Here is a 57,671-nt window from a genome sequence, read left to right as displayed (position 1 = left end):
GTTGCGCATCGTCTGATTTTTCAAATGTTCAGTGCTTTTGAATATCCTGCTGCTGAGGCGTAGTCGCTCGGCTGGCGAACTGTGCGCTTGAAAAGTCGAGAACTAACTAACAGTCGATAAGTTTCGGTTCTCGTCTTTTTGCTCGTTATAAAGAGTGTTCCTTGATCTATGAAACGTTTACACATTGCTTTGCTGGATGATCATGCAATTGTACGACATGGTTTAGTCAATCGACTGGTACAGGAACCGGACTTTGAAGTGGTCGGCGTGTATAGCCGTAGCCGTGATCTGATGGCTGGGCTGGCGACCGAACCGGCTGAGATATTGCTGCTCGATTTTGTGCTCGGCCCCTGCGAGCTGGATGGTATTTCGTTGATTCGCGCGCTGCGCGTGAAGTTTCCAACCTGCCGGATCCTGATCTTTTCGACGCACCACGATGCGGCGACGGCAATTCTGGCGTTACGGGTGGGCGCACGCGGGTTTCTGGGCAAGGGCGAGGACATGGAGCAGTTGATCTGCGCAGTCCGCCTGGTGGCCTCGGGCGCGGTGTACTTGAGCCCGGACATGGCCTACCGCGTGGCGGAAGCTACCGCCGTGAGCTATGACGGCGAGGCCAAAGGCCGGGATGAAGCCCTGCGCTTTGTCAGCCTTTCTGCGCGCGAGCAGGAGGTGATCCGGTGTTACCTGGCCGGCATGACCATCACGGAAATCGCCGAGAAATTCCACCGCAGTATCAAAACCATCAGCTCGCAAAAAGCCTCCGCATTTCGCAAGTTGGGGGTGATGTCGAACAATGAGTTATTCAGGATCAGGCATATTATCGAAGGGGTTTGAGCGGCACGAATTCATCTGCTGTGCGCGTGTCATTTTGCGGCTATTGCATATACTCATGTGCGTATTAGACGTTGTATCGATGAGTTATCCCTGTATTTCGACGGTGCGGTGCGCGCCGGGCCGAGAGGGTACGATCACGATGAAAACCATACGCATTGCGTTATTGGATGACCACGCGGTCGTTCGGCACGGCCTTGCCAATACGTTGGCGGCCGAAGCGAACTTTGAAGTGGTTGGCATTTATGAAAAAAGCCGCGACTTGATTGCCGGCCTTGTTACGGCACCTGCAGACTTACTGCTCCTGGATTTCTCTCTTAATCCCAATGAGTTGGACGGTGTATCACTGATCCGCGCGTTACGCGTCAAATTTCCAAACTGCCATATTCTGATCTTGTCCAGCCATCATGACCCGGCGACAGTGGGCCTGGCCATGCGAGTGGGGGCTCGTGGTTTTGTGGGTAAGGGCGAAGACATGAGCCAGCTGGTGAAAGCGATTCGCAAAGTCGCAGCGGGCGCTGTGTATTTGAACACCGATATGACCTATCGCTTGGCGGAAACGGTCACGGGTGAGACGCGTGAAAGCACCAGCGAGGAGCGCGATGCGCTGGCCTTGGCGGAATTGACGAGCCGCGAGCAGGAAGTCATTCGCTGTTATCTGGCAGGTATGACCGTGAGTGAAATTGCCGAAAAATTCAATCGCAGCATCAAAACCATCAGCACGCAAAAAACGTCTGCATTCCGCAAGCTTGGGGTGACGTCTAACAATGAGCTGTTCAAGCTCAACAAGATCATCGGTACTCCATGAAAAGGGCGCTGTGTGCCATCGCGTTATGTGGCTTGATGGTAGTGCCTGCTGTACGGGCCGGGCCGGTCGTGCTGAGTGCAGAGCAGAAGGATTGGGTTCAGACGCATCCAGTATTACGGGTCGGCGTGGTCGAAGACCTGTTGCCCTTCGAATACATCAGCGACGCAGTCGTGCGCGGGCGGTCGATAGAGTATTTGCAATTGGTCACGGCCGCGACCGGCCTTCAGTTCACGTTCGTACCTGGAAAGACGCTGGCCGAGCGCGAGAAAATGTTGCTGGAAGGCCAGGTTGACCTGCTGTCGTCTTATTTACGCTTCAGGTCTGAACCTACTACCAAGGGGCTTCGAACGCTTGCCTACGAATCGACCTCACCTGTCATTGTGACGCGGGTTGAGAGCCCAGACGCTTTCGATCTTGATCAACTGCAAGGCAAAACCATCGCGATACCCACCAATGTGGCGTATTACGAGCAAATCTTTCGGCGCAAGGGCGTGCAGGCCAATTTCAAAAAAAGCGCTTCGGCCCTGGAGATACTGACCAGCGTTGAAGACGGCAGCGCCGACGCGGCAATCGCGTCAGCCATCTTTCTAACGCCTTATCTGTATCAACGGTTCCAGGGCATTCTGGAAGTATCCGGTGTGCTCGGCAGCCAGGTGCTGGATGTGAGTATGGCGACCCGTACAGACCAGGTCATGCTGTATTCAATACTGGAGAAGGTGTTCGCCTCCATCACCGTCGAGCAACGCAACCGGCTGTATGGGCGCTGGTACCAGGATCTGGACCTGAATGTTCCATCGCTGCCCAGTATCGCCGCCCATTATTTGCATGTGTTGATCCTTGGCGCGCTCGTGCTGGTCAGCCTGTGCGCACTGCTGTATCGAGGCCAGCGTCAACGGCGCCTGGCGGTGCGTAACGAGCAGGAAAAAACCATGTTTCTGGCGGTGATGGGGCATGAAATCCGATCACCGATGAACGCAGTGCTGGCGGCAATGGAATTGCTCGGGCACACCCGGCTCAACCAGCAGCAGCGCCATTTGGCCCATCTGGCTAACAGTGGTGCCAACGCCTTGGGGCGGCTGCTGGATGATGTTTTGGACAGGCCCGGCTCAATTGCCAAACCGCCAAGGCTGGCTGTCGAGGCAATCGACATTGAGGCATTGGTTCAAGGTGTAGTCGGGTTGCATCGACTGCGGGCGCGGGAAAAACACCTGAGCTTGAACTGCCATATTCAGGCGCAGTTGCCCTTGTTATTGCTAGACAGCTCCCGGCTCACGCAGATTTTTCATAACTTGCTATCCAACGCCATCAAGTTTACCGATACGGGCGGTATCGACATCGACGTAGCGTTAGCGGTGTCAGCGGACGGCACCGCGCAATTGCAGATTGAGGTTCGCGACAGTGGAGTCGGTATTTCAGACGCAGCGCAGGCCGCCCTGTTTCGCCCTTATGCCCAGGCCCGAGAGTCTTCCCGGCGCACAGGGGGCACCGGGTTGGGCCTGATGATCTGTCGGCAACTGGTGGGTTTGATGCAGGGGACGTTGACGCTGACGAGCGAGCAGGGCTCAGGCACGACAGTGGCTATCCGCTTACCGGTGAGCATCGGCGAGGAGCCACCGGTCTTGATGCCGCAAGCGGCACCCTCAGCCCTGCCAACCGTAAGCGGCCTGCAGATTCTGGTGGTGGAAGATACCTATGCGAACCAGGAGGTTTTGCGTGCGCAGATCAGTGCATTCGGCTGCCAGCCAGTGATCGCTGCCGACGCCGCGCAAGCCTGGCCGCTGTTCAGGGCAACCGTATACGACCTGGTGCTGATGGACTGTGATTTGCCCGATGAAGACGGTTATGGCCTGGTGCGCAGGTTGCGCGCCCTGGAAATACAACTGGGGCGCACACGCAGCCCGATTATCGCGATCTCTGCCCTGACCGGCGACCGTCATCTTCAACGCTGTATCGAGGCGGGCATGGACGCGACGCTGAGCAAACCCATACGCCTTGGGCAGTTGTGCGAGGTCATTGAGCGCTGGTGCGGGATCAAGCTGGCCGCACCCAGTACCAGCTTGATGGCGCCTTTGCTGGATCAAGCCGCAATCAACCGTGAAATGGCCGGTGACCTGGCAAACCTGGTCAAAGCCGTCGCCCTGTGCGACCGCGAATCGGCTCAACACGTGGCTCATCGATTGCACGGTGCGGCGTTGATCATGGAGTGGTCGGCATTGGCGCAGGCCGCCGAGTACATGGAGCGTCTGCTGTATGGCCAAACGGAGTGGGGGCCGGTGCACGCCCAAGCCCTGCGGCCGTTGTTGCAGCAGTGGGCCGCGTTGAGCGGCGATACAGCGCTCGACATACTGCCGGCGACGCGTGCGCAGCGGACGGCCCGCTGATGAGGCGCCTGCTGCTGGTACTGGCATTGGTGTGCCTTCCGGCGTCGGCAGGCGTGTACGCCAGTTCGCCACCGATGACGTTGACGCAGCAGGAGGTGGACTGGATCGCTGCTCATCCGGTGCTCCGTGTGGGGGTGTTCGAGGACCTGCTGCCTTTCGAATACATGAGCGGCGGCCAATTGCGCGGTCTATCAGCCAAATATCTGAGGCTGATCGGCCTGCGTACCGGCCTGCATTTCGAGCCGGTGCTGACCACCACGCGCAGTGCGCGCAAGGAGATGCTGATCAGCGGTGAGGTGGACATATTGTCCACTCGACGTCGTTCCGACGACCCGGCCCAGGATCGTGGGATGCTTTACACCCTACCCTACAACACCAGTTCGACGATCCTAGTCAGTCGTTTTGGTGATCAGCCCCTAGCGAATCTAGAGCAGTTGGCCCATAAACGATTGGCCATGTTGGGGCGCGAAGTCTATGGCGCCTTCTTGCGCGAAGAGGCGCCAGGGGTCACGCTCATCGCCGCTCAGAACGCGGTCGACATGATGGCGATGGTCAAGGACGGCAAGGCGGACGCTGCTATCGCTTCGGAGTGGTTGTTGATCCCGTATCTTTCCCGCCAGTACCAGGGCGTATTGCAGATATCCGGCGTGGTGCCCCAATTGCACACCGGCGTCAGCATGGCGGTGCGTGACAGCGATGAAATCCTGCTGTCGATCCTGGAGAAGGCATTGGCCTCCATCACCGGGGATGAGCGCAAGGCGATCTTCGATGCCTGGTTTGCCGACATGAACCTGGATATCCCGACCATCAGGTCCATCGCCGAACATTACGCGGGTGAGTTGTGGCTGTTGCTGGCCATTGTGCTGCTGCTCATTACGCTGGTGTGGCAAAGCCGGGTCCAGCGGCGGCGCGTCGTGCAGCGCGAGCGCGAGAAGGCGATGTTCCTGGCGGTCATGAGCCATGAAGTCCGCTCACCCATGAACGCGGTGCTGGCGGCGGTTGAGCTGCTTGAGCACACGCCACTGGACGAACAACAGCGGCACTTCACCGACCTGGCCAATACCGGCGCCAATACCTTGCTGCGCCTGGTCGACGATGTGCTGGATATCTCCAAGATGGAGGCCGGGCAATTGCAGCTCAATCTTGAGCCGGTGGATCTGTGGTCATTGCTGCAACAGCAGGTGGATGATTACCGAGTCTATGCCGAGGAAAAGGGGCTGACGCTGACATTGACCGGTCAACGCCCCGTTGCTTCAGCATTGGTTGATGACCAGCGGGTGGCCCAGGTGCTGCGTAACCTGATATCCAACGCCATCAAGTTCACCGAGCACGGCCGGGTCGAGGTGCAATTGCTGTCGCCGGACACTCAGCCGGGGGCCAGTTCAGACGTGTTGATGCGTGTGGTCGACACCGGCATTGGTTTGTCCGACCAGGCGCAAGCTGCTCTGTTTCGGCCCTATGCCCGCGCCAGGCAATCATTCAAGCGCAGTGGCGGCACCGGTTTGGGGCTGGTGATCTGTCGCCGTTTGGTGAAGTTGATGCACGGCGAGCTGACCTTGAGTAGCGTCCCGGGGAGCGGCACCCAGGTCGAAGTGAGGTTGCCCGCCGAGTGGGCTGGAGCGCTTGAGCCGCCTGTGCGGGCAGCAGATCCTGATGCGGCGTCCAGGGAGGTTTCATTATGGGTGCTGGTGTCGGGAGGCGAATATACCGATCAGCAAGCAGTGCAGGCATTGCTTCGAGGTTTTGGCCTGGGCGTACGGCTGGCGGCCAAGGGTGACGAGACGCTGGCGCTCTTCAATCAGCACAGGGTCGATCTGGTACTGATCGATGAGCATCAGGCGTTCAACCTGAGCGGCCCTATGCGCGACGTGGAGCGCCAACAACAGCGCGGGCATTGTCCAATCATTGCGATGTCGCAGGTAACAGGTAATGACTATCTTGAACGCTGTTTTGAGGCCGGCCTGGACGGGGTGCTGAGCAAGCCGGTGCGTCAGGACAAATTGCAGCAAATGATCGAGCTGTGGTGCGATCAGGTCCTGATACCAGCGGCGCAGGTACACAGCGCCTCAGGGCAGGAGCGGGAAGGGCGGCAAGAAGCGCTGCGCCAGGATCTGAACCGTCTGTTCAGCGCTGTTGCCCTGCGTGATCGCCCGGTTGCCCTGCAGGCGGCGCATCGGCTAAAGGGGGCTGCACAGACGGTAGGCTGGACTGCGATAGCGGCCGGCGCCGAAGGGATCGAGTCGTTGTTGCGCGATGAAGTGAACTGGCCAACCGTAGCGGTTGCGGATCAACTCAATCTTATGGCGCAAGACTGGGCTGCGGCCGTTTATTGAATAACGCGTCTTGCCTCGACAGCCTGGTTTTTAGGACCACTCCTATAGACGAAGTAGTGACCCTCCCAACAAATAACATAAGTTGAAGTACGTAAGTTTTTGCCGAGCGAAACAGACGTTAATTGTTGAAAATATTGAGTGGCTTAGTTGTTTTTAGGAGCACTCCTATATTGGGTGTTGCGCGGACTCCCTACACTTCACTGCGCAACAACACAGAAGTTATCCAGCACCGGAAACTTCTTCACTTACCTGGTATATCGCTCTCTCGGAGTTACTCATGAATTATAAAGCCCGCGTCCTCGCTGCATTGGTCGCCGCAACCGCCACCTCAGCTGCCATGGCTTCGGATGGCACCATCAATTTCAACGGTGAACTGAAGGCCGAGACCTGCCAGGTTGCAGTGAATGGGGCGGCCGGCTCGGCAGGCACTACCGTCACGCTGCCGACTATCTCCACTGCCTCGTTGACCTCGTCTGGCCAAGTGGCCGGCCAGACCGGTTTCAGCATTCAGTTGAGCAAATGCTCGGCAGCGCTGAAAACCGCAGCTGCGTTCTTTGAAGCCGGCGGTTCGGTTGATCCGGCCAGCGGCAACTTGAAGAACATCGGCGGCGGTGCTACCAAGGTTCAACTGCAACTGATCGACGCATCCAATGGCAAGTCCATCAAAGCCGGTGACACCGCACAAGTGGCTTCCACCAGCCGTATCGCCATCGACGCCACCGCACTCAGCGCAGACCTGCCGTACGCTGTTCAATACTACGCCCAAGCCGCGACCACGCCGGGCACCGTTATCAGCAACGTGACTTACTCCATCAATTATCAGTAAGTCGCCGGTAATGACTACACGCCCTGTTGAATAGTTAAAGGGCGTGTTTTCGGGGCGGCATTGGGACTACGTCATGCCTTGCATACTTCCATTTAAACAAATGCTTCTGGCAAGTCTTGTGGCAATTGGGTGTTCCCAGGCGCTGGCAGGTGTGGTGATCACCGGCACCCGCGTGATCTACCCGGCAGACCAGAAAGAAGTCACAGTAAAACTCAATAACAACGGTACTCAACCCGCGTTGATGCAAGCGTGGATTGATACCGGCAGTGTGGAGTCCACGCCCACCAGCTCCAAGGCGCCGTTTCTGCTTTCGCCTCCGGTGGCGCGTATCGACCCGACCAAGGGCCAAAGCCTGCGCGTATTGTTTACCGGGGCAGCGCTGCCCCAGGACAAGGAGTCGGTGTTCTGGCTCAACGTGCTGGAAATACCACCCAAACCTGAGGCCGGGGCAGACCTGAATACTCTGCAAATGGCCTTCCGTTCGCGGATCAAATTGTTCTACCGCCCGACGGGCCTTGCAGGCACCGCCAGCGAAGCGATCGAGCAGGTGCAATGGCAACTGGTGACGGCCCGCGATGGCCAGGGCCTGGCTCTGCGAGCGTTCAATCCATCGGCTTTTCACGTATCGCTGGTTGAGCTGGACTTGGTGTCTGGCAGTCAGCGCGCGCGCAGTGAGGACGGCATGGTGGGCCCGGGTCAAACCCGGCAATTCCCGCTGCCGACGCTTAAAACCCGACCAGCCCCAGGCGCACAGGTGGAGTTCAGCGCAATCAACGATTACGGCGCGCTGATCCCGACTCGGACAGCACTCAAGCCCTGAACCATTCCTGACGTCTTTACCCGCGAGTCATTTATGCAGACCTCTTCCCGCTCCAGGCCGCCCCTGGGGGCGCAGCCTCGCTTCGCCCTGAATCCGCTCACCCGCTTGATACTCAAGGTATTGGCCGCCGCGCCATGCGCCTGGGGGGGCCACGCCGCGTTGGCGCAAGAGGTGCAGTTCAACGATGCATTCCTGCCGGAAGACTCACGCAATCTTGACCTCGGCAAATACCAGGCCGGCAACCCGGTGACCCCGGGGCAGTACCGTGCGGACGTTATGCTCAACGGCCAGTTGAACAGTCGCCAGGACATTCGTATCGAGGCTCAGCCCGACGGCAGCAAGCCGGTGGTGTGCATGGATCATGGCCTGCTTGAGCGCCAGGGCGTGAACATCGCCAAACTGTCACCCGAAGCCAGCCTGGCGCTTGAGGGTCCAGGCTGCACGGCGTTGGGCAGTTTGATTCAGGGCGCCAGTGCGAACTTCTCCCCGGAGAACCAGGCACTTGACCTCAGCATCCCTCAGGCGGCCTTGAAGCGTAACTCGCGTGGCTATGTCAGCCCTGAACTGTGGGACCGTGGCGTCACTGCAGGGATGCTCAGTTATAACTTCAATGCCAATCGCAACCGCACCCGCAGCGGCACCAATGACTCGGCGTTCCTGGGGCTCAATGCAGGCCTCAATCTGGGCGACTGGCGCTTGCGTCACAATGCCTCGATGAGCTGGCAATCGCGCAACGGTAGCCAGTACCAGGCGTTGGACAGCTACGCGCAACGCGATATCACTGCGCTGAAAAGCCAGCTGACTGTAGGTGAGTCCAACACCAGCGGTGAGATCTTCGACACCTTGTCTTATCGCGGCGTACAGTTGGCCAGTGATGACCGCATGTTGCCCGACTCCATGCGCGGATATGCGCCGGTTATCCGTGGCATCGCCCGCACCAATGCGCGTGTCACCATTCGCCAGGCCGGCAACGTGCTGCTGGAAACCACGGTCGCCCCCGGCGCCTTCGTCATCGACGACCTGTACTCCACCGGCTACGGAGGCGACCTCAACGTGAGCGTGGCCGAGGCGGACGGTACCGAACAAAACTTTATCGTGCCCTACGCCTCGGTCAGCCAGTTGCTGCGCCCTGGCACCTCGCGTTTCAGTGTCACCGCCGGGGAAACCCGCAACAACTTCGTTGACGAGCAGACGCGCCTTTTGCAAGGCACGCTGCAATATGGTCTGAACAACACCTTCACCGGGTTTGGCGGTGTGCAATCAAGCGATGACTACGCGGCCATCCTCACAGGCGTAGCGTTCGGCACGCCGATTGGCGCGATGGCGGTGGACGTGACGCACGCCCAGACCGATCTGGCTGCCGGCCGGGCGAAGGGGCAGAGCATGCGCCTGTCCTACAGCAAGAACATCCTCAGTACCGGCAGTAACTTTTCGGTAGCGGCCTATCGTTTTTCTACCCGTGACTACCTGGACTTCAGCAATGCCGTGCAGCTGCTCGATGCCGAGAAAAACGGTTGGGACACCAGCGAGTTCGGCCGCCCGCGCAGCCGCTTGTCAGTCACCGCCGACCAAAGCTTCGGGCCCTGGGGTCAGGTGTCGATCAGCGGCTATGCCCAGAACTACTGGAACCAGCAGGGCAGCGACGTGCAGTACCAGTTCAGCTACAGCAAGCAGTTCAACCGGGTGAGTTTCAGCCTGAACGCTAACCGCAGCCGGATGGGCCTGGGCGATATGGAAAACAGTTTTCTGCTGACCATGAGCATGCCCCTGGGATTCGGCGGCCCGGGCTATGGGCCGCAAGTGACGGCACAGCTGGGCCGGGACCCCCGAGGCCATTACAGCGAGCAGGCGGGTATCAGCGGCACCGCCGGCGAGGACCGCCAGTACGGCTACGGCGCCACCTTCGGCCATGACGGTGGCAGCAATACCAAGAGCGCAGCCCTCAACGGCCAGTATACCGGCGCCCGCGCCATGCTCAGTGCCGCCCTGGGCCGGGGCGATGGCTATACCAGCGCGTCGGTGGGCGCCAGCGGCACGGTGGTAGCCCATGTCGACGGGGTGACCATGACGCCTTATCGCGGTGAAACCATGGCCGTGGTCAGCGCCCCAGGCGCCGAGGGCGCGAAGGTCTCCGGCTACCCGGGCCTGAGGCTCGACGGCAGCGGCAACGCCGTGGTGCCCTACCTGCGCCCGTACGAATTGAACGAGGTGGCGATCGACCCGATCGGCAGCTCCCTGGACGTAGAGCTAAGTGAAACCAGCCAACAGACCGCGCCGCGTGCCGGTGCCGTTGTGCACCTCAAATACGCCACCAACCAGGGCCGCGCGGTGCTGCTCAATGTGCGCCTGGACGACGGCAGCAGCCTGCCGTTCGGCGCGGGCGTGACCGATGGCGAGGGTGCCACCGTGGGCGTGGTCGGGCAGGGCGGTCAACTGTATGCGCGGATCAAACCCGAAACGCGCCGTTTGCTGGTCAACTGGGGCAGCCAGGCGCAGCAGCAGTGCGCCCTGACGATCCCGCCGGGCCCCGGCGATGGGCAACAGCTGCAACAAGTAGACGCCGTGTGTGCGGCCGGCAAACAGGTCGCTGACAGCGTGCGGCCCAACACCCAGCAAAAGGTAGCGTTATGAACATCGGCTCTTTGATCAAACTGGGGGGGCTGGGCTTGGCCTTGTGGGCGTCGGCCGGCACGGCCATGGCAGTCACCTGTTCCTATATGGACGGTACCCGGCCTGCCGTGGGCTCAATGCCGTTGCAGATCTCGGCGATCACCGTCGGGCGGGATGTGCCGGTGGGCACTGAGGTCTACCGTCAAAAGTTCAGCATGGCCTCAGGTCAGGCGGTGAAGTTGGAGTGCCTTGTCGCGCCGTTTCAGCAGTGGACCGACCTTATCGTTGAATCCAGCCAGGCTCTGGCCAATGTAACCAGTGGCACCTATGCCAATAAAGTCTACAGAACCAGCATCCCCGGATTGGGCGTTGCTTTCAACAGCAACGGTGGCCTGCTGCCCAGGCAAAGCGCCAAGGCATGGACCTCGTGTTCGGCGGGTTTCAGATGCATCGTGCCTTTTGACGGGCCTTCGAACTTTGAACTGATCTTGATTAAGATCGGCGAGGTGACGCCAGGTGTGCTGGTGGGCAGTACATTGCCGATCGTGAGCCTGTTCGGCAATTTCGGCGACGCCAGAATGAGCGGCTTCAGGATGGGCATTTCCGGGAGCATCCAGATTGTCTCGCGCACCTGCATCACACCGGATGTCTCGGTACCGATGGGCACCCACCTGGTCAACAAATTCACTGGCCTCAACAGTTCCACCGGCTGGACGGACTTCTCCATTGCGCTAAATGACTGCCCGGCGTTCAACGGCATATTCTCCGCCGCGGGTCCCGGCTGGATTTCGCAAGGTGGTAACTCACCCTCAGGCACCGGCACCAGCGGAACCCGCGTCAACAACACACTGCAATACCGCATCGACCCGGCTCGGACTGCCATCAATGCAAGCAACGGCATCCTGAGCCTCGACCCGAGCACCGCCGGCAACGCGCCTGCTGCGACTGGCGTCGGCATTCAGGTCGCCACCAGTAACGGCGTTGCCCTGCCGCTGGCAAGCAACCAAAACACGGGCCTGACCCTCAGGAGCACCGAAAGCAGTTATGCCATCCCACTGCGAGCGCGCTACCTGCAAACCGGGGCCAAGGTCACGCCGGGGCCGGCGAATGCGTCGGCAACCTTCACGATCATTTATCAGTGAGCGGTGGGAACATGACCAATAAAGCGCTACGCATTCTGATTGCCGATGGGCAGCATTTCTACCGCTTGAAAATCGAACGGGCGTTGAACCAGCTGGGCTATTACCGCATCGCGCCGATACACCGGCTGGATGAAGTATTGAGTGCAGTGGATTTCGGCGATACGCCGCTGGATGTGCTGATCATCAATGCCGCCCTGGCGCACAGCGTCAAATTCGATTTGCTCTGGTTCATCAGGGACAACCCACAGATTCGTCATGTGTTGATCTATGGCCAGAGCGAACGCGCTTCGCCCGCGCTTGCGTGGTGCCATGCGCCCAACGTGCTGACCAGCACGGCGCCGTTGCCTGATCTGCAAGCGCTGGAGGCGTTTATGAGAAAGGTTGATGGCAAGGCTGGTTGGGATAATCAGGGCAATGGGTCAAATAAGCCATCGGGCGCTAAGCACATCACTTTTTGAAGGTGACCTGTGTGTTCGTCCCGATGCTCTCTGAGTACGATAAAGCTGTGCTTTTTGTTGATGCTCTGGTGCGACAAACAGCGCCGCCAGAGTGTCTTCATATACGCAACTGAAACCCAGTGTTGAGAGTGCTCAGAAGGGTGACCGGCAATGTTGTGGGAAAGGGATACGGCGCGTTCAATTGGACGCAACGCTGAACGCGCCATTGGGGACAGCCATGTCTGATCACACCATCACGACAACGAACGCGCCGCCCTATCGATAAACGCAGCGACCTCTACCGGCCTGGACGCCAGGGAGGCGTGGCTGGCATCCAGGGTGATGGTTTCCCGGGTGCCTAGGCGTTTGGCCATGCGCACCTGGTTATCGGGATGGATCATGCGGTCCTGGCTCGAAATCTGGTACCAGGACGGTTTGTTCTTCCACGCCGGGTTGCTGATCACATCGCCAAAGGTGCTCGCTAGCGGAGCCTTTTGGGTGACGCCCATGACTTGACCTTCTTGCTGGGGCAGGTCCTGGCAGAAGCTGTCGTGGAACTGTTCAGGCTTGACCCACAGATAACCGTCGCTATCAGGCGCCAGGTTGGGGGCGGCTTCTGGCAGATGTTCCTGGGTGATGCCGCCTGGGCTTTCGCCGTCATCCGGGGCGAATGCCGCGATGTACACCAGGCCTGCGACATTCGGTTCATTACCCGCCTGAGTGATGACGGCGCCGCCATAGGAATGCCCCACCAACAACACCGGGCCTTTGATTTGCGCAACCATCTTGCGGGTACGCTCGGCATCGTCGGCCAGCGAGGTCAGCGGCATCTCCACCGCATGCAAATCGGTATAGCCCTTTTTGTGCAGCTCGATAATCACCCGGTTCCAGTGCGCCGCACCGCCCCAAAAACCATGGACCAAGACAATTGCCGGTTTCCCACTCATGTGTAAGTTCCTTGTGCGTTGATGAGGTGATGCTATCGCCCGCCAAAGGGCGGCGTTATGGATAACACAGTTATGGGTGCGATGGCGCGCGCGGGGGGTACGTTCGTCGGCCTGATTGCTGTCGTTGTTTAGAAATGTTTATGTGATTCAATGGTCATCTCGGCTTGCGCAGGAAGCGCATCAGCCGAGGCCATTTTGATCTTTCAAGAAATTCATCCCAAGGAGTAACACCATGCAAGGAAGCACATCGTTCAAGTACCTGGCGTTTTCGTTGATCCCATTGATGGCCGCCTGTACCACACCCTCGCGTCAGTCCGCCGTCCTCCCTGCGCCACCTTTGTCGTTCGATAACTGTGCGGTTGGTTGCCCCACCGGTGGCAGCCCGGTGACGTTGAACCGCCAGGCCTACACGTTGAACAACAACGGCTCGACCAAGTTTGCCAACTGGGTCTCCTACAAGATCACTAAGACCACTGCCGCCAGCGGGCGCTCCCGTGACTGGCGCACCGACCCGGATATTCCAGCCGGGGAAACCCTGGACCCGGTGGATTACAACGGCGCCAACGTCGCGCTCAAAATCGACCGTGGGCATCAGGCCAACCTGGCTTCGATGGCCGGGGTGGCCGATTGGCAAACGCTCAACTACTTGTCGAACATCACCCCGCAAAAGGCCGAGCTCAACCAGGGGCCCTGGGCGCGCCTGGAAGACCAGGAGCGCAACCTCAGCAAGGAACCAGGCGTCGATCAGGTGTATGTGGCCACCGGGCCGCTGTATGAGCATTTTGTCGGCTCGTTGCCGGGCACGAACAAAGTGCACACCATCCCCAGTGGCTATTGGAAAATCATTGTGGTCGGCAGTTCGCCGGAAACGGGCCTGTACGCCTCATTCGTGATGAACCAGGAAACCCCCAAGGGCGCAGATTTTTGTGATTACCAGGTCACTGTGGATCACATCGAGGAGCGCTCGGGGCTGACGTTCTGGAGCACCTTGCCGCAAGCGATGCAAGCCACGCTGAAGGCCAGGCAGGGCCAGTTGCCGAGTCGGATCGGCTGTAACCGAACCAAAGCCTGACGCCTAGTCGGCACACACCAACGAGGGCCTGCGGCTGTTGTTCTTGCCCAGGCGCTCATGCGTGGCGACGTCTGTGGCCTGTTCACGCAGTGCTTCTTCGAGCACTTGCAGATGCTTGGAAAGGATTTTCACCGACCCACTCGGGTTGGCGGGGTCGAAGGGGATGCGGCCATTGGCAATCAGCACCATGGCCAGTTCCCAGGCGCGTTGTGAGTCGTTCATGACAGGGGTTTCCTTCTTCAGCGTGATCGATATAGAGCTGTGACCCGCTTCAAACACCCCGGTATCAACTGGGTTGCTGCCGAAATTTCGATCACTTCAACGCTTCAGTTGCGCCGAAACCATCATCTTTTTAGATGGTGGCCGCGAAGTGTCGAAAGAATGAACCTGAGCGGCGCGGTGGTCACCTAATCCGTATGAATCGGTCGTTTCCCATTCAATGATCCGAGGGGCAACCATGGACTCTGTACTGCGGGCTGTGGCGATTTACCTGGTGCTGCTGGTGCTGTTCAAAGTTGCCGGCAGGCGCACGCTGGCCGAGCTCACCACTTTTGACCTGGTGTTGTTGATGGTCATCGGCGAAGCCACCCAACAGGCGTTGCTGGGCGAAGATTTCTCGATGACCAACGCCGTGCTGGTCATCGCCACCCTCATTGCCATCGACATTGGCTTCTCGCTGGCCAAGCAGCGTTCAGCCTGGTTCGCACGGGTGCTCGATGGCGGGCCGACGGTGCTGGTCGAGCAAGGCCGGGTGCTGCATAAACGGCTCAAGCATGCGCGCCTGGACGAGGGCGACATTCTTGAGGCGGCCCGGTCCACCCAAGGGCTTGTCGAACTCAAGCAGATCCGCTTCGCGATTCTTGAGCGCAACGGCAAGATTTCGGTGATCCCGTTTGAATAAAACGCGGCCCCATTCGTCAGCCAAGGGGCTATTTTTTGAACGCCAGCGCTTCTGTTCCAGACAGATAGATCATGGGCGGACGAATTCTGCTTTCGTCACGCCGATAACACACACTTGCCAACAGGTGAACAATCATGAAGAAGCTTTATATGTGCGTGGGCCTGTGCAGCGCGTTCCTGCTGCACGGCTGTTTTGACAACGCTGACAACGCCACTAAAGACAACAACAGTGGCACCCAGTCGTCGGTGCAGATGCAGGAAGGCAAGGCGGACGAGAGCAAATAGAGCGGCCTGCCAGCCGCCGCTTATATCATTGATGCTCATTGCCGAATGTGGGAGCTAGCTTGCCTGCGATAGCGGTGGTTCAGTTAACGATGCAGTGACTGACAGTCCGCCTTCGCGGGCAAGCCTGCTCCCACAGGGGACCTGTGCCAGGCGCTGATTTTGTGGGCAATGCATGGCCAGTGTGGGAGCTGGCTTGCCTGCGAATGCATCGACTCGGTTTACCTGAGGAACCGAGGTGTTTGCATCGCAGGCAAGCCAGCTCCCACCGTTGATCGCGACCGATCAGCGCATATGCAGGATGATAGGGCTACTGCTCGCCGGGTCGGTATGCCCACGCAACTTGCCCACGGCCTTTTCATCGACCGCGCCGCCGTGGTTGCCCCAGGTGCCGCGCACGTAGCTCAGCACGTCGGCGATTTCCTGGTCGGACAATTGCTCACGAAACGCGGGCATGCGGTAGGCGTCTGGCATCCCGGCGGTGACCACGCGTTGTGAGCCGTTGAGGGTGATGTTGATCGCGGAGGCGTTTTCCGTGGCCAGGGCCGAGGTGGCGCCGGCCAGGGGCGGCATCCAGTCGGGCTGGCCTTTGCCGTCGAGCCCATGGCAGGAGGCGCAGCGGGTCGCGTAAATATGGGCGCCAGGAGCATCCTGGCGCGCTGTTGCCACTTGATACTGCCAAGGGCTGCCGTCACGCTGCGGGTCGCCGGGCAGTGACTTGAGGTAGCGAGCGATCGCGGCCAGGTCATCGTCCTGCATGAACTGCGTGGAGTTGTTGAAGGCTTCGGTCATCGAGCCATAGACCACGGCATGCTGGTTGCGACCGGTCTTGAGGAACTGCACGATCTGTTCCTCACTCCAGCGCCCCAGGCCGGTGTTGTGGTCCTGGCGCAAGCTGGGGGCGTACCAGCCGTCGAGCAGGGCACCGGCCAGGAATGGCGCGCCGGATTCGTCCAGGGCCTTTTCGTTGAACGCCAGCCCCCGTGGCGTGTGGCAACTGCCGCAGTGGCCCGGGCCTTGGACGATATAGGCGCCCCGGTTCCACAGTGCGTCCTGGCCGGGCTTGGCGGCATAGGTCGCGGTCGGTGCAAACACACCGTTCCACAGGGCGATGGGCCAACGCAGGTTGAGCGGCCAGGGAATGTCGCTGGGGATATTAGGCTGGTTGGCCGGTTGCACGCCTTTCATGAAAAATGCGTACAGCGCCTGGATGTCATCGTCGCTGAGCTTCACATAAGACGGGTAGGGCATGGCCGGGTAGAGCCGTCGCCCGCCCGGTGCTACGCCGTGGCGTACGGCGCGGTCGAAGTCGGCCAGGCTATAGGCACCGATGCCATGCTCACGGTCGGGGGTGATGTTGGTGGCATGGATCGCCCCCAGCGGAGTGGCCATTTCCAGGCCACCAGCGAATGGCTGCTTGCCGGCCAGGCTGTGGCAGGCCACGCAGTCACTCACGCGCGCGACGTATTCGCCGCGACTGACCAACGCGGGGTCGAAGCTCGTGGCCTGTTGCTGTTCAAAAGGCGAGGCAGGCTCGCGGGTGACATACCAGGCCAGCAGGCCGGCGGCGACCACGCAGGGCAGCACCAGCCACCCTGCGGTTCTTGCGAATCGGCGGTTATTCATGGGCATTCCCTGTCGGTTAGCTGAAGGTGTAACGGCTCAAAGGCAGACTGCGGATGCGTTGGCCGGTCAGCTGCGCCACGGCATTCGCCACGGCGGGGGCCACAGCCGGCAACGGCGGTTCGCCGATACCGCCCATTTTTTCTCCGCTCTCCACGATCTTCACGTGGACCTGCGCCATACGCGAAGGCGGCAGCACCGGATAAAGGTCGTAGTTGCGCGCCCGTGGCTTGCCATCCACGTACACCGCTTCCTCCAACAAGGTTTGCGACAGGCCCAAGGCCACGGCACCGTTGACCTGCGCCTCTACAATCGCCGGGTTGACGATGCTGCCCGGGTCAATCGCTTCCCAGATGTGATGAACCTTGACCTGGCCGTTCTCGATCGACACCTCGGCCACCACCGCTGCATGGGAGCCAAACGGCGAGGCCATGGCTACGCCGCGTGCACGGCGGGTGCCGTCTTCGGCGGTGTAGGGCCCACGCTTCCAACCGCCAGACAGCTCGGCGGCCGCTTGCAGCAGGGTGGTCAGGCGCGGGTTGTCGCGCAGCAGGTGCAGGCGCAGTTCATAGGGATCATGGCCGCCTTTGTCGGCCAGTTCGTCCAGGAAGGCTTCGTAGAAAAAGTCATTGAGCGAGTTACCCACCGAGCGCCAGTAACCGAGCATAGCCGGACCTTTGACGTAGATCTGCGCAATGCGTTTGTTGGGGATCGCATAGCTCTTGCCCGACAAGCCTTCCAGGGCAGTAGGGTCGATAGCGTCGCCCTGTTTGCCGGCGATGGCTTCGGTGGGGCCTTCGGTGGCGCTGACCGCTTCGATGGCTACGGGCAGGCCTTTGTCATCCAGTGCGGCGCGGAACTTGACCACTGCGACGGGGCGCAATACATCGCGCACGAATTCTTCTTCACGGCTCCAGATCAGCTTGATCGGCCGGCCCACCGCCTTGGCCAACGCAATGGCTTGCGGGTAAGGGTTTGCCGAGTCATACAGGAAATGCCGGCCGAAAAAGCCGCCCAGCAGCGGTGAGTGCAGGGTGATTTGCTCAGTGCTCAGGCCGGTGCGCTTGGCGATGTCGGCACGGAACATATCCGGCGCCTGGTTAGGCAGCCACACCTCCAGCGTGCCGTCGGGGTTAAAGCGTGCCAGGGCTGAAGGCGGTTCCAGCTGGGCATGGTTGAGGTACTGGTTGTGGTAGGTGGCTTCGACGCGGGTTTTGGCGCTGGCCAGTGCGCCGGCCACATCGCCTTCGTTTTCGTCATCGCGGGCCGGGCCTTGCTGGGCGGCGAGGAAGTCGCGGTACTTGTCGCTGGAAAAATCCGCCGGCATCGCCCGCACGGTGGAGTCGGCGGCGGCTTCAAGCCATTCGACCTGGATGGCTTCGACGGCCCGCTTGGCATGCCACCAACGCTCGGCTACCACGGCCACGGCGCCGGGCAGGGTGTGAACCGAATGCACGCCTTTCATGGCTTGCACCTGCGCCTGGTTGCGCAGGCTGCCCACGGTCATGCCCAGGCGTGGCGCATGCTGGACGGCAGCGTGGAGCATGCCGTCGATTTTCAGGTCGATGGTGTACTGCGCCTTGCCGGTGGATTTGTCATAGGCATCCAGGCGCTTGACCGGTTTGCCGATCCAGCGGAACTGGCTCGGGTCGCGCAGGGTAATGCTGGCCGGGTCGGGCACCGGCATATCCAGGGCGGCACCTGCCAGTTCGCCGTAGCCCAGGGAGCGGCCGGAAGCGGCGTGCACCACGCGACCGGGCTGGGTGGTCAGCTCGCTGAGCGGTACGCGCAGTTGCTCGGCGCCGGCTTGCATCAGCATCGCGCGGGCGAGGGCGCCGAGGCGGCGCATGGTCGGGTAGCTCATGCGCACCGACATACTGCCGCCGGTGATGCGCAGGCCATTTTCCATCACCACATAGGCTTCGCCGGGCGGGGCCGCTTCGACAATGAACGTGGCCGGGTCGGCATCCAATTCTTCACCGACGATCTGCGCCATGGCGGTGTGAGTGCCTTGGCCGCCTTCCATGAAGGGGCTGAGCAGGCGCACGCTGCCGTCGGGGCGAATTTCCAGGAAGGCGGGTACTTGAGTGCCGCGTTCAGCGGCGGCGCCGGTCGCGGCTTGCACGCGGGAGGTGCCCAGTGGCAAGCCGAAACCGATCACCAACGCGCCCACCGCGGTGCTGGCCAGGAAGCGGCGACGGGACAGGTTGATCGGTTCGCCCAGGGTCACGCCGGGAATGATCTCGTTGGTGTTCATCAGGCGGTCTCCTTCCCGGCGGCCAAGGCATCCATGGCGGCATGGATCGCGTTGTAGGTGCCGCAACGGCAGAGGTTGACCATCGCCGCGTCGATCTGCGCCTTGGTCGGCGCGGGGGTGTGCTTGAGCAGCGCGGTGGCCGCCATCACCTGCCCGGACTGGCAGTAACCGCATTGCGCTACTTGATGTTCGACCCAGGCCGCCACCACACGCTTGCCCACGTCATCGGCCTCGACGGCCTCGATGGTGGTGATCTCGCGACCGACCACGCCGGCCACGGGCGTCACGCAGGCGCGCACCACATTGCCGTCCACCAGCACCGAACAGGCGCCGCACTGGGCCAGGCCGCAGCCGTATTTAGTGCCGGTCATGCCCAGGTTATCGCGGATCACCCACAACAACGGGGTGTCGGCTTCGGCATCGACCTGATAGGCCTTTTGGTTGATACGTAATTCCATGCGGGCTCACCTGCTGATCATCGGTTGGTGGTGCTGAGTTCTTATAGGAGCGGTGCGACTGGAAGTCGCCCATCGTCGAACTCTAGACCAACGCGCAAGGGCTATCTATCCGATTGCCCTCAAGTTCAGAGGATCAGGCAAGTATTTGACAGGATTAGGCCTGCGCTCCCATCTATTGGAACCCGCCCGACAGCTGCGCCTTCAAGTAGGCTACCAACGCATTCACCGATTTGGGCACATGGGGTGAGTAGGGCCGAATGAGGTAAATCTCATCGGCAAACGCGCCTTTGAGTGTCCAGTCCTTCAACACCTGCACCACTTTGCCAGCGGCCAGCGCCGCCTGGGCGCTGAAGTCCGGTAGCAGGGCGATGCCCAGGTGGTTGAGTGCGGCGTCGCGCAAGGCTTCGCTGTTATTAGTGGCGAAGCTGCCGGCGATAGGCACGGTGAGGCGCTCGAGGGGCTGGCTGCCGCGTTCAAAGGTCCAGGCGGGCTGGTCGGTGCCGCGTGGGTAAAACAGGCAGTTGTGGGCCGACAGGTCGCCCGGCTCGAGGGGGTCACCGTGGTGTTGCAGGTAGTCATGGGTGGCGACCAGTACCGAGTTGGTGTCGCACAGCTTCCAGGCCACGTGGGTTTCGGGCACCTGGAAGCCGTGGCGCACCGCCAGGTCGTAACCCTCGGCGGCCAATGAGCTCAAGGCATCGGAGACGTCCAATTGGATACGCACCTGAGGGTACAGCTGCAAAAAGCCGGACAGGTGCGGCACCAGTTGTTGCCGGGCGAACGCCACGGGGGCGGTCAGGCGCAGCAGCCCGCGTATTTCCCCGACCGAGTCGCGCACCGAGGAAAAACTGCGGGCGATCTGCGCGTAGGCGCTGCGTACTTCGCGGGTCAACGACAGCCCCGCATCGGTCAGCCGCACGCTGCGGGTGGTGCGCGTCACCAGCCGCGTGCCGGTGGCCTTTTCCAGGTCGGAAATGCGCTGGCTCACCGCCGATTTACTCACCCCCAGGCGCGCGGCGGCAGCGGTGTAGGTGCCTTGTTCCTCCAGCACTGACAGCCAGTGAATGTGGGTCCACAACCCTTCGATCTCAGCCTTTTCCATGGGTGTATTGTTCGCATATAAGGACAATAAGTTCTGGATTCTGCTCTGGTTCGGAACAAAGCGAAAGCCTATCGTGTGGACCAACGCCACCCATCTGGATCGACTGCCATGACTGCAACCATCGAGCACTACATCAACGACCAGCGCGTCAGCCGCGATGACCGTTATCAGGACGTCTACAACCCGGCCACCGGTGAAGTCACCGCCCGTGTGGCCCTGGCCAGCCGCCAGACCGTGGCCGAAGCCGTCGCCGCCGCCCAGGCTGCGTTTGCCGGCTGGGCCGACACCCCGCCGATCCGTCGCGCCCGCGTGTTGTTCCAATACCTGCACCTGCTGCGCGAACGCAAGGACGACCTGGCGCGCATCATCGTCGCCGAGCACGGCAAGGTGTTCACCGATGCCCAGGGCGAAGTCGACCGTGGCATCGACATTCTCGAATTTGCCTGCGGCATTCCCAACCTGCTCAAGGGCGAACACTCCGACCAGGTCTCCCGTGGCATGGACAACTGGACGATGCGCCAGCCGCTGGGCGTGGTCGCCGGCGTGACGCCGTTCAACTTCCCGGTGATGGTACCGATGTGGATGTACCCCATCGCTATTGCGGCGGGTAACACCTTTATCCTCAAGCCCAGCCCGACTGACCCGAGCGCGTCGCTGTTCATGGCCGAGTTGCTGCATGAAGCCGGCCTGCCCAAGGGCGTGTTCAATGTGGTGCAGGGTGATAAAGAGTCGGTGGACGCGCTGATCGAACACCCGGACGTCAAGGCCGTGAGCTTCGTCGGCTCCACGCCGATTGCCCAATACATCTACGAGAGCGGCGCCCGCAACGGCAAGCGCGTGCAAGGCCTGGGCGGGGCGAAAAACCATATGGTGGTGATGCCCGACGCCGATATCGAACGCACCGTGGATGCGCTGATGGGCGCCGCCTACGGCAGTGCCGGCGAGCGCTGCATGGCGATCTCGGTGGCGGTGCTGGTGGGTGATGTGGGCGACAAAGTGATCGCCGCTTTGACCGAACGCGCCAAGTTGCTGCGCATCACCGATGGCCGCGATCTCAAAGCCGAGATGGGCCCGATCGTGTCGCGGGCCGCGCTGGAACGCATCAGTGGCTACATTGAGCAGGGTGTACACGCCGGCGCGCAGTTGCTGCTCGATGGCCGTGACTACGTGCCCACCGAACCCGGCCTGGAAAACGGCTTCTGGCTCGGCGCGACCTTGTTCGACCACGTGACCCAGGACATGAGCATCTACCGCGAAGAAATCTTCGGCCCGGTGTTGGCCTGTGTGCGCGTCAACGACTTTGCCGAAGCGGTGAAGCTGGTCAACGACCACGAGTTTGGCAACGGCGTCAGTTGCTTCACTCGCGATGGCAACATTGCTCGTGAGTTTGCGCGGCGTATCGAGGTGGGCATGGTCGGTATCAACGTGCCGATCCCGGTGCCCATGGCCTGGCACGGGTTTGGTGGCTGGAAGAAGAGCCTGTTCGGTGACATGCATGCCTACGGCACCGAGGGCGTGCGCTTCTACACCAAGCAGAAGTCGATCATGCAGCGCTGGTCGGAGAGCATCGAGCAGGGCGCGGAGTTTGCAATGCCGGTGTCCAAGTAAGGTTTAAGCTGTGCTGCTGGATCTGATGTGGGAAGGCTCAAGCCCTCCCACATTTTTTTTGCCTGTTGACGGTTAAACACATAAAAGTCCAGTATGGAATTATAAGTACAAAATAGCTGCTGCACGTTTTTCTTCACTCTTGCCAAACCAACAACAACTTGCGAGAACCCCTCCATGAAGAAACGCTATCTCCTTCCCGCCCTGGCCCTGAGCCTGTTTGCTTCCAGCCACCTGCTGGCCGCCGAGAAAACCCTGCGTATCGGTATCGAGGCGGCTTACCCCCCGTTCGCCTCCAAGACCGGCGACGGCAAGATCGTCGGTTTCGACTACGACATTGGCAACGCCCTGTGTGCGCAAATGAAGGTCAAGTGCGTGTGGATCGAAGGGGAGTTCGACGGGCTGATTCCGTCCCTCAAGGTCAAGAAGATCGACATGGCGTTGTCGTCCATGACCATCAACGAAGACCGCAAGAAGTCGGTGGATTTCACCCACAAGTACTACTTCACCTCGTCGCGCCTGGTGATGAAGGACGGCGCCGTGGTGGATGACCAGTACGCCAGCCTCAAGGGCAAGAACGTCGGTGTACAGCGCGCCACCACCACCGACCGCTATGCCACCGAGGTGTTCGAACCCAAGGGCATCAACGTCAAGCGCTACAGCAATAACGAAGAAATCTACATGGACCTGGCAGCGGGGCGTCTGGATGCGATCTTTGCCGACACCATCCCCCTGAGCGACTTCCTGTCGATGCCGCGCGGGCAGGGTTATGCCTTTGTCGGCCCGGAGCTCAAGGACCCGAAATACGTGGGTGAGGGGGCCGGCATTGCAGTACGCAAGGGCAATGGCGAGTTGGTCAGCGAATTGAATGCGGCGATCGACGGCATTCGCGCCAGTGGCGAATACCAGAAGATTTCACAGCAGTACTTCAAGGCCGATATCTACGGCGACTGATGCAAAGACGCGGTCAATGTGGGAGCTGTCGAGCTTTAGCGAGGCTGCGAAAGCGGTGGGTCAGGTGATGCAAATGTTGACCTTGCCGGCCCCTTCGCAGCCTCGCCGGGGCTCGACAGCTCCCACAGGGAATCGGCGCCGTGGTCAGAAAGGGCTCAACCCTTGAGTTCCTTCAAGTGCTTGTAGACCGTCGCTCGCCCCATGCCCAGCACATTGGCCACATAGTTGGAGGCGCTCTTGCCCTTGAATGCGCCTTCGGCATGCAGCGCCAGCACCAGTTCGCGTTTGTGGTCGCGGGTCAACAGGTTCAGGCTCAACTGACGCTCGCGCAGCCAGGCATGCAGGAAGGTGTTGATGCGTTCCTGCCAGTCATCACGGAACAGCGCGTCCGGCTGTGCGATCAGCTTGCTTGGCGACAGGAATAAATCCAGCGCCGCCTTGGCTGTTTCGAACATTGAAATATTCAGGTTGATGCACAACACAGCCAGCCTGCGCCCTTTGTGGTCGTGCAGCACGGTGCTCAGGCTGCGGATTTTCTGGCCATCCCAGTTGAGCTTTTCGTAAGGGCCGATATTCACCTCGCTGACGTCACCGTCGAGCATGTCCTCCAGGGACGAGTCGTCACCCAGGCTGCGTTTGGACAGGTTATTGGCGATGTAATCCACGGTTTGCGTGCGCAGGTCATGCAGCACCACTTCTGCATGGGGAAAGAACAACGTGGCGATTGCATCGGCAATCGCGCGGAAGTTCTGCATGACCTTGTCTTGTTCGGCGGTGTTCATCAATGGGGCTCCAGGCGGACCGGGGAGAGCATACCAGCGTCCAGGCCGAACCGGGTCAGTGCCTCCGGCAGCGGTTCGCCGCGCACCAGGGCGGCGCTTGCCTGGCCCATGGCGGGTGAGGTCTGGATACCATAGCCGCCTTGCGCTGCCACCCAGAACAGTCCCGGTACTTGCGGGTCAAAGCCCGACAGTAAATCACCGTCCTGCACAAAACTGCGCAGTCCGGCCCAGGTGCGCGTGGGGCGGCGGATGGTCAGGGTGGTGGCTTCCTCGATCTGGTAAATGCCCATGGCAATATCCAGCTCTTCGGGTTGCACATCCTGGGGTTCTACCGGGTCGGCGTTGGCCGGCGAGCCGAGGAACATGCCGGCATCCGGTTTCATGTAGAACGCTTCGTCGAGGGCCACCAACATCGGCCAGTCGTGGCTGTCCATGCCCTCGGGACCAGCAAAGACAAAGGCCGAGCGGCGCTTGGGCTGCAAGCCGATGGACGCTGCGCCCGCCAGCCCGCCGATATGGTCGGCCCAGGCACCGGCGGCGTTGATGATGACCGGCGCGGTGAAGGTCGCATCCTGGGTGCGCACCTGCCACAAGCCATCGGCGTCGCGGCTCAAGCCCAGCACATGGCTGTCGGTGCGCACTTCGCCCTGGTTGCGGCGGATACCGCGCAGGTAGCCTTGATGCAGGGCGTCGGTGTCGATGTCACAGGCGGTAGGGTCGTAGATTGCCCCGTGGACTTTTTCACGGCGCAGGATCGGCAAGCGTGCACAGGCTTCATCGACCGTCAGGCGCTGCACCTGCGCCACGGTGGCCTTGGCGCTCAGGTACTGGCTGTCGAGTTCGGCCGGGTCACCGTTGAAATCCACGGTCATTTCGCCCCGGGGCGTCAGCAGTGGGTGTTCGCAAAAGCCTGCGGGTGGCTGGTCGAAGAAGGCCCGGCTGGCCAAGGTCAGCGCCCGCACTTGCGGGGTGCCATACGCGGCGGTGTAGAGCGCCGCCGAACGCCCGGTGGAGTGATAGGCCGGGTGATTTTCACGCTCCAGCACCAGAACCTTGCCGTGCTGCGACAACCAGAACCCGGTGGACGCGCCGGCGATGCCGCCGCCGATAATGATGAAGTCTGCCTGGTGCATAACACTCTCCTGATTAGCGTTGGCGTTGGTACAGGGCAGTAGCCAGTGCGATGTCTTCCAGGCCCAGGCCGATGGAGCGGAAAAAGACGTGACGATCGTAGTCGGGGCGTTGGGCCATGTCGCTGAACAATTCGGGCAGGTCGCCGACAATCGTACGTTTGTCCCAGCCGTGCCGCTCGCTGGCGATCAGCATCTCACCGGCCGAATCCGGGGTGGTCTGGCGGTAGTCGCAGAACACGTGCATCTGGTTAAGGCAGTGCGGCGGCACTTCATGGGCGCGTGGCGCGTTGGTGCTGATGGAGGTAATCAGCGCGGGTTTGCTCAGGCGCGAGGGGTCGATGACCGGCCCGGCGGAGGAGGTGCACAGCAGGATCACATCCGCGTCTTCCAGGGCGGCCTCACAGCTTGCGACGAGGCTCAGGCGCGGGTCCAGGCTGGCCAACTGCGCACGCGTTTCGGCGCTGGCGCTGCCCAGGCTTGGCGAGTACAGGCGGATTTGCTGCCAGTCGCGCAGGTTCTGCACATAATGCAGGTGCGCCTGGGCGACCTTGCCGCTGCCGATGATCGCCAGGCGTTGCGCCGCCGCCGGGGCAAGCGCATCTACCGCCAAGGCCGTGGTGGCGGCGGTGCGTGCGGTGGTCAATTCAGCAGCATCGCACAACAGCAACGGCTGGCCGCTGTGCATCGACATCAACAGGGTCCAGGCCGTCACCAGGGGGCCTTGTTCACGCACGATGTAGGGCGAAGTCTTGACCCCGTACACCCCGTCTTCGGCCAATACGCCCAGGTAGTTGATGAAGTCCCCGGCGCCATCGGGAAACGCCACCAGCTGTTGCGCCGGCTGCACCGCTTGCCCGGCAGCGAGGTCGCGGAACAGTTTGCGCAGGATCAAAGGCACGTCGACTTGAGCCAGCAAGGTACGGGCCTGGGCCTGGTCGATAACGAGGGGCGTCGTGGACATGGGGTTCTCCGGATAAACTAATTTGTCCATTATGGACTTTTAGTTTTTATCCGCAATAACCCGAGGGAAAAATGAGGCTTATGTGGGCTGTCCCCCCACCCATTGTAGGAGCGAGCTTGCTCGCGAAAAACGTCAACGATAACGCGTGCTTCCTGAAGAAACGCAGCGCCTGTGATTTTTTCGCGAGCAAGCTCGCTCCTACGGTCAGGCAGTGGCTTTGGTACCGGTCAGGCACTCGATGGAGCGATCTACCGTGGTCTTTGCAATTTCCAGCAAATGCCACACCGCCAGGATCTTCGCCCGTTCAGGGCTTCGCAGCAGCTCACCGCAATCGAGTGCCGTGGCAGAGGCGCTGTCGAGCAGGGCGTCTTCGAAGTGTAGTTCCTGTCTGAATATCAAGGAGTTGACACTTTTCGCGACTAAACAAAGGTGGCGGCTGTACGCAGGTTAGTCGACCGGACAGAACAGGAACCCGGCGCGCCCGAAGGCGCCCTGCGCACAGCCACCATAAAGCTTCATGGAGCATGCGCCTGTTCTCAAACCGGGCGACTAAACCCGATCACTGATTGGCAGTGATGGACCGCAGACTAGCCACCGATTCCAGCAGGCACAAGGCGGCAAGGATTGTCTAGGAAACGTCCTGCAATTTACAGGGACACCCCTTGCTGGCCCTTTACATACCATGACCAAATGCCAGTAATTCACTGGTTAGGAGAGTAAAGAAGTCCTTTGGGCCGTAATTAAAAATTGAACGTCATCGCTGAAAACACCATCCCTGCACTTCCGATACAGCTCAAACAGGACTTACCCCTGGTTAATACGCCTTGTGAAACGGCATCCGCAATTCCAAAGGGTGCAGAGGCGGTGGTTATATTGCCTGTTTTGTGCGCGATTTTATGAGCTTTATCCGCCATGCCGAGAGGCTGTAAGATTAGTTCATTTACTCTTGGCGAGGAGGTGTGGGTAAAAATACAATCAATTTTACTGTTTTGAATGTGCGCTTCATTGAGGATTTTAGTGGACTCTTTAAAGCCGGTTTCATGCATGTGCTCACCAAAAGACGTTAGTTGAAATTTTCCTTTTGCACTCGCAATGCGCGCAATGTCCGAATCGTTGCAGAAGGACTGCCAGTCCGGTAGAGGGATCGTACACAGATCACTTAAATCCGGCCGGTTGATAAAACTAAATGTGAAATTTTCGGGCGAGTCATTGCTGAGTATTGTAACGGTGACTGCCTCTCCCAAAGTGTACGTTGGAAATTTGTAAGTGAGCTCGGAGGCGGACTGTAACGCAAAATTGTGGATGGCAAAACTCCGTGGTGCCGTGACACCGAATTCCATGTTAATGATGGCCGCGTATCGAATAGTCTGTGCTTTCATCTTGTCATTGATAATATCCATGCTCGTCACCCACCCCATGCATGCGTCCACCACATCGTGGCTTCTGCATTGCAGGCCAAGGGCTTTGGCGATAAAGGTACTGTTTGCAGGCTCTATAAAACCACGGGAAATACTTGAGTAGAGCAGCAGGTCAATCTCTTTTTTGTCTATATTTGCTTGTTTCAGAGCCTCAACGAATGACGTTTCCATCAGGGTCATTGGCGATTCGTTTTCTGCTAGCCATTGCCTGGACTCCGTGCCATTTTTTTTGAGTAGTCTGTCAATGATCATGAGCGTATGCGGCAAATCGCCGTCAAAGTTTTTTTGGGAGTGCTCAGTCACTAGGTCGAGAACGTCCTGATTGGAAACATGCCGTGACGGAAGTGTTCCTGAAATGCCGATAATTTTCATGAGATATACCAGGCAGATGAACGAGTGTGAGGCTAGGTTTTAAGGGCGTTTAGAGCGGTGGGTCGGTTTTTAATGAGGGCTTTGAGTTAAGTCCGAACAGTTTTCGAATTGCTTTATCGAACAGACGCCTTGGTAACCAGCATTGGAGTAAGGGCAACTTGCAGCTCAACGGACCGCTGCGAACAACGAAAGGCGCGACTTCAGTCAACACGGCGCTTACTACGCGCCGGGCAAAGTCCTTCGCCGGCATCGCTCCCTGTTCCGAAATACGCGCACGGTCTTGTAGATGCTCCCGGAACGTAACGTATATGGAGTCGGCAGGTAAGATAACAATCTCTCTGGCATAGTCCCTGATGTTGGAAACAACCTTGCCGGGTTGCACCACGATGACGTCAATTCCAAAAGGTGTTAGTTCCATTCGCATCGCCTCTGAAAGGGCATGCAGCGCGGCCTTGCTTGCGCAATAAGCACCTGCGAAAGGTGTCACGACAACACCCGAGACGCTTCCGATGTTTACAATTCGGCCTCGTCCCCGCGATAGCATCAGCGGCAGGAATGCGCGCGCCACCTGCACGGGAGCAATGACATTGGTTTCGAATTGGCGCCGTAACGCCTCGGCTGGGAGATCGGCAACCGCGCCACCTTGGCCATAGCCGGCGTTATTGATCAATATATCCAGTCGTCCCTGTTCCTGAACGACTCTTTCAACCGCAGCCGCGATGCTTTGCGAGTCGGTAACGTCCAATGTCAGTACACGCAAACCACGGGCCGCCAAGGTGGCAAGCGCTGTGATGTCTCGTGCAGTCGCGTAGACGAGGTGGCCTCGTTCATGAAGCTCCGTCGCCAGCGCAAAGCCAATTCCGCTGGAGCAACCCGTAATCAGAATGATCAATCCCGGCGTTGCCATATTGAAGGTCCCTCTTCAATGTTACGTGCGCTTGCGGTTACTGCGTGCGCCATATTGCTCTGCAGTTGTGCGGTCTCAACCGTTCGGGCTGCAACCCTGTTGGGCTGTTGAATCATTGCGTTAAAACCGTTGGGCGTCACCTGTGAGAACTAACAGTTTTTCAGACTATTTTGCTGCCGGGTGGCATTAATCCACCGATACAGGGTTTTGGAATGCGGGCAAATGTTGGAGGAGGCAGAACCCCCTCCCACAGTGTTAATCGACTTTAGGCAGTGGCTTTTGTGCAGGTCAGGCACTCGATGGAGCGATCTACGGTGGTTTTTGCAATTTCCAGCAAATGCCACACGGCCAGGATCTTCGCCCGTTCAGGGCTTTGCAGCAGCTCACCGCAATCGAGTGCTGTGGCTGAAGCGCTGTCGAGCAGGCTGGCGGTGTAGAGCAGGGCGTCTTCGAAACTCAGGTCTTCGTTGACGCAGTGGAAGCCTTGGGTGGGCAGGTAGTGGTCGATGGCGCGGTTGAACGCGGCGCGGTCTTTTGCGGGATCGATGGGTGGGTCGGGTAGTACTTTATTCATGGTATAGCTCCGGAATGTTCATGGAGCCGACACGCTTCGCGACTAAACGTAGGGTGGCGGCTGTACGCAGGTTAGTCGACCGGTCCAGAGCATCCGGCGCACCCGAAGGTGCCCCGCGCACAGCCACCATAAAAACGTTATGGGACCAAACGCTTGCTCGAATCCGGGCGACTAAACCCGATCACTGATTTGGCAGTGACGGACCGCAGACTAGCCACCGATTCCAGCAGGCACAAGGCGGCAAGGATTGTCTAGGAAACGTCCTGCAATTTAAAGGGACACGCCTTGCTGGCCCTTTACAAACCATGACCAAATGCCACTAACCCAAGCGTGCAATACGATCAATGTGGGAGCTGGCTTGCCTGCGATGGCGGTGGGTCAGCTACCGTTTTACTGCTGACAGACCGCCATCGCAGGCAAGCCAGCTCCCACAGGTGATCGGTGGTGTTCTGGCGGACGAGTTATCGCCTGCCCGAGCGCGTACTCACGTCTACCCACACCGCCAGCACCAAAATGCTGCCCTTGACGATCATCTGCCAGTAGCTGTCCACATCCAGCATCGACATGCCGTTGTCCAGGCTGGTAATCACCAGCGCCCCCAGCAGCGCGCCATACACCGTGCCCGACCCACCCCGCATCGAAGTGCCGCCAATAAAGCACGCGGCGATGGCGTCGAGTTCGCCCATGTTGCCCGCCGACGGTGAGCCCGCCGCGAGGCGCGCGGTGTTGACCAGGCCGGCGAGGGCGCACATCACGCCCATGATGCCGAAGATCCACAGTTTCACCGCTTGCACATTGATGCCCGACAGCCGCGTGGCCTCCATATTGCTGCCCACCGCATACACCCGGCGGCCGAACACAGTCTGGTGCGTGACATAGCTGAACACCCCCAGCAGCGCCAGCAACAGCAGCACCGGCACGGGGATGCCGTCGTAGCGGTTGAGGGTGGTGACAAAGCCTGCGAGCACCGCGCCAATCAGCACCACGCGCAGTGCATCGCGCAGCCGTGAATGCGCGGCCAACCCATGCAGCGCACGGTTGCGCCGTTGTTTCCAGGTGAGGAACAGTGTCAGGGCAAACAACAATACGCCAAGCCCGATGCCGACGTTGTGGGGCAAATACCCCTGGCCCACATACACCAGCGACGGCGACACCGGCGCAATGGTGGTGCCGCCGGTAATCCCCAGCAGAATCCCGCGAAACGCCAACATTCCGCCCAGGCCGACGATGAACGAGGGGATGCGCAGGTAAGCGGTCATGTAGCCGTTGGCCAAGCCGATCATCAAGCCGCACAACGCCACCAGGCTCAGGTTGGCCAATAGCGGCACGTGATAGACCACATCCAGAATCGCCGCCAGCCCGCCCAACAGCCCGAGCAACGAGCCCACCGACAAGTCGATCTCGCCGCTGATAATCACCAGCACCATGCCGCACGCCAATATCCCGGTGATCGACATCTGCCGCAGCAGGTTGGAGAGGTTGCGCGGGGTGAGAAAACCACCCTCGGTCTGCCAACTGAAAAACAACCAGATGAACGCCACGGCGATCACCAGCGCGAGCATCTTGTAGCGGGTAAAAAGGTGTTTGACCTGATTCATCTACGCGGTCTTCCGATTGTTATTGTTTTGGCTGAGCGCAGCGGCGAGCACCTGTTCCTGGGTGAGCCCGTCATTGATGAAATCCCCGCGCAACTGGCCGTCACCAATTACCAGTACGCGGTTGGACACGCCGAGCACTTCGGCCAATTCCGAGGACACCATGATGATCGACACGCCTTCGGCCGCCAGTGCGCCCATCAGTTTGTAGATCTCGTACTTGGCCCCAACGTCCACGCCACGTGTAGGTTCGTCGAGGATCAGCACCTTGGGCTTGGTCATCAGCATTTTCGCCAGCACGGCCTTTTGCTGGTTGCCGCCTGAGAGGCTGGTGATCGGCAGCGACGGGCTGGCGGTCTTGAGGTGCATGCGGCTGATTTGCTGGTCGATGCTGCCCAGTTCGGCTTCGGCGTTGATGCGGGTCAGGTGCGCGTAGGTGTCCAGCACCGCCAGGGTGATGTTCTGGCCCACGCCCAGGTCGGGGATGATGCCTTGGCGCTTGCGATCTTCTGGGACCATGCACAGCCCGGCGCGGATCGACTTGAGCGGCGTGCGCGTGTCGATCACCTGACCCTCCAGCCACACCTCGGCGCTGTAGCGCCCGGGGTAGGCGCCGAACAGCGCCGACACCAACTCCGTGCGCCCGGCCCCCACCAAGCCGGCGATGCCAAGGATTTCACCGCGCCTGAGCACGAAGGAGATGTCGTCGACGCGCTTTCGCTTGGGGTTGTCGACGTCGTAGCAGGTGACGTTACGCGCCTCGAAAATTACCTCGCCCACCTCATGGGGCTCGGTGGGGTAGAGGTTGCTCATTTCGCGGCCGACCATCTGCGTGATGATCCGGGGGATGTCCATGTCTGCCATGGCGGTGGTCGCGATGTGCTTGCCGTCGCGAATTACTGCAATGGTGTCGCACACCGCCGCCACTTCATCGAGCTTGTGCGAGATATACACACAGGCCACACCCTTGGCCTTTAGGCCCCGGATAATGTCCAGCAGCACCTCGATTTCGCCACGGGTCAGGGCCGAGGAGGGCTCGTCAAGAATCAACAGGCGCGCCTGTTTGTTCAGCGCCTTGGCGATCTCCACCAATTGCTGGTAGCCGCCGCCATACTGCGACACCGGCAGCGCCACATTCATGTCCGGCACCTTGAGTTCACGCATCAACGCCTCGGCGCGGTGCAACATCGCCGGGTAGTTCATGCGCCCACCGGGCAGGGTCAGTTCGTGGCCCATGAAAATGTTCTCGGCCACCGACAGGTCGGGCACCAGGGTCAGTTCCTGATGAATGATGACAATCCCGGCGGCCTCGGTTTCGCGGATGGACTGGGCCTTGAGCGGCTGCCCATCCCAGAGGATTTCCCCCTCCCAGGTGCCGTGCGGGTAGACCGCCGACAGCACCTTCATCAAGGTGGATTTACCCGCACCGTTTTCACCGCACAGGCCCACACACTCCCCAGGTTTGACCTTGATGTCGATGCCGTTGAGGGCGTTGACACCGCCAAAGCTTTTGACGATGCCGTTCATTTGTAGCAGGTAATCGGCGGCCACGGTCATTGCCCGGCGATCTGCTCTTTGGTGTAGAAACCGTCCTTTTCCAACAGGTCGATGTTGGCTTTGGTCAACGGCGTCGGCGTAAGCAGGATGGTGTCGACCTTCTTGCTGCCATTGTCGTATTGCGAGCTGTAGGTCGGCTGTTCGCTGCGTGCCAACTGCACCGAAAGTTTGGCCGCTTCGGTGGCGATCAGCTTGAGCGGTTTGTACACGGTCATGGTCTGGGTGCCATCGATCACGCGCTTGATCGCCGCGAGGTCAGCGTCCTGGCCGGAGATCGGTACCTTGCCCGCCAGTTTCTGCGCGGCCAGGGCCTGGATCGCACCGCCGGCGGTGGCGTCGTTGGAGGCGACGATGGCGTCGATCTTGTTGTCGTTACGGGTCAGGGCGTTTTCGACAATGCTCAAGGCCTCGGTGGGGTTCCATTCCTTGACCCATTGCTGGCCGACGATCTTGATATCGCCTTTGTCGATGGCCGGTTGCAGCACCTTCATCTGACCTTCGCGCAGCACCTTGGCGTTGTTGTCCGTCGGCGCGCCGCCCAGCAGGAAGTAATTGCCCTTGGGCGCTGCTTGCAACACGCCGCTGGCCTGCATCTCGCCGACTTTTTCGTTATCGAAGGAAATATAGGCGTCGATGTCGGCATTGAGGATCAGGCGATCATAGGACACCACCTTGATCCCGGCTTTCTTGGCTTCGGCCACCGCATTGGTCAGCACCGTGGCGTTGAACGGCACGATCACGATCACATCGACGCCCCGGGAGACCAGGTTTTCGATCTGGGCAATCTGCTTCTGCTCGTTGGCATCGGCAGACTGCACGAACACCTTGGCATCGAGCTTCTGCGCGGCGGCAACAAAGTAATCACGGTCGCGGGACCAGCGCTCCAGGCGCAGGTCGTCGATGGAAAAACCGATTTTCGGGTGCGCAGGGTCGGCCATCACCGGCAGGGCGAGCAGTGCCAGGGCTGCGGCGAGCAGGGCAGGTTTGAATGACTTCATGGTGGTGCGTCCTTTTATTGTTGTTGGAAAGACACAGCGTGGTGCGGGTTGAACTGTAGAGCGTCACTCGACGCTCTGTGCAGAGATTTGTCGTGCAAATGTCACCGATAGATAAACCGATTCACAACGCCTTCAAGCATCTCCTGGCGCCCACTCACCGCCTGTGGGTCCAGCGCGTTGGCAAAGGCATGTTCAGCCAATGACTCCAGGCTGAACTCACCGGCCAACACCGCCTGGCCCAATGGTTGGCTCCAGCCGGCATAGCGCTGGTCCTTGAACTGCTGCAAGCGGTCGTCCTGCACCATCGCCGCCGCACGCTCCAACGCCAGGGCCAGCACATCCATGGCGGCGACATGCCCATGGAACAGGTCCACCTCGTCGAGGCTCTGGCGGCGCACCTTGGAATCGAAGTTATAGCCGCCGTTCTTGAACCCGCCCGCCTTGAGAATTTCATAGGTGGCCAGGGTCATCTCCTCGACGCTATTGGGGAACTGGTCGGTGTCCCAACCGTTCTGCGGGTCGCCGCGGTTGGCGTCGATGCTGCCGAAGATCCCCAACGACACGGCGGTGGCGATCTCATGATGAAAACTGTGCCCGGCCAGCGTCGCGTGGTTGGCCTCGATGTTCACTTTGATTTCGTGTTCCAGGCCGTACTCATGCAGGAAGCCGAACACGGTGGCGCTGTCGTAATCGTATTGGTGTTTGGTCGGCTCTTGGGGCTTGGGCTCGATCAACAGGTCACCCTTGAAGCCGATCTTGTGCTTGTGTTCAACCACCATGCGCATAAAACGCCCGAGCTGTTCGCGCTCGCGCTTGAGGTCGGTGTTGAGCAAAGTTTCATACCCTTCACGGCCACCCCACAGCACATAGTTGGCGCCCTTGAGGCGCAGCGTGGCATTCATTGCACTGAACACCTGGGCGGCGGCGAAGGCGAACACCTCTGGGTCTGGGTTGCTCGCGGCCCCGGCGGCAAAGCGCGGGTTGCTGAAGCAATTGGCAGTGCCCCACAACAGCTTGATGCCGGTCTGTTCCTGATGGCGCTCCAGGTGGTCGACCATCTGCGCGAAGTGGTTGCGGTACTCCTTGAGCGAGCTGCCTTCGGGCGCCACATCGGTGTCGTGAAAGCTGTAGTAGTCGATACCCAGCTTGGAAAAAAACTCAAACGCCGCCTCGGCCTTGCCGATCGCCACCTCCATCGGATCGCCACTGCGCTGCCACGGGCGCTTGAACGTCCCCATCCCAAACATATCCGCCCCCGGCCACACAAAGGTATGCCAGTAACAGGCGGCCATGCGCAGATGCTCCCGCATGGGCTTGCCGAGGATCAGTTTGTTGGCGTCGTAGTGACGAAAGGCGAGGGCAGAGGTGCTGGCAGGGCCTTCGAAGCGCACCTTCTCGACACCGGGGAAGTACGGCATGGGGTTTTCCTTATTGTTCTGGGCGGTGTCTGGATACTAGCAATGGCACCTGGGCGGCTGATTATGAAAATCACCAAGGTGTAGTGCGATTTTGAGTGGTGAGGGTTAGTCTGTCCCTACCGGCCTAAGGACAAAAACAATGAAAACCCTACCGCCCGTTCACCGCATCGCCTTGCTGTTCAACGGCAGCAAGATCTACGACCGCGGCATCATCGCCGGCATTGGCAATTACCTGAGCAGCACCCGCGCATCCTGGGACCTGTTCCTGGAAGAAGACTTCCTCTGCCGCCTGCGCGGTATCGAGCGTTGGCAGGGGGACGGCATCATTGCTGACTTCGATGACCCGCTGATCGGCGAGGCGCTGGCTGGGAGTCGGATACCGGTGGTGGCGGTGGGTGGGTCTTATGAGGATGTCAGCAAGTACCCCAAGGGCATTCCTTATGTGGCCACCGATAACCATGCCCTGATGAAGCTGGCCTACGAGCATCTGGTGGAGGCGGGGTTGACGCGGTTTGCCTGTTTCAGCCTGCCCGAAGCCCAGGCCAATCGGTGGGCCCAGGAGCGTGAGAAAGCTTTTCGCCGCTTGATGCAGCGCGATGGCTTGCAGGTAGAGGTGTATCGCGGCCTGGGCACCAGTGCGCCGTTGTGGGACAGCGCGGTGGAGCAGCAGATTGCCTGGCTGCACAGTTTGCCCAAGCCTATCGGCATCATCGCGGTGACCGATGCCCGCGCTCGGCAATTGCTGCAAGCCTGCCTGACGGCGGGTATTGCGGTGCCGGAGGAGGTGGCGTTGATCGGCATCGACAACGACCCGCTGACCCGTACCCTCACGCGGGTGCCGCTCAGTTCGGTGATCCAGGGCACCGAGACCATGGGCCGCACCGCTGCGGCGCTGTTGCATCAGATGCTGCACGGCAAACCCTGCACGGGCACGCAGGTGCTGGTGCCGCCGGACGCCATCAACGTGCAGGCCTCCAGCCTGCATCAACCCCTGGGCAATCCTTACGTGATGCAGGCCTTGTTGTTTATCCGCCAGTACGCCTGCCAGGGCATCAAGACCGATCAGGTCGCGGCCTATGTCGGTGTTTCCCGCTCGTCCCTGGAAGCGCATTTTCGCAAGGCCCGCGGCTGCAGCGTGCATGATGAGATTCTGCGCTTCAAACTTGCCGCTGCCGCCAAAGGCCTGGAAAACCACAGCCTTGCGATTGCCGACATTGCTGCACGCTGTGGCTTCACCTCTGCGCAGTACCTGCATACGGTGTTTCGCCGCGAATTTGGCTGTACGCCGCGTCAGTATCAGCAGGGCACGAACTAGAACACCGCTTTGACCTGCAAGCCCAGCACCAGCGCATTGTCGATGCTCTCCCCGGAAAAAGCCCCCGGCTCGATGATGTATTGCACATCCGGGCGCAAGGTCAGCCAAGGCGTGGCCTGGTAGCTATAACTGAGCTCGATCAGCTGTTCGGCCGTGTCCAGGTCGGGATAGGCCGTGCCGGTGTTGAACGCTGCCAGCTCCTGTACATCACGGCTGCGCGGGTTCGGCACCGCGCGGCCATAGCCCAGGGCGACGGTATCGCGCGGGCGACCCTCGAACGGCTTGTACAGCACCACGCCTGCGCCATACCACTTGGTGAACGGCGAGGCCGCTTGGCTGGCGGCGGAGTACTGGCCGAAGGCGTGCAAGCTACGGCCTTGGGATGATTGTGAGGCCCACACAGCCTGGTCGATCAAGAGGTAGTGACCGCCGCGCCCGCTGACGTCCTTGTTGCTGCCAATGCGTTTTACATCGGAACTGTCGTAGTAATACCCGAGCTTGTATTCACCGGGCAGTGCGCCCGCATGCTTGTAGATAAGCTCGATGGGCACCACGGTGCCGGTGGTGTGCTTGGGTCCCAGGTGCCAGGCACGGCTGGAGTTGCCGTTGCTGGACGGGTCGACATTGAACGCCGCCACGCGCAGCTGCCAGTTGGGCGAAAAGTCGTACTTCAACCGGGCACCGAGGTGCGCATTCGGGTAGTTGGCCCAGCCACTGCCGCCGGACATGTTCAGCGGATGCCCGCAGAAGCCGGCGTTCATGAAGTTGCACAGGATGCCGCTGTCCAGACCGCCGAGGTCATTGCCCATGGCCATATAGCCCAGCTTGAGGTTCAGCGCCGGGGTGAACAGCGTGCGCTCGTAGCTCAGTTCGGTGAGGCGCGTGTAGAGGCCGCCGTAGTTTTCCTGGATCGGCAGGCGGTTGCCCACCAGGTCCTCGGAGGCGCTGTTGCCGCGTCGGTCGTTGATGGTCAGCTGGATGCGGTCGCCGTTGGTAAAACCGTAGAGCTTGCCCAGGTCGAACTGCACGCCGAGCTTGACGTTTTGCGAGTAGCGCGCCGAACGGTGCTGGCCGCCGTGGGCGTTGTAGGCGGTCTCGCCGCTGTAGTCACCGGTAAAGCGCACACCTTGCGCGTCGAGTTCGCGGCGCAGGCCGCCCCAGTCGCCGGTCAGGGTGGTGTCGTCGGCTTGAACGGGCAGGGCGGCCGCAAAGGCCAGGCCCAGCGCCAGGCGCCAGGCGGTATGAGGAGTAGGGGTCATGGGGGATCTTTCCAAACACAAAGCGCGGTGCCGGAGCACCGCGCGAACAGAGGGCGGTTACGGCAGGGCGTAGGCGATCACGTAGTCGCCACGGTCGGTGGACTGGCGTGCGCCGCCGGCGGTGACGACGATGTATTGCTTGCCGGTTTTCGGCGACACGTAGGTCATCGGCCCACCCTGGCTGCCGACGGGCAGGCGGGCTTTCCAGATTTCATCGCCATTGCCGCTGTTGAAGGCGCGCAGGTAGAAGTCCTGGGTGCCGGCAATAAAGATCAGGCCGCCTTGGGTGGACAGCGTACCGCCCAGGGTCGGCAGGCCTACCTTGATCGGCAGGTGCATGCGGATACCCAGGGGGCCGGTGTCTTCAACGGTGCCCACCGGTACTTGCCAGGCGACCTTTTGCGTCTTCATGTCGATGGCGGTCAAGGTACCGAACGGCGGCGCCTGGCACGGAATGCCGGCCACCGACAGGAAGCGGTTTTTGTTCACCGCATACGGCGTACCCTTGAGCGGCACGGCGCCCATGCCGGTGTTCAGCGCTTCACCACCGGAAGAGGCCTGGGCCTTGTTCTGCGACGGTATCATCTGGATCCACAGGCCCAGGCGCATGTCGTTGACGAAGATAAAACCGTGCACCGGGTCGGTGGAAATGCTGCCCCAGTTCATGCCGCCCAGGGAACCCGGGAAACTCAGGGATTTATCGGTGCCTGGTGCGGTGTACAGGCCGTCGTAGCGCATGCCCTTGAAGTCGATGCGGCACAGCAACTGGTCATACGGCGTCGCGCCCCACATGTCCGACTCGGTCAGGGTTTGCGCGCCGATCTGCGGCATGCCCACGGATTTCGGCTGGGTCAGGGAATACGGCTCGTTGGGAATGTTCGCGGCTTTGACCGGAACTTCCTGCACGTCCGTCAGCGGCTTGCCCGTGGCGCGGTCGAGCACATAGATCTGCCCGGCCTTGGTGCCGATGACTACGGCGGGTACAGCCTTGTCGCTGCCTGGCGGGGTGAAGTCGATCAGGCTGGGCTGCATCGGCAGGTCGAAGTCCCAGAGGTCGTTGTGGACCGTCTGGTACACCCACTTCTCGGCACCGGTGGAGGCGTCGAGTGCCAGCACCGAAGCACCGTATTTGTGGTTGAGCTGGGTGCGCTCCACACCGTAGATATCGGTGGACGAGCTGCCCATCGGCAGGAAGACCGTGTTCATCAGTGGGTCGTAAGACATCGGCGCCCAACTGTTCGGGGTGCTGCGCACGTAGGTGGCGTCGCCCGTCGGGGCCTGCTTGTCTTCAGGGTTGCCTGGGTCGAACGCCCAGCGCATTTGACCCGTGATCACGTCAAAGCCACGGATCACGCCACCGGGCATATCGGTCTGCACGTTGTCTGCCACGCGACCGCCGACCACCACGGTGGTGCCGGCCATCAGCGGCGCCGAGGACAGTTGATAGTAGCTGTCCGGCACATTGCCCAGACCGGCCTTGAGGTCCACCTGACCATGGGTGCCAAAGTCTTCGCAGAACTTGCCGGTGTCGGCGTCTACGGCGATCAGGCGTGCATCAATGGTGTTGGTCAGCAGGCGACGCTGGCACTGCGCACCGACAGGCATGCTGGCGGTCAGGATCGGCGAGCTGTTGGGCTGGGTCGGCTGGGCAATCGGTGCGCTGGCGTCGAAATACGCCATGCCCCGGCAACGCTGCCACACTGCCGACTTGGCGTTGACTTCGTTCTTCCACAGTTCTTTGCCGGTGTCGGCATCCAACGCGATCAGGTTGTTGTGCGGGGTGCAGATAAACACTTTGTTGCCGACCTGCAGGGGCGTCAGCTGGTCTTCGGCACCGTTGCCGTCGCTGATGGCCACGTCGCCGGTGTGGTAGGTCCAGGCGACTTTGAGCTTGTCGATGTTGTCGCGGTTGATCTGGTCCAGCGCGGCGAAACGGCTGCCACCTTCGGTATTACCGTAGTGGGCCCAATCTTTCTGCGCATCGGCCGCCGCCACCGGGGTCATGCCCGGGCCTGCACCGGTGGGCGCAACGCTTGGGTGCGCGACAAACATATTGCCCGCCGCCACCGCCACGCCCAGCGCCAATACGGCGGCGACGCCATAGGCACCCCGCGCCGGTTTGCCGGCCAGCAATGGATACACCAGCGCCACAACCACGCCAATCACCGCAAACATGAACAGTCGCGAGAACAGCGGCCAGTATTCCAGGCCCACGTCGGCCACCGCCCACACGGCAGTAGCCACTAGAAACGCGGCGAACAACCAGGCGCCGGCAGGCTTGCAGCGGGCAATCAACAGCCCGGAAATGGCCATGGCCACGCCGCCGAGCAGGAAGTACCAGGAGCCTCCCAGGCTGACCAGTTTGGCGCCGCCGACGGCCAGCGCAAGGCCGAGCAGGGCGATGACGACGCCCAGGCCCAGGAGTAAAAATCTAGAGACGCCAGCGGCGCGCGATGCTCGTTTCATGTCGAATGGACTCGAGTGAGAGAGGGCAAAGACGCGATTTTAGCAAGATAAGTAACCAGTTAGTACATTTGAGTCCTGCAATAGACTGTTGCAGGTACTGCGATGATGGCGCGGCCCTCTTCTGAAGGGGTCAGTAGGTAGCCCAGACAATCGACAAACCTCTGTGGCGAGGGAGCAAGCTCCCTCGCCACGGCATCAGAACTTGAAGCGCCCCACCAGCCCATTGAGCTGGCCGGAAATATCCGTCAGCCGCCCTGAACCGGTCTGCGCCGAATGCGCAAAGCCTTCCACCAACTGCGCGTCGGCGTGGATCTGCGCGATATGCCGGTTGATCTCTTCGGCCACCTGGTGCTGCTCTTCGGCGGCGGTGGCGATCTGGGTGTTCTGGTCGCGAATCGAGTCCACCGAACCACGGATCTTGTCGAAGCTGTCGCGGGCCTGCTGGATGCGCTCCACGCTGGTGTTGGACACCAGCAAGCTGCCTTGCATCTGCTGGGTGACTTCCTGGGTGCGGCGGGCGAGGTTGCCCAGCAGGCTGTCGATTTCGCCGGTGGAGTCGGCGGTGCGACGCGCCAGTGCACGCACTTCATCGGCGACCACCGCAAAGCCGCGGCCCTGGTCGCCAGCGCGGGCAGCTTCGATCGCGGCGTTGAGCGCCAGCAGGTTGGTCTGTTCGGCTATCGAACGGATGGTATCGAGGATGGTGTTGATGTTCTGGCTGTCTTGCTCGAGCAACTGCATGGTCTGTGTGGATTTTTGCAGGTCTTCGCTGAGCTTGAGCACGCTGCCGGTGGCTTCGCCGATGTGCTGCTGGCCGGTGTGCACGTCGCGATAGCCCTCATCGGCACTCGTGGCGGCGGCGCTGCATGAGCGCGCGACTTCGTTGGCGGTGGCGACCATCTCGTTGAACGCAGTGCTCACCAGTTCCACGGCTTCGCGCTGGCGGCCGGCGGCCTGGTTCATATTGTTGGCCACGGCGCTGGTGTCGGCGGCGGCGGTTTGCAGGTCTGAGGAGGCGTTGCCGATGCGCTGCACCAATTGCGCGATCATGCTCAGGAACTGGTTGAACCAGCCGGCCAGGCTAGCGGTTTCGTCCTTGCCTTGCACTTTGAGCTGGCGCGTGAGGTCGCCTTCACCTTCGGCGATTTCCTGCAAACCGTCGGCCACGCCGCGAATCGGGCGCACGATCACACGGGCGAAACTGGCGCCGACGATGGCGAACACCACGGCCAATACGGCGGCAATCGCCGCGATCAACCACGTCAGGCGGGTGGCGCCGGCCATCACTTCGTCGCGCTTGATCAGGCCGATAAAGCGCCAGCCCAGGTCTTTGGAACTGACCACGTTAGCCATGTAGGCCACGCCGTCGATGCTCACCTCGGTCACGCCATCGCCGTGCTTGGCCAGTTCGGCGTAGTTCGCGCCCAGGCCCGCCAGGGGCTTGAAATTGTGCGTGGCATCGCTGGGGTCCACCAGCACGTTGCCGTCGGCTTCCACCAGCATCAGGTAGCCGCTGTCGCCCAGCTTGATGGTGCGCACCAGCTCGGTGAGTTGCTTGAGCGACACGTCCAGGCCAACCACCCCAAGGACGTTACCCGTGGCATCCGCGACGGTGCGCACGGTGCCGATCAGCACCACATCGTCCGGGGCCCAGTAGTAGGCGCCTGTGCGCACGGTCTTGCCTGGCGCTGCGATGGCGGCCTGGTACCAGGGGCGGGTGCGCGGGTCGTATTGCGTCAGTTTGGCGTCGTCTGGCCAACTGGCGTAGCCGCCATCGCTCAGTCCCAGGGACAGGTAGGCGGTGCTGGGGTGGCTTTTGGCGAACTGATCGAAAATCGCCAGCAGCTCTGTGTTGGTCGGCGTAAGCGGGATTTGCGCGGCATCGGCGCCGGCATAGCTTTTGAGGTTCTTGGCCGCGATCACGCGCGGGTCCTTGGCGACGAAGTCGACATTCTGGCTGATGCCGTCGAAAAACTGCTGCATGCCATTGTCGATCTGGCGGATCTCGCGGCCGCTGCTGTCGAGGAAGTTGGCCAGCGCACCCTCGCGCAGATTCAGCACCACGATAATGGCGACCAGGATGACCGGCACGCACGCGATGGCCGCAAACGCCCATGTCAGCTTCTGCTTGATATTCATGACTTCACCCGCGGGTATTTATAGTTTTGGCAAGGGGAGAAAAATTAGTGCTGCGTGTCGCAGGCGTTTTTGTGAGAGGCGAGGCCATGCGTACCCTCGGTATATCGGCCGAGGGAGTTGGCACTTGAGCAGGGGGGAATCAGGCGATCGGGTCACCGACCAGGGCATCGCGGCGCATCGACTGCAGGTTCTTCTCGATGGTTTCGCAGATGCTTTCCATCTGGATCTGGTGTTCGCTGGAATTGAACGGGCTTTGCAGGTCGGTGCCGATGCGTTCGATGGCCAGCAGCATGAAGCCCACGACTGTGGAAGCCAGCGGCGTGAACCAACCGAGGGATTCCACCAGGCCCACCGGTACGATCAGGCAGAACAGCGAAATGAATAGCCGCGGGAAGTACACGTAAGGGTAGGGCAGTGGCGTGTTGGCAATCCGCTCCATGCCGCCCTGCGCGTTGGAGAGGTCCACCAGGGTCGACTCCAACCGCGCCAGGCGGATGCTGTCCAGGCGCCCGGCCTGGTATTCGCGCGCCAGCAACGAGGCTGAGCCGGTGAGGATGTCATTGGCGAAGTTATTGGTGGCGCCGTTGCGCGCAAATTCTTCGGCGGGGATAAAGGCTCGCACTTCCTCCGGGCACGGCTGGCCCTTGAGGTGCGCAGCCAGGCAGTTGACGTAAGCCACGTGACGGCGCAACAGCGTCGACTTCACCGGGTTCACCTCACCGGGGGCGTCATCGAGCAGGGTCAACACTTGCCGGGCAAAACTGCGCGAGTTGTTGACCATCGCACCCCACAGCGTGCGTGCTTCCCACCAGCGGTTATAGGCGCTGCTGTTGCGAAAACTGATCAGCACCACCAGTGCCGAGCCGAGCAAGGTCAGGGGCATCAGCGGCAAATTGATCTTGGCGGTGAGAAACAGCATGAAATCCACCGTCACCGCCACATCCCACAACAACAGCCAGAACAACGCCCAGCCCACATAGCCCATGGTCTTGATGATCAGGCGGTATTTCTTCAGAAGGGCAGCTTTCAAACGAGAACCTCGCGGCGGGCGGTTGGCAACAATCCCCTGTTACGACGCCGTCGAGGAAGGAAGGTTCGCAGTGTGCTGAATCGATTAGTCCTCTAACCGCCAGGCGGAGAGAATGTAACCAAAGGTTGCGCGTAAGTGTGTGCTACGCGGCATTTGACGGTGGAACAACTTTGGTACTGATGACGTCTTGTCCGGCAATCGCTGTACATTGCGTTCGAGGCAAAAAGCCATTAATGGCAGGAATTTTGAAGTGATTTGTTTTGGGGCCGGGCTGCAGGGATTTCGTAGCTGAGATCAGTGGCATCAAGTTGGATGATCAGGGCTCTTTCATGCGTGTCAGTTCGTTGAAGTTGGCTATGTGTAATACCGCGCAAGCGCTCGAACGTCATAAGGATTTTGAATCGTGCATGAGAGCGCATTACCACGTGCTGCTCGTGCCCTATTCGAAACGACCGTTTTTCTACAAGAGTGCCCTTAAATACAGCCGCTTGATGGTGTCGTTTGCATTATTGAGCCAATACTTTTCCACACCGCTGCCGTTGTTGGCAGAAGTTAAAGCCTTGTGCGTAACGCGCAAATACTGTTCGAAAAACAGCCTGGAATCGATTTTTTTGCTATTCCGGGCCCTGGGTTTCATGGAGGTTGCGCCGCACCCCGAAGACAGTCGCTTCAGGGTGTATGCACCCTCGGATGAAGCCTGCCGCGAAGCGCGGTTGATGCTCACCGCCCTCACGGAGTCGTTGGCGCTGCTCTACCCCGAACGGGAAGTGTTCCGGCAGATGCGTGACTTGGATGACCGTGAGTTCCTGGCGCTCTATTTCAAAGGTTTTGCCATGATTCTCGCGGCCGAGTTGACGGTGGATGTCTTGCTGCCCGAATGTTATTGGCTGGTGAAACGCGATGCCGGCCATCTGTTGATGCTGGCGATCTACAACGATGCCTTTGCCCCTGAGAACGACCGCGCCACCTTCCGGTCGTCTTCCTACCTGGCCTTGGCCAAGCAACTTTCCGTGTCCAAGACCCACATTATCCGTATGGTGCAGGAGGGGGTCGAAAAGGGTTATTTCAAAGCCCACTCCAAAACCCGGCTGGAAGTTCTGCCACCCTTTGCCAGCCTGGTAAAGCGGTTCATGGCCTTTTCATTTGCGATGGGCCTGCATGCTATTGAGATGGGAGCGTAAGGATGCCTGCTAACTTGAAGTTGCGGCCCAGAATGCGCAGTTTGTTGTCACCTGCGGTGACCCAAGCCGAATGGGTCGGGATTATTGCCTGGGTCGGCATGCTCCTGATTCCTGCGGCCCTGAAGTTGGATTTTTATATGTTGGCCGTCACGGTGGGCCTGCTGATTGTTTGCCGGGTACATGCCACCACCACGAACTTTCTGCTCTGGCGAGTGCTGGGAGTCACCTATATGGTGTTGTTGTCCGTCGGCTTCGCTTATCTGATTCATATGCACGCAGAGTTGCGTATCTATGGCTTGCCGTTGGCGGTGACCCTGGTGGTGGGCAGTGCGATCTTGTTTATCAGTGTCCAGGATTATCTGGCCGATGCGCTATTGATCTGGCTGATCCTGTGGCCGCCCATGCAGGCGGATATATACGCCGGCACCGAGGTGTATTTGCTGCTGTTCTGCGCGGCGTCGGTGTCCATCGGGTTTATCTTGAGTTATTCCTACTTGAAGAACCTGCGTTCGGTATTGCTGGTGGAAAGCGAGTTTCGCGCCTTGGCCGAGACCGACTACCTGACGTCCATCCTCAACCGGCGCGCCTTTATGCAGAGCTTCGAGAAGTTGCTCGGTGGGGAGCGGGGCGGCTACTTCATCATGTTGGATATCGACAGTTTCAAGGAAAAAAACGACCTGTATGGCCACGACGTGGGGGACAAGATTCTGCGCGCCATGGCGCTGTGCCTGAAAAACGCCAAGGGCAGCCACAGCTTCGGACGGATCGGCGGGGAAGAGTTCGGCGTGTTATTGCAGGGAGACGATGTGGAGGTGGCCTGTGATTATGCCCTGGACTTGTTGCAGGCGATCCGCAGCAGCGTGCCTGCGCCCCACCATTACACCTGCAGTGCGGGGATGGCGCGTTTTTCGCCAGGCGACGAGTTGTCGGCCGTACTCAAGATGGCGGACAAGAACCTGTACGGCGCCAAGCGCAATGGCAAGGACTGTGTGCACCTGGACGGCGCATTGCTACAGGCGGTCTTGTCCTGACGCGTGCCGTCTAGTGCTGTGACAGAACGCTCGCCAGCAACCCAGGGAAGCGGCTTTCCAGCTCGTCACGGCGCAACGAGTTCATATGGGTGGTGCCCACATTGCGCGTGTGCACCAGGCCGGCATCGCGCAATACCCGGAAGTGATGGGACATGCTGGATTTGGGCCGCCCCCCGTCCAGTTCGCCACAGGTGGCCTCTGGCACGTTGGCCAGGTAGCGCACGATGTCCAGGCGCACGGGGTCGCTCAAGGCGTACAGCACACGCTCAAGCGTCAATTCTTGGGGGGTAGGGTGTTTGAAGGCTCGCATGGGGCGGATCATAACAGGGGGGTAGCGTTCAATACCATAGTTCGATTACCATCGAACTATCGAATCACCCACCCCTTCCTGGAGTTCTCAATGTCGGCTTTGTTCGAACCGTTCAAACTCAAAGATGTGACCTTGCGCAATCGCATTGCTATCCCCCCGATGTGCCAATACATGGCCGACGACGGCATGGTCAACGACTGGCACCATGTCCACCTGGCCGGCATGGCCCGTGGCGGTGCCGGCCTGCTGGTGGTCGAGGCCACCGCGGTCGCCCCTGAAGGACGCATCACCCCAGGCTGCGCTGGGATCTGGAGCGACGCCCACGCCCAGGCATTCGTGCCCATGGTCAAAGCCATCAAGGCCGCAGGTTCGGTGCCGGGCATCCAGATCGCCCACGCCGGTCGCAAAGCCAGTGCCAATCGCCCCTGGGAAGGTGATGACCACATCCCGGCCTCTGATGCCCGTAGCTGGGAAACCATCGCGCCGTCGGCCATTGCGTTCGGTGCCAACCTGCCCAACGTACCGCGTGCCATGACCCTGGAAGACATCGCCCGTGTGCAGCAGGACTTCGTCGACGCGGCCCGTCGCGCCCGCGATGCCGGTTTTGAATGGATCGAACTGCACTTCGCCCACGGTTACCTGGGCCAGAGCTTTTTCTCCGAGCATTCCAACCAGCGTACCGATGCCTACGGTGGCAGCTTCGACAACCGCAGCCGCTTCCTCCTCGAAACCCTGGCTGCGGTGCGTGAAGTCTGGCCGGAAAACCTGCCGCTCACCGCCCGGTTCGGCGTGATCGAATACGACGGTCGTGATGAGCAGACCCTCACCGAGTCCATTGAACTGGCGCGCCGTTTCAAGGACGGGGGCCTGGACCTGTTGAGCGTCAGCGTCGGCTTTACCATTCCTGACACCAACATCCCATGGGGCCCGGCCTTCATGGGCCCGATTGCCGAGCGTGTACGCCGTGAAGCCGGTATTCCGGTGACCTCGGCCTGGGGCTTCGGCACGCCGCAACTGGCCCAAGGCGCTTTGCAGGCCGGGCACCTGGACCTGGTTTCGGTAGGGCGTGCGCATCTGGCCGACCCGCATTGGGCCTACTTTGCTGCCAAGGAGCTGGGCGTGGACAAGTCCTCCTGGACCTTGCCGGCGCCTTACGCGCATTGGCTGGAACGCTATCGCTGAGGTACGCCTGCGCGTTGCATGAGCCACTCGATTGAGTGGCTTTTTTTCGCCTGTCGCTTTTCGCGACCTACACGGTGAAAAATAACAAATGAGAATCGATGTCAAACGAGAATCCGCTGATATATGATGCGCCGCGAATTCTTGGCAGGTTTGCCGTCCCATCTGGCTCATTCACTAGGTTCTACACCCATGCGTCGTACTCTGATTTCCATCTGTGTGCTCCAGGCGTTTTCCCCCTTCGCGTGGGCAGAGCAGGCACCTGCCGAGAACGCCAGTATCGAGCTGCAAGCGACCAATGTCACCGCCACCGCTGACCTTGAGTCGGCCCAAGGCCCCGTGCAGGGCTACCACGCCACACGTTCAGCCAGTGCGACGCGCACCGACACCGCCATTCATGAAACTCCACAGTCCATCAGCGTAGTGTCCAAGGACGTGGTCGAAGACCTCGGTGCAACGCGCCTGCAGGATGCCCTCGATTACGCGGGCGGCGTGGGCCGCGCCAACAATTTCGGCGGCCAGGGCCTGACCACCTTTACCGTTCGCGGCTTCACCACCGGCGAGTTCTACCGCAACGGTTTCCCGATCAACCGGGGTTACCCGAACATGCCGGACGCCAACACCATCGAGCGTCTTGAAGTGCTGCGCGGCCCTGCGACCATGCTCTACGGCCGTGGCGACCCAGGCGGTACCTTCAACGTGGTGTCCAAGCAGCCGCTGGCTGAACGCACCGTCACCCTGGGCAGCCAGCTCAATGACCAGGGCATGAAGCGCGGCACCCTGGATGCCTCCGGCCCGCTGGACGAGGAAGGCCGCCTGGCCTATCGCCTGAACGTGGTGGGCGAGGGCGGCGACACCTTCCGCGATCACGTCGAGACGGAACGCTACGGCGTGACGCCGGTGATCACCTGGCAGGCCACCGATGACACCAAGGTGACCTTCGAAGGCGATTTCATGCGCAACAACCACCCGCTGGACCGCGGCCTGACGCGTTTCCCCAACCAGCGTGGCACCCCCTCGCGCGATACGTTCTGGGGCGACAAGGATGCTGGCAAGCTGCACAACGACAACAACATGGCGCAGTTGCGTTTCGAGCACGTGCTTAACGACAACTGGACCCTGGGCGGCGGTTTTCAATGGTTGGACGGCAGCCTGAAGGGCAACGCCATTGAGGCCAATGGGCCGGGTAGCCTGGGCGCCGATGGCCGGACCCTGCAACGCAACTTCAACTACCGCAAGCTGGAATGGACCGACAAGGACTATCAGCTCAACCTGACCGGGCACTTCTCCACCGGCGGGTTCGATCACACCTTGCTTACCGGTATCGAGTACGAGGACTACGACTACAAGTCGATTATCCAGCGTTCCAGCGCCGCGGCGGGCACCTACCCAATCGATATCTTTGATCCGGTGTACGGTCAAACCCGCCCGGCGCTGACCCGAACGCCGACCCACGATAAGGAAAACCTCAAGACCTACGCCGCTTTCGTACAGGACCAGGTCGCCCTCACTGAACGGCTGAAAGTACTGGCCGGTGCCCGCTTCGAGCGTTTCGAGCATGACTACCAGAACTATGTAGGTAAAAGCTGGCAGGCCGCCGACAACGCCGTCACCCCGCGCGTGGGTGTGATCTACGACCTCACCGACACCGTCGCGGTCTATGCTGACGCCGCACGTTCGTTCAAACCCAACACTGGCGCCAGCCGCGAAGGTGGTGGTTTTGCGCCGGAGAAAGGCAAGTCCTATGAGATGGGCATCAAGTGGGAGGCGCTGGACCGGCAGTTGAGCGTGGATGCGGCGATCTATCAGATCGAGAAGAAGAACGTGCTGACCACCGACCCCGTGGACAATACCTTCAGTGTTGCGGCCGGCCAGGTGCGCAGTCGGGGCTTCGATCTCAATGTGGCGGGCAACCTCACGCCCGAATGGCGCGTGATCGGCGGTTACGCCTATGTAGATGCAGAAGTCACCCGTGATAACACTCTGCGCTCCGGCACTCGCTTGATGAACATCCCGCGCAACAGCTTCAGCCTGCTCAACGTCTACGAGTTCCAGGACGGCGCGCTCAAAGGCCTGGGCCTGGGCGCCGGCGGCAAGTACGTCGACCAACGCGCCGGCCAGACCGCCAATACGGCATTCTCCATGGACGCCTATACCGTGGTCGACCTGCTCGGTTACTACAAGGTCAATGAGCGTGTGCGCTTGAACCTGGATGTGAAGAACCTGTTCAACCGTGAATATGAAGAGGGCGCGTTCGGCAATATCTACGCTTACCCCGGTGCACCGCGAACTGTGCAGGTGGGCATCGCCTACACCCTGTGATGAACAGCTGCGGTACCACACAGGGCCTGTGGCGAGGGAGCTTGCTCCCGCCACGGCGCCTATCTACCTGACGCCCCGCGTTCCAACTGTGGGAGCTGGCTTGCCTGCGAAGACGGCCTGCCAGCCGACGCATTTCTACCTGACGCCCCGCAATCCAACTGTGGGAGCTGGCTTGCCTGCGATGGCGGCCTGACAGCCGACACAGGGTGTCAGACCGAGTACATATCCATTCCTGCGGTAACGGCTGCTTAGGGTTCCGCTTTTACAGCGGGTCACTTTTGGAAAAGAGCCCGGAATGCCGGCCCAGCCAAAAGTAACCAAAAGGGCTCTTGCCCCACCACTCGGCACCTCGCCTAGGCTCGGTGTGCCCGTAATCCGCCAGTGATTTGGGGGGGCGCCTAAGATCAAGATCAAAAGCAGAGCAAGAGCACGAGCGGCTCGCTTCGCATCGTGAGCTGGGCAAAAGTTAACAGTCAGGAATGACGCGGGTTTACAGCGGCGTCAACACATTCATCACCGTGTCCAGCGCCACCCGCGTGTCATCCAGTTGCACCAGCGACGCATGCCGCGCACCCAGGGCATCGCGGTTCTGGATCGCCGTGAGGATCGCTTTGTGCCGAGGCAGACTCAGGCCCTGGATATCCGGACGGCGGTTGGTGATGTTGATCGACTCGCGCAACGGCAGCGAGAGCATGTTGCACATATAGGCGAGCAGGTCGTTGCGGGTGGCGTCGGCAATCGCACGGTGGAAGTCCAGGTCGGCCTGTAGCAGCTCCTCGTGGGTCTTGGCGGTTTCCATGCCTTGGTAGGCGTGTTCGATAGTGGCGATGTCTTCATCGGTGGCGGTGGTCGCGGCCATCGCGGCGATTTCCGGTTCGAGGATGCGGCGCACCCCGGCCAGGGTGTTGAAGAACTCGCTGTGGGGCGTGGACTGCATCAACCAGGACAGCACGTCCGGGTCGAGCAGGTGCCATTTCAAGCGTGGCCGTACCACCGCGCCCACCCGTGGCTTGGAATACACCAGGCCCTTGGCGCTGAGCACCCGCGTGGCTTCGCGCAATACCGAGCGGCTGACCTGGTATTCCTCGCACAGCGTGGCTTCCATGGGCAAGCGTTCTTCAGGCTTGAAGCGACCGGAAACGATGTGCATGCCCAAGTCCTGAACGATCTGGGCATGCTGGCTCTTGCGCGGCTTGGGCGGCTGGTGATCCATAACGACGGGGAGGCTCTGGCTTAGATTCGCCGCATCATAGCATCCCAATTAGTGGGAATGCCGTGGGACTTCTGCCCCGCGACAGCCCACCAGGAAGTCAAAGTCACAGCCTTGGTCGGCTTGTAGCACATGGTCGATGTACAGCTGGCGATAGCCGCCGACGATGAGGTTTTGCGCGGGCGGCAGGTCGGCCATGCGCGCTGCCAGCTCGGCGTCTGGAATGTCCAGGTGCAGGCGGCCATTGGCGCAATCGAGTTCGATCCAGTCACCTTCCTTAACTGTTGCCAACGGCCCGCCGGCAGCGGCTTCCGGGGCCACGTGCAACACCACGGTGCCGTAGGCGGTGCCGCTCATGCGCGCATCGGAAATGCGCACCATGTCCGTCACACCCTGGGCCAGCAGCTTGGCAGGCAGGCCCATGTTGCCGACTTCGGCCATGCCGGGGTAACCCTTGGGGCCGCAGTTTTTCATGACCAAAATCGAGTTGGCATCCACGTCCAGCTCCGGGTCGTTGATGCGTGCCTTGTACATGTCGAAGTTCTCGAACACCACGGCGCGGCCACGGTGTTGCATCAGTTCGGGGCTCGCTGCCGAAGGCTTGAGCACCGCGCCCAGGGGCGCGAGGTTGCCACGCAGCACGCAGATGCCGCCGTCGGCGCGGATCGGGTTGTCCAGGGTGCGGATCACTTCGTCCTGGCCGTAGATCGGCGAATCCTGGGTGTTCTCGCCCAGGGACTTGCCGTTGACCGTCAAGGCGTTGGGGTGGGGGATCAGATTGGCCTCACCCAGGCGACGCAGCACCGCGGGCAGGCCGCCGGCGTAGTAGAACTCTTCCATCAGAAAGCGTCCGGAGGGCTGCAGGTCGACGATGGTCGGCATACCGCGGCCGATGCGGGTCCAGTCATCCAGGTCGAGTTCGACGCCGATGCGCCCGGCGATGGCTTTCAGGTGAATCACCGCGTTGGTCGAGCCGCCGATGGCCGCGTTCACGCGGATAGCGTTTTCGAACGCCTCCTTGGTGAGGATCTTCGACAGCTTCAAGTCTTCACGCACCATCTCCACGGCGCGCATGCCCGACATGTGCGCCAATACATAGCGGCGTGCATCCACGGCCGGAATCGCCGCGTTGTGGGGCAGGGAAGTGCCCAGCGCCTCGGCCATGCAGGCCATGGTCGAGGCCGTGCCCATGGTGTTGCAGGTGCCCGCCGAACGCGACATGCCGCCCTCGGCCGCGAGGAAATCATCCAGGGTGATGGTGCCGGCCTTGACCTGTTCGCTGAGCTGCCACACCACCGTCCCCGAGCCGATGTCCTGGCCCTTGTGCTTGCCGTTGAGCATCGGCCCGCCAGTGACCACGATGGCCGGCACATCACAACTGGCGGCGCCCATCAGCAGCGCGGGGGTGGTCTTGTCGCAGCCGGTCAGCAGCACCACACCGTCAATCGGATTGCCGCGAATCGCTTCTTCCACATCCATGCTCGCCAGGTTGCGCGTGAGCATGGCGGTAGGGCGCAGGTTGGATTCGCCATTGGAAAACACCGGGAACTCCACCGGGAAGCCTCCGGCCTCGATCACGCCACGCTTGACGTGTTCGGCTATCTGACGGAAGTGCGCGTTGCACGGCGTCAGCTCCGACCAGGTGTTGCAGATGCCGATGATCGGCTTGCCATGGAACTGATGGTCGGCAATGCCTTGGTTCTTCATCCAGCTGCGGTACATGAAGCCGTTCTTGTCGGCAGTACCGAACCACTGGGCAGAGCGTAGGCCGGGCTTTTTGTCAGGCATGATCGATTCTCTTATTGTATGACTATATGTTCTATGCGTGCTTAAACATAAGCGCAAAATCGCCGCTTTGGAAGTGTTGTTTTGCAAATAGTCATACTATATAGTCGGTCTTAACTGAGGTATGGCCCTGGCGGATTTCGTCAGAGGCGTCCCCCGAGCTTCTATAAAAACAACAATCGGAGATCGACCCCATGAGCCAGGAACTGCGGCTTATTCGGCGCATCACGCTGAAACTGATTCCCTTCCTGATCCTGCTGTACCTGATCGCCTACGTGGACCGTTCCGCCGTAGGGTTCGCCAAGCTGCACATGGGCGCTGACGTGGGCATCGGCGACTCCGCCTATGGCCTCGGTGCCGGGTTGTTCTTCATTGGCTATTTCCTGTTCGAGATTCCCAGCAACCTGATGCTCGACCGCTTCGGCGCGCGGCGCTGGTTTGCGCGCATCATGATCACCTGGGGCGCCATCACCATCGGCATGGCGTTCGTGCAGGGGCCGCACAGCTTCTATGTGATGCGTTTTCTGCTGGGCGCGGCGGAGGCGGGGTTCTTTCCCGGCGTGCTGTACTACATCACCCAGTGGTTCCCGGTGCGCCATCGCGGCAAGATCCTCGGGCTGTTCATCCTCTCCCAACCGATTGCAATGATGATCACAGGTCCAGTGTCCGGCGGTCTGCTCGGCATGGACGGCATTCTCGGCCTGCATGGCTGGCAGTGGCTGTTTATCGTGATCGGTACCCCGGCGATCCTGCTGACCTGGCCGGTGCTGCGTTACCTGCCGGACGGCCCCCAGAAGGTCAACTGGATGAGCGAGGAAGAAAAAGCCTGGCTCACCGGCGAGCTGCACAAAGACCTGCAAGCCTACGGCCAGACACGCCATGGCAACCCTTTGCATGCGCTCAAGGACAAGCGCGTGTTGTTGCTGGCGCTGTTCTACCTGCCGGTGACCCTGAGCATCTACGGCCTCGGCCTGTGGCTGCCGACCCTGATCAAGCAGTTTGGCGGCAGCGACCTTACCACCGGCTTCATCTCCGCCGTGCCCTATATCTTCGGCATCATCGGCCTGTTGATCATCCCGCGCAGTTCCGACCGTTTGAACGACCGTTACGGCCATCTCGCCGTGCTCTATGTGCTGGGCGCCATCGGCCTGTTCTGCAGCGCCTGGCTCACGGTGCCAGTGCTGCAAATGGCCGCGCTGTGCCTGGCGGCGTTTGCCATGTTTTCCTGCACCGCCGTGTTCTGGACCCTGCCGGGGCGCTTCTTTGCCGGCGCCAGTGCGGCGGCCGGTATTGCCTTGATCAACTCGGTGGGCAACCTCGGCGGCTATATCGGCCCGTTCGTGATCGGTGCGCTCAAGGAGTACACCGGCAACCTGGCCTCAGGCTTGTATTTCTTATCCGGTGTGATGGTGTTCGGGTTGCTGCTGACCCTCGTGGTCTACCGCTTGTTGGAACGCAAGCACGTGCTGCCCGTCGACCAATTCGCCGCCAGCGCCCGTGGCGCCACACGCACTTAAATCCAGGAGAACCTGCATGCGTTTAGTTCAGTTCGAGTTGAGCAACGGTGAGCGCCGCGTCGGCGTGGTAGAAGGCAACCAGGTACGCGAAGTGCGCGGCGCCCACAGCGTGCGTGAACTGGCGCTGGCCGCCATCGAAGCCGGCGGCAAGTTGCAGCAACAGGTGCAAGCCCTCGGCCTGGGCGCCAGCCATGACTACACCGCCTTGTTGGCGGACCACAAAATCCTGCCCCCGCTGGACCACCCGGACCCGGCCCACATGCTGATCAGCGGCACCGGCCTCACCCACCTGGGCAGTGCCTCGGCCCGCGACAAGATGCATCAGCAGGCCGGCGACGACAGCGCGATGACCGACACCATGCGCATCTTCAAATGGGGCGTGGAGGGCGGCAAACCAGGCGCCGGCCAGGCCGGTGTGCAACCGGAGTGGTTTTACAAAGGCGATGGCAGCATCGTCGTGCGCCCGGGCCAGGCCTTCCCGGTGCCGCCGTTTGCCGAAGATGCCGGCGAAGAACCGGAAATCGGTGGCCTCTATGTGATCGGGCATGACCGTAAGCCCTATCGCCTGGGTTTTGCGGTGGGCAACGAGTTCTCCGACCATGTGATGGAGCGCAAGAATTACCTGTACCTGGCCCATTCCAAGCTGCGCAGTTGCAGTTACGGCCCGGAGCTGCGCGTGGGCGAACTGCCCGAGCATCTGGCGGGCACCAGCCGCATCCTGCGCAACGGCGAGGTCATCTGGCAGAACGAATTCCTCAGTGGCGAGGCCAATATGTGCCACAGCCTGGAAAACCTCGAATACCACCACTTCAAATACAGCCAGTTCCTCAAGCCGGGTGATGTGCACATTCACTTCTTCGGCACCGCCACCTTGTCATTCGCCGACGGTATACGTACCCAGCCGGGCGATGTGTTCGAGATCAGCCAGGCTGAATTCGGCGCGCCGTTGATCAACGGTATCGGCAGCAGCGATGCGGCATTTGAACCCGGCCAAGTCACCCCCCTTTAAGGAGATCAACATGACCCTGTTCCTCGGCCACAACTACATCGGCGGCCAGCGCAGCGCCAACGGCAGCATCAAGCTGCAAAGCATCGACGCCACCACCGGCGAAGCCTTGCCCCAGGATTTCTACCAGGCCACCGCCCAGGAAGTGGACGCCGCCGCCCAGGCCGCGGCCCAGGCGTACCCGGCCTATCGCGCCTTGAGCGCCGCACGACGTGCGCAGTTTCTGGATGCGGTGGCCGATGAGCTGGACGCCTTGGGCGATGACTTCGTCGAACTGGTTTGCCGCGAAACCGCCTTGCCGGCCGCACGCATCAAAGGCGAACGCGGGCGCACCAGCGGCCAGATGCGCTTGTTCGCCACCGTGCTGCGCCGCGGTGACTTCTACGGGGCGCGTATCGACAAGGCCCTGCCAGAGCGCCAGCCGCTGCCGCGCCCGGACCTGCGCCAATACCGTATCGGCCTCGGCCCGGTGGCGGTGTTCGGCGCCAGCAACTTCCCCCTGGCATTTTCCACGGCTGGCGGCGACACCGCTGCCGCGCTGGCCGCCGGCTGCCCGGTGGTGTTCAAGGCCCACAGCGGCCACATGGCGACCGCCGAGCGCGTGGCCGATGCGATCATTCGCGCCGCTGAGGCCACCGAGATGCCGGCCGGCGTGTTCAATATGATCTTTGGCGGCGGCGTCGGTGAGGCGCTGGTCAAGCACCCGGCGATCCAGGCGGTGGGCTTTACCGGCTCACTCAAAGGCGGCCGCGCCCTGTGCGACATGGCCGCGGCGCGCCCGCAACCGATCCCGGTGTTTGCCGAGATGTCGAGCATCAACCCCGTGATCGTGCTGCCCCAGGCGCTGCAAGCCCGCGCTGAAAGCATTGCCCGTGACCTGACCGCGTCGGTGGTACAAGGCTGCGGCCAGTTCTGCACCAACCCAGGCCTGGTGATCGGTATCGCCTCGCCTGCGTTCACCGCGTTCACTCAGCAGGTCGCGCAATTGATCGGTGAACAACCGGCGCAAACCATGCTGAATGCCGGCACCCTGGGCAGCTACGGCAAGGGCCTGGAAAAACTCCGCTCTCACCCGGGCATCCAGCATCTGGCGGGCAGCGCGCAATCGGGCAACCAGGCGCAACCGCAGCTGTTCAAGGCGGATGTACGTCTGTTGATTGACGGCGACGAAGTGCTGCAAGAGGAAGTGTTCGGCCCCACCACGGTGTTCGTCGAAGTGGCCGACCAGGCCCAACTCAGCGCCGCCCTGCAGGGGCTGCACGGGCAGTTGACCGCCACGCTCATCGGCGAACCGGCCGACCTGCAACAGTTCGCCGAACTCACGCCGCTGCTGGAACAGAAAGTCGGGCGCATCCTGCTCAACGGTTACCCGACTGGCGTGGAGGTGTGCGATTCCATGGTTCACGGCGGGCCGTACCCGGCGACTTCCGACGCCCGTGGCACCTCGGTCGGCACGCTGGCCATCGACCGTTTCCTGCGCCCGGTGTGCTTCCAGAACTACCCTGATAGCCTGCTGCCCGACGCGTTGAAAAACGCCAACCCCTTGCGTATTCAGCGCCTGGTAAATGGCACGCCATCGCGCGAATCGCTGTAACTGATCAGGAGGCTTCATGTCGTTGAGCGCAGTCACCCCGCACCGTGCCCGGTTGGGCGAAGGGCCGTTCTGGGATGTACCGACCCAGGCCCTGTATTGGGTGGATATCGCCGCCCGCCAGGCGCTGCGTCTGATGGGTGGGCAGTTGCAGGTGTGGCAATTGCCTGAGCACGTCTCGGCGTTCATCCCCTGTCAAAGCGGTGATGCGCTGGTGACCTTGAGCAGCGGCGTATATCGCCTGGACCTGGCCACCGAAGCCTTGACCCTGCTGTGCGTAGCCGACCCGCAAACGGGCAACCGCGGCAATGAAGCACGCTGCGATGCCCAGGGCCGGCTGTGGTTGGGCACCATGCAAAACAACATCGGCGAGCAGGGCGAAGACCTGCCGATTACCCGGCGCTCCGGTGGCCTGTTTCGCATCGATGCCGATGCGCGGGTCACGCCGTTGCTGGCGGGCCTGGGCATTCCCAACACCCTGCTCTGGAACGAGGAGGGCAGCCAGGTGCATTTCGGCGACAGCGTGGACGGCACGCTCTATCAGCATTCGATCCAGGCTGACGGCCAACTCGGCGCCGCCCAGGCCTGGTTCGGGCCGCACACACGCGGCGGGCCGGATGGCTCGGCCATGGACGCCGACGGCTACATCTGGAATGCGCGCTGGGACGGCAGTTGCCTGCTGCGTCTGACGCCTTCAGGTGAGGTGGATCGCATTATCGAACTGCCGGTCAGCCGTCCCACCAGTTGCGTGTTCGGTGGGCCCGAGCTCACCACGCTGTACATCACCAGCGCGGCGAGTCCCTTGGATCACCCCCTTGATGGTGCGGTATTGGCCATTGAAGTCGATGTTCCTGGCAAGCCTTGCCATCGTTTCGCCGGTTAAACCCAAGACTTAAAAAAACAACAACAAGAGGTGTCGTTCATGAAAAAGGTTCTACGCGTTCTGGCTGCCGCTGTTGCGTTGAGCAGCCTCAGCAGCATCGTATCCGCTGAAGACGTGAAGATCGGCTTTCTGGTCAAGCAGGCCGAAGAGCCCTGGTTCCAGACGGAGTGGGCGTTTGCGGAAAAAGCCGCCCAGGACAAAGGCTTCAAACTCATCAAGATCGCGGTGCCCGACGGCGAGAAAACCCTCTCGGCCATCGACAGCCTGGCCGCCAACGGCGCCAAAGGCTTCGTGATCTGCCCGCCGGACGTGTCCCTGGGCCCGGCCATTGTCGCCAAAGCGAA

The 57,671-nt window shown here is 60.8% G+C and carries 45 protein-coding genes and 4 pseudogenes; 24 read left to right on the top strand and 25 right to left on the bottom strand.

Annotated elements, in window-relative coordinates:
* Positions 1–168: 168 nt before the first annotated feature.
* The 9 genes from BT199_RS24655 to BT199_RS24615 all read left to right on the top strand — a co-directional run bounded on the left by BT199_RS24655 (position 169) and on the right by BT199_RS24615 (position 12,209).
* Positions 169–834 carry a response regulator transcription factor gene (locus BT199_RS24655; protein WP_038449765.1) on the top strand — a complete coding sequence of 222 codons (666 nt, stop codon included), beginning with the start codon at positions 169–171 and terminating at the stop codon, positions 832–834.
* A gap of 139 nt (positions 835–973) precedes the next feature.
* Positions 974–1,639, top strand: a complete 666-nt coding sequence (locus BT199_RS24650; protein ID WP_038449767.1) for a response regulator transcription factor — start codon at positions 974–976, stop codon at positions 1,637–1,639.
* A gap of 35 nt (positions 1,640–1,674) precedes the next feature.
* Positions 1,675–4,020, top strand: a complete 2,346-nt coding sequence (locus tag BT199_RS24645) for an ATP-binding protein (RefSeq protein ID WP_256575687.1) — start codon at positions 1,675–1,677, stop codon at positions 4,018–4,020.
* Positions 4,020–6,353 (top strand): ATP-binding protein, encoded by a 2,334-nt coding sequence (locus tag BT199_RS24640; RefSeq protein WP_072435623.1) that lies wholly within the window; start codon positions 4,020–4,022, stop codon positions 6,351–6,353. Before BT199_RS24645 ends, BT199_RS24640 begins: the two co-directional genes overlap by 1 nt.
* A gap of 277 nt (positions 6,354–6,630) precedes the next feature.
* Positions 6,631–7,179: a fimbrial protein gene (locus BT199_RS24635; RefSeq protein WP_038449771.1), complete on the top strand. Its 549-nt coding sequence runs from the start codon at positions 6,631–6,633 to the stop codon at positions 7,177–7,179.
* Between the two features lie 73 nt (positions 7,180–7,252).
* Positions 7,253–7,999, top strand: coding sequence for a fimbrial biogenesis chaperone (locus BT199_RS24630; protein ID WP_038449772.1), 747 nt, complete (start codon positions 7,253–7,255; stop codon positions 7,997–7,999).
* 33 nt (positions 8,000–8,032) lie between these two features.
* Positions 8,033–10,630, top strand: coding sequence for a fimbria/pilus outer membrane usher protein (locus BT199_RS24625; protein WP_083535094.1), 2,598 nt, complete (start codon positions 8,033–8,035; stop codon positions 10,628–10,630).
* Positions 10,627–11,751 (top strand): fimbrial protein, encoded by a 1,125-nt coding sequence (locus BT199_RS24620; protein ID WP_072435622.1) that lies wholly within the window; start codon positions 10,627–10,629, stop codon positions 11,749–11,751. Before BT199_RS24625 ends, BT199_RS24620 begins: the two co-directional genes overlap by 4 nt.
* An 11-nt stretch (positions 11,752–11,762) precedes the next feature.
* The gene (locus BT199_RS24615; RefSeq protein ID WP_038449776.1) at positions 11,763–12,209 is read left to right on the top strand and encodes an ANTAR domain-containing protein; all 447 of its coding nucleotides are present in this window, start codon (positions 11,763–11,765) and stop codon (positions 12,207–12,209) included.
* Between the two features lie 233 nt (positions 12,210–12,442).
* Here the strand turns inward: BT199_RS24615 and BT199_RS24610 are convergent, their stop codons facing one another.
* Positions 12,443–13,135 carry an alpha/beta hydrolase gene (locus BT199_RS24610; protein ID WP_038449779.1) on the bottom strand — a complete coding sequence of 231 codons (693 nt, stop codon included), beginning with the start codon at positions 13,133–13,135 and terminating at the stop codon, positions 12,443–12,445.
* A 232-nt stretch (positions 13,136–13,367) separates the two neighbouring features.
* Between BT199_RS24610 and BT199_RS24605 the strand changes: the two genes are divergently transcribed.
* Positions 13,368–14,207: a DNA/RNA non-specific endonuclease gene (locus BT199_RS24605; RefSeq protein WP_072435621.1), complete on the top strand. Its 840-nt coding sequence runs from the start codon at positions 13,368–13,370 to the stop codon at positions 14,205–14,207.
* 3 nt (positions 14,208–14,210) lie between these two features.
* Here BT199_RS24605 and BT199_RS24600 read toward each other — a convergent pair whose 3' ends face one another.
* The gene (locus tag BT199_RS24600; protein ID WP_072435620.1) at positions 14,211–14,429 is read right to left on the bottom strand and encodes a hypothetical protein; all 219 of its coding nucleotides are present in this window, start codon (positions 14,427–14,429) and stop codon (positions 14,211–14,213) included.
* Positions 14,430–14,664: 235 nt separating this feature from the next.
* Between BT199_RS24600 and BT199_RS24595 the strand changes: the two genes are divergently transcribed.
* Positions 14,665–15,108, top strand: coding sequence for a DUF421 domain-containing protein (locus BT199_RS24595; RefSeq protein ID WP_072435619.1), 444 nt, complete (start codon positions 14,665–14,667; stop codon positions 15,106–15,108).
* A 134-nt stretch (positions 15,109–15,242) separates the two neighbouring features.
* Positions 15,243–15,392 carry a hypothetical protein gene (locus tag BT199_RS27285; protein ID WP_019821498.1) on the top strand — a complete coding sequence of 50 codons (150 nt, stop codon included), beginning with the start codon at positions 15,243–15,245 and terminating at the stop codon, positions 15,390–15,392.
* A gap of 282 nt (positions 15,393–15,674) precedes the next feature.
* Here the strand turns inward: BT199_RS27285 and BT199_RS24590 are convergent, their stop codons facing one another.
* The 4 genes from BT199_RS24590 to BT199_RS24575 form a co-directional block, all read right to left on the bottom strand.
* Positions 15,675–17,015: a c-type cytochrome gene (locus BT199_RS24590; RefSeq protein ID WP_072435618.1), complete on the bottom strand. Its 1,341-nt coding sequence runs from the start codon at positions 17,013–17,015 to the stop codon at positions 15,675–15,677.
* 16 nt (positions 17,016–17,031) lie between these two features.
* Positions 17,032–19,269 carry a xanthine dehydrogenase family protein molybdopterin-binding subunit gene (locus BT199_RS24585; RefSeq protein WP_032903499.1) on the bottom strand — a complete coding sequence of 746 codons (2,238 nt, stop codon included), beginning with the start codon at positions 19,267–19,269 and terminating at the stop codon, positions 17,032–17,034.
* A complete protein-coding gene (locus BT199_RS24580; protein WP_014718046.1) occupies positions 19,269–19,727 on the bottom strand; it encodes a (2Fe-2S)-binding protein in 459 nt (152 codons plus the stop codon). The genes BT199_RS24585 and BT199_RS24580 overlap by 1 nt, the downstream gene beginning before the upstream one ends.
* A 172-nt stretch (positions 19,728–19,899) precedes the next feature.
* Entirely contained in the window at positions 19,900–20,829 is a 930-nt protein-coding gene (locus tag BT199_RS24575; protein WP_072435617.1) for a LysR family transcriptional regulator, read from the bottom strand.
* 108 nt (positions 20,830–20,937) lie between these two features.
* On the opposite strand from BT199_RS24575, the gene BT199_RS24570 reads away from it, so the two are divergent.
* Both BT199_RS24570 and BT199_RS24565 read left to right on the top strand, forming a co-directional pair.
* Entirely contained in the window at positions 20,938–22,437 is a 1,500-nt protein-coding gene (locus BT199_RS24570; protein ID WP_060767473.1) for a CoA-acylating methylmalonate-semialdehyde dehydrogenase, read from the top strand.
* Positions 22,438–22,611: 174 nt separating this feature from the next.
* Positions 22,612–23,388, top strand: coding sequence for an ABC transporter substrate-binding protein (locus BT199_RS24565; protein WP_072435616.1), 777 nt, complete (start codon positions 22,612–22,614; stop codon positions 23,386–23,388).
* A gap of 155 nt (positions 23,389–23,543) precedes the next feature.
* On the opposite strand, the gene BT199_RS24560 is transcribed toward BT199_RS24565, so the two are convergent.
* The 11 genes and pseudogenes from BT199_RS24560 to xylA all read right to left on the bottom strand — a co-directional run bounded on the left by BT199_RS24560 (position 23,544) and on the right by xylA (position 35,103).
* Positions 23,544–24,170: a helix-turn-helix transcriptional regulator gene (locus BT199_RS24560; RefSeq protein WP_003190517.1), complete on the bottom strand. Its 627-nt coding sequence runs from the start codon at positions 24,168–24,170 to the stop codon at positions 23,544–23,546.
* Positions 24,170–25,303: an NAD(P)/FAD-dependent oxidoreductase gene (locus BT199_RS24555; RefSeq protein ID WP_014718055.1), complete on the bottom strand. Its 1,134-nt coding sequence runs from the start codon at positions 25,301–25,303 to the stop codon at positions 24,170–24,172. The genes BT199_RS24560 and BT199_RS24555 overlap by 1 nt, the downstream gene beginning before the upstream one ends.
* Before the next feature lie 13 nt (positions 25,304–25,316).
* Positions 25,317–26,264 (bottom strand): ornithine cyclodeaminase family protein, encoded by a 948-nt coding sequence (locus tag BT199_RS24550; protein WP_072435615.1) that lies wholly within the window; start codon positions 26,262–26,264, stop codon positions 25,317–25,319.
* Positions 26,265–26,468: 204 nt separating this feature from the next.
* Positions 26,469–26,651 (bottom strand): annotated as a pseudogene (locus BT199_RS24545) (hypothetical protein); the annotation flags it as partial.
* Between the two features lie 353 nt (positions 26,652–27,004).
* On the bottom strand, positions 27,005–28,054 hold the full coding sequence (locus tag BT199_RS24540) for a 3-oxoacyl-[acyl-carrier-protein] synthase III C-terminal domain-containing protein (RefSeq protein WP_072435614.1): 1,050 nt from the start codon (positions 28,052–28,054) through the stop codon (positions 27,005–27,007).
* Positions 28,055–28,103: 49 nt separating this feature from the next.
* Positions 28,104–28,961, bottom strand: coding sequence for an SDR family NAD(P)-dependent oxidoreductase (locus BT199_RS24535; protein WP_072435613.1), 858 nt, complete (start codon positions 28,959–28,961; stop codon positions 28,104–28,106).
* A 265-nt stretch (positions 28,962–29,226) separates the two neighbouring features.
* Entirely contained in the window at positions 29,227–29,535 is a 309-nt protein-coding gene (locus tag BT199_RS24530; protein ID WP_057025343.1) for a DUF6124 family protein, read from the bottom strand.
* 461 nt (positions 29,536–29,996) lie between these two features.
* Positions 29,997–31,133: a sugar ABC transporter permease gene (locus BT199_RS24525; protein ID WP_014718057.1), complete on the bottom strand. Its 1,137-nt coding sequence runs from the start codon at positions 31,131–31,133 to the stop codon at positions 29,997–29,999.
* A complete protein-coding gene (xylG, locus tag BT199_RS24520) occupies positions 31,134–32,687 on the bottom strand; it encodes a D-xylose ABC transporter ATP-binding protein (RefSeq protein ID WP_072435612.1) in 1,554 nt (517 codons plus the stop codon).
* Positions 32,684–33,685, bottom strand: coding sequence for a D-xylose ABC transporter substrate-binding protein (gene xylF / locus BT199_RS24515; protein ID WP_072435611.1), 1,002 nt, complete (start codon positions 33,683–33,685; stop codon positions 32,684–32,686). Before xylF ends, xylG begins: the two co-directional genes overlap by 4 nt.
* A gap of 101 nt (positions 33,686–33,786) precedes the next feature.
* Positions 33,787–35,103: a xylose isomerase gene (gene xylA / locus BT199_RS24510; protein WP_072435610.1), complete on the bottom strand. Its 1,317-nt coding sequence runs from the start codon at positions 35,101–35,103 to the stop codon at positions 33,787–33,789.
* A gap of 139 nt (positions 35,104–35,242) precedes the next feature.
* Between xylA and BT199_RS24505 the strand changes: the two genes are divergently transcribed.
* Positions 35,243–36,418, top strand: a complete 1,176-nt coding sequence (locus BT199_RS24505; protein ID WP_072435609.1) for a XylR family transcriptional regulator — start codon at positions 35,243–35,245, stop codon at positions 36,416–36,418.
* On the opposite strand, the gene BT199_RS24500 is transcribed toward BT199_RS24505, so the two are convergent.
* The 5 genes and pseudogenes from BT199_RS24500 to BT199_RS24485 form a co-directional block, all read right to left on the bottom strand.
* The gene (locus tag BT199_RS24500; RefSeq protein ID WP_072435608.1) at positions 36,415–37,677 is read right to left on the bottom strand and encodes a carbohydrate porin; all 1,263 of its coding nucleotides are present in this window, start codon (positions 37,675–37,677) and stop codon (positions 36,415–36,417) included. The genes BT199_RS24505 and BT199_RS24500 overlap by 4 nt on opposite strands.
* 57 nt (positions 37,678–37,734) lie before the next feature.
* The gene (locus tag BT199_RS24495; RefSeq protein WP_072435607.1) at positions 37,735–40,143 is read right to left on the bottom strand and encodes a glucose/quinate/shikimate family membrane-bound PQQ-dependent dehydrogenase; all 2,409 of its coding nucleotides are present in this window, start codon (positions 40,141–40,143) and stop codon (positions 37,735–37,737) included.
* Positions 40,144–40,338: 195 nt separating this feature from the next.
* Positions 40,339–40,875: pseudogene (locus BT199_RS27785) on the bottom strand (methyl-accepting chemotaxis protein); the annotation flags it as partial.
* Positions 40,876–41,202: 327 nt separating this feature from the next.
* Positions 41,203–42,282 (bottom strand): annotated as a pseudogene (locus BT199_RS27780) (cache domain-containing protein); the annotation flags it as partial.
* Positions 42,283–42,421: 139 nt separating this feature from the next.
* On the bottom strand, positions 42,422–43,312 hold the full coding sequence (locus BT199_RS24485; protein ID WP_003190542.1) for a bestrophin family protein: 891 nt from the start codon (positions 43,310–43,312) through the stop codon (positions 42,422–42,424).
* A 329-nt stretch (positions 43,313–43,641) separates the two neighbouring features.
* Here BT199_RS24485 and BT199_RS24480 point away from each other — a divergent pair, with 329 nt between their 5' ends.
* Together BT199_RS24480 and BT199_RS24475 are read left to right on the top strand one after the other, a co-directional pair.
* The gene (locus BT199_RS24480) at positions 43,642–44,493 is read left to right on the top strand and encodes a hypothetical protein (protein WP_172832686.1); all 852 of its coding nucleotides are present in this window, start codon (positions 43,642–43,644) and stop codon (positions 44,491–44,493) included.
* A 2-nt stretch (positions 44,494–44,495) separates the two neighbouring features.
* Positions 44,496–45,524, top strand: coding sequence for a GGDEF domain-containing protein (locus BT199_RS24475; protein WP_014718066.1), 1,029 nt, complete (start codon positions 44,496–44,498; stop codon positions 45,522–45,524).
* Positions 45,525–45,534: 10 nt separating this feature from the next.
* Here BT199_RS24475 and BT199_RS24470 read toward each other — a convergent pair whose 3' ends face one another.
* The gene (locus BT199_RS24470; RefSeq protein WP_003190545.1) at positions 45,535–45,834 is read right to left on the bottom strand and encodes an ArsR/SmtB family transcription factor; all 300 of its coding nucleotides are present in this window, start codon (positions 45,832–45,834) and stop codon (positions 45,535–45,537) included.
* A 90-nt stretch (positions 45,835–45,924) separates the two neighbouring features.
* On the opposite strand from BT199_RS24470, the gene BT199_RS24465 reads away from it, so the two are divergent.
* Together BT199_RS24465 and BT199_RS24460 are read left to right on the top strand one after the other, a co-directional pair.
* Positions 45,925–47,016, top strand: a complete 1,092-nt coding sequence (locus BT199_RS24465) for an NADH:flavin oxidoreductase/NADH oxidase (protein ID WP_054895667.1) — start codon at positions 45,925–45,927, stop codon at positions 47,014–47,016.
* 189 nt (positions 47,017–47,205) lie between these two features.
* On the top strand, positions 47,206–49,335 hold the full coding sequence (locus BT199_RS24460; RefSeq protein WP_058410519.1) for a TonB-dependent siderophore receptor: 2,130 nt from the start codon (positions 47,206–47,208) through the stop codon (positions 49,333–49,335).
* Positions 49,336–49,825: 490 nt separating this feature from the next.
* On the opposite strand, the gene BT199_RS24450 is transcribed toward BT199_RS24460, so the two are convergent.
* Both BT199_RS24450 and BT199_RS24445 read right to left on the bottom strand, forming a co-directional pair.
* A complete protein-coding gene (locus BT199_RS24450; protein ID WP_003190551.1) occupies positions 49,826–50,548 on the bottom strand; it encodes a FadR/GntR family transcriptional regulator in 723 nt (240 codons plus the stop codon).
* Between the two features lie 48 nt (positions 50,549–50,596).
* The gene (locus BT199_RS24445) at positions 50,597–52,333 is read right to left on the bottom strand and encodes an IlvD/Edd family dehydratase (RefSeq protein ID WP_019817288.1); all 1,737 of its coding nucleotides are present in this window, start codon (positions 52,331–52,333) and stop codon (positions 50,597–50,599) included.
* 191 nt (positions 52,334–52,524) lie between these two features.
* Here BT199_RS24445 and BT199_RS24440 point away from each other — a divergent pair, with 191 nt between their 5' ends.
* From BT199_RS24440 to BT199_RS24420, 5 genes and pseudogenes are all read left to right on the top strand, one after another.
* The gene (locus BT199_RS24440; RefSeq protein ID WP_072435606.1) at positions 52,525–53,847 is read left to right on the top strand and encodes an MFS transporter; all 1,323 of its coding nucleotides are present in this window, start codon (positions 52,525–52,527) and stop codon (positions 53,845–53,847) included.
* A gap of 16 nt (positions 53,848–53,863) precedes the next feature.
* On the top strand, positions 53,864–54,856 hold the full coding sequence (gene araD1 / locus BT199_RS24435) for an AraD1 family protein (RefSeq protein WP_014718070.1): 993 nt from the start codon (positions 53,864–53,866) through the stop codon (positions 54,854–54,856).
* Between the two features lie 10 nt (positions 54,857–54,866).
* Positions 54,867–56,447, top strand: a complete 1,581-nt coding sequence (locus BT199_RS24430; protein WP_072435605.1) for an aldehyde dehydrogenase (NADP(+)) — start codon at positions 54,867–54,869, stop codon at positions 56,445–56,447.
* A 16-nt stretch (positions 56,448–56,463) separates the two neighbouring features.
* A complete protein-coding gene (locus tag BT199_RS24425; protein WP_072435604.1) occupies positions 56,464–57,327 on the top strand; it encodes an SMP-30/gluconolactonase/LRE family protein in 864 nt (287 codons plus the stop codon).
* Between the two features lie 39 nt (positions 57,328–57,366).
* Positions 57,367–57,671 (top strand): annotated as a pseudogene (locus tag BT199_RS24420) (substrate-binding domain-containing protein); the annotation flags it as partial.

This window comes from Pseudomonas sp. NFR02 (assembly GCF_900119375.1).
Classification (GTDB): Bacteria; Pseudomonadota; Gammaproteobacteria; order Pseudomonadales; family Pseudomonadaceae; genus Aquipseudomonas; species Aquipseudomonas paracarnis.
This window is presented reverse-complemented; position numbering and strand designations above follow the sequence as displayed.

What these genes read in the sequence shown, in the direction of transcription:
- BT199_RS24655 (WP_038449765.1), top strand. Translation starts at nt 169, where the DNA reads ATGAAACGTTTACACATTGCTTTGCTGGATGATCATGCAATTGTACGA.
- BT199_RS24650 (WP_038449767.1), top strand. Translation starts at nt 974, where the DNA reads ATGAAAACCATACGCATTGCGTTATTGGATGACCACGCGGTCGTTCGG.
- BT199_RS24645 (WP_256575687.1), top strand. Translation starts at nt 1,675, where the DNA reads ATGGTAGTGCCTGCTGTACGGGCCGGGCCGGTCGTGCTGAGTGCAGAG.
- BT199_RS24640 (WP_072435623.1), top strand. Translation starts at nt 4,020, where the DNA reads ATGAGGCGCCTGCTGCTGGTACTGGCATTGGTGTGCCTTCCGGCGTCG.
- BT199_RS24635 (WP_038449771.1), top strand. Translation starts at nt 6,631, where the DNA reads ATGAATTATAAAGCCCGCGTCCTCGCTGCATTGGTCGCCGCAACCGCC.
- BT199_RS24630 (WP_038449772.1), top strand. Translation starts at nt 7,253, where the DNA reads ATGCCTTGCATACTTCCATTTAAACAAATGCTTCTGGCAAGTCTTGTG.
- BT199_RS24625 (WP_083535094.1), top strand. Translation starts at nt 8,033, where the DNA reads ATGCAGACCTCTTCCCGCTCCAGGCCGCCCCTGGGGGCGCAGCCTCGC.
- BT199_RS24620 (WP_072435622.1), top strand. Translation starts at nt 10,627, where the DNA reads ATGAACATCGGCTCTTTGATCAAACTGGGGGGGCTGGGCTTGGCCTTG.
- BT199_RS24615 (WP_038449776.1), top strand. Translation starts at nt 11,763, where the DNA reads ATGACCAATAAAGCGCTACGCATTCTGATTGCCGATGGGCAGCATTTC.
- BT199_RS24610 (WP_038449779.1), bottom strand. Translation starts at nt 13,135, where the DNA reads ATGAGTGGGAAACCGGCAATTGTCTTGGTCCATGGTTTTTGGGGCGGT.
- BT199_RS24605 (WP_072435621.1), top strand. Translation starts at nt 13,368, where the DNA reads ATGCAAGGAAGCACATCGTTCAAGTACCTGGCGTTTTCGTTGATCCCA.
- BT199_RS24600 (WP_072435620.1), bottom strand. Translation starts at nt 14,429, where the DNA reads ATGAACGACTCACAACGCGCCTGGGAACTGGCCATGGTGCTGATTGCC.
- BT199_RS24595 (WP_072435619.1), top strand. Translation starts at nt 14,665, where the DNA reads ATGGACTCTGTACTGCGGGCTGTGGCGATTTACCTGGTGCTGCTGGTG.
- BT199_RS27285 (WP_019821498.1), top strand. Translation starts at nt 15,243, where the DNA reads ATGAAGAAGCTTTATATGTGCGTGGGCCTGTGCAGCGCGTTCCTGCTG.
- BT199_RS24590 (WP_072435618.1), bottom strand. Translation starts at nt 17,015, where the DNA reads ATGAATAACCGCCGATTCGCAAGAACCGCAGGGTGGCTGGTGCTGCCC.
- BT199_RS24585 (WP_032903499.1), bottom strand. Translation starts at nt 19,269, where the DNA reads ATGAACACCAACGAGATCATTCCCGGCGTGACCCTGGGCGAACCGATC.
- BT199_RS24580 (WP_014718046.1), bottom strand. Translation starts at nt 19,727, where the DNA reads ATGGAATTACGTATCAACCAAAAGGCCTATCAGGTCGATGCCGAAGCC.
- BT199_RS24575 (WP_072435617.1), bottom strand. Translation starts at nt 20,829, where the DNA reads ATGGAAAAGGCTGAGATCGAAGGGTTGTGGACCCACATTCACTGGCTG.
- BT199_RS24570 (WP_060767473.1), top strand. Translation starts at nt 20,938, where the DNA reads ATGACTGCAACCATCGAGCACTACATCAACGACCAGCGCGTCAGCCGC.
- BT199_RS24565 (WP_072435616.1), top strand. Translation starts at nt 22,612, where the DNA reads ATGAAGAAACGCTATCTCCTTCCCGCCCTGGCCCTGAGCCTGTTTGCT.
- BT199_RS24560 (WP_003190517.1), bottom strand. Translation starts at nt 24,170, where the DNA reads ATGAACACCGCCGAACAAGACAAGGTCATGCAGAACTTCCGCGCGATT.
- BT199_RS24555 (WP_014718055.1), bottom strand. Translation starts at nt 25,303, where the DNA reads ATGCACCAGGCAGACTTCATCATTATCGGCGGCGGCATCGCCGGCGCG.
- BT199_RS24550 (WP_072435615.1), bottom strand. Translation starts at nt 26,264, where the DNA reads ATGTCCACGACGCCCCTCGTTATCGACCAGGCCCAGGCCCGTACCTTG.
- BT199_RS24540 (WP_072435614.1), bottom strand. Translation starts at nt 28,054, where the DNA reads ATGAAAATTATCGGCATTTCAGGAACACTTCCGTCACGGCATGTTTCC.
- BT199_RS24535 (WP_072435613.1), bottom strand. Translation starts at nt 28,961, where the DNA reads ATGGCAACGCCGGGATTGATCATTCTGATTACGGGTTGCTCCAGCGGA.
- BT199_RS24530 (WP_057025343.1), bottom strand. Translation starts at nt 29,535, where the DNA reads ATGAATAAAGTACTACCCGACCCACCCATCGATCCCGCAAAAGACCGC.
- BT199_RS24525 (WP_014718057.1), bottom strand. Translation starts at nt 31,133, where the DNA reads ATGAATCAGGTCAAACACCTTTTTACCCGCTACAAGATGCTCGCGCTG.
- xylG (WP_072435612.1), bottom strand. Translation starts at nt 32,687, where the DNA reads ATGACCGTGGCCGCCGATTACCTGCTACAAATGAACGGCATCGTCAAA.
- xylF (WP_072435611.1), bottom strand. Translation starts at nt 33,685, where the DNA reads ATGAAGTCATTCAAACCTGCCCTGCTCGCCGCAGCCCTGGCACTGCTC.
- xylA (WP_072435610.1), bottom strand. Translation starts at nt 35,103, where the DNA reads ATGCCGTACTTCCCCGGTGTCGAGAAGGTGCGCTTCGAAGGCCCTGCC.
- BT199_RS24505 (WP_072435609.1), top strand. Translation starts at nt 35,243, where the DNA reads ATGAAAACCCTACCGCCCGTTCACCGCATCGCCTTGCTGTTCAACGGC.
- BT199_RS24500 (WP_072435608.1), bottom strand. Translation starts at nt 37,677, where the DNA reads ATGACCCCTACTCCTCATACCGCCTGGCGCCTGGCGCTGGGCCTGGCC.
- BT199_RS24495 (WP_072435607.1), bottom strand. Translation starts at nt 40,143, where the DNA reads ATGAAACGAGCATCGCGCGCCGCTGGCGTCTCTAGATTTTTACTCCTG.
- BT199_RS24480 (WP_172832686.1), top strand. Translation starts at nt 43,642, where the DNA reads ATGCGTGTCAGTTCGTTGAAGTTGGCTATGTGTAATACCGCGCAAGCG.
- BT199_RS24475 (WP_014718066.1), top strand. Translation starts at nt 44,496, where the DNA reads ATGCCTGCTAACTTGAAGTTGCGGCCCAGAATGCGCAGTTTGTTGTCA.
- BT199_RS24470 (WP_003190545.1), bottom strand. Translation starts at nt 45,834, where the DNA reads ATGCGAGCCTTCAAACACCCTACCCCCCAAGAATTGACGCTTGAGCGT.
- BT199_RS24465 (WP_054895667.1), top strand. Translation starts at nt 45,925, where the DNA reads ATGTCGGCTTTGTTCGAACCGTTCAAACTCAAAGATGTGACCTTGCGC.
- BT199_RS24460 (WP_058410519.1), top strand. Translation starts at nt 47,206, where the DNA reads ATGCGTCGTACTCTGATTTCCATCTGTGTGCTCCAGGCGTTTTCCCCC.
- BT199_RS24450 (WP_003190551.1), bottom strand. Translation starts at nt 50,548, where the DNA reads ATGGATCACCAGCCGCCCAAGCCGCGCAAGAGCCAGCATGCCCAGATC.
- BT199_RS24445 (WP_019817288.1), bottom strand. Translation starts at nt 52,333, where the DNA reads ATGCCTGACAAAAAGCCCGGCCTACGCTCTGCCCAGTGGTTCGGTACT.
- BT199_RS24440 (WP_072435606.1), top strand. Translation starts at nt 52,525, where the DNA reads ATGAGCCAGGAACTGCGGCTTATTCGGCGCATCACGCTGAAACTGATT.
- araD1 (WP_014718070.1), top strand. Translation starts at nt 53,864, where the DNA reads ATGCGTTTAGTTCAGTTCGAGTTGAGCAACGGTGAGCGCCGCGTCGGC.
- BT199_RS24430 (WP_072435605.1), top strand. Translation starts at nt 54,867, where the DNA reads ATGACCCTGTTCCTCGGCCACAACTACATCGGCGGCCAGCGCAGCGCC.
- BT199_RS24425 (WP_072435604.1), top strand. Translation starts at nt 56,464, where the DNA reads ATGTCGTTGAGCGCAGTCACCCCGCACCGTGCCCGGTTGGGCGAAGGG.